The 57,229-nt window shown below is 49.5% G+C and carries 65 protein-coding genes and 1 riboswitch (2 of these 66 only partly in view); of the genes, 8 read left to right on the forward strand and 57 right to left on the reverse strand.

Features of this window, described 5'->3' with window-relative positions; genetic code table 11:
- The 7 genes in view from recN to Psfp_RS22600 are tightly spaced (at most 44 nt apart) and all read right to left on the reverse strand, a layout consistent with a single transcriptional unit that may run on beyond the window.
- A protein-coding gene (recN, locus tag Psfp_RS02005) for a DNA repair protein RecN (protein ID WP_134216877.1) crosses the window boundary here: on the reverse strand, window positions 1-964 show its 5' portion. It extends 725 nt beyond the left edge of the window; 964 of the gene's 1,689 nt are visible here — the first part of the coding sequence; its start codon is at window positions 962-964; the stop codon falls past the left edge of the window.
- Between the two features lie 4 nt (window positions 965-968).
- On the reverse strand, window positions 969-1,430 hold the full coding sequence (gene argR, locus Psfp_RS02010) for an arginine repressor (protein ID WP_134216878.1): 462 nt from the start codon (window positions 1,428-1,430) through the stop codon (window positions 969-971).
- A complete protein-coding gene (locus tag Psfp_RS02015; RefSeq protein ID WP_134216879.1) occupies window positions 1,399-2,004 on the reverse strand; it encodes a class I SAM-dependent methyltransferase in 606 nt (201 codons plus the stop codon). Before Psfp_RS02015 ends, argR begins: the two co-directional genes overlap by 32 nt.
- Window positions 1,997-2,866, reverse strand: coding sequence for an NAD(+)/NADH kinase (locus Psfp_RS02020; RefSeq protein WP_134216880.1), 870 nt, complete (start codon window positions 2,864-2,866; stop codon window positions 1,997-1,999). The genes Psfp_RS02015 and Psfp_RS02020 overlap by 8 nt, the downstream gene beginning before the upstream one ends.
- 44 nt (window positions 2,867-2,910) lie before the next feature.
- Complete coding sequence (locus tag Psfp_RS02025) at window positions 2,911-3,714, reverse strand: TlyA family RNA methyltransferase (protein WP_134216881.1); 804 nt, start codon at window positions 3,712-3,714, stop codon at window positions 2,911-2,913.
- Between the two features lie 20 nt (window positions 3,715-3,734).
- A complete protein-coding gene (gene dxs / locus Psfp_RS02030; protein WP_134216882.1) occupies window positions 3,735-5,642 on the reverse strand; it encodes a 1-deoxy-D-xylulose-5-phosphate synthase in 1,908 nt (635 codons plus the stop codon).
- 6 nt (window positions 5,643-5,648) lie between these two features.
- The gene (locus Psfp_RS22600) at window positions 5,649-5,885 is read right to left on the reverse strand and encodes a hypothetical protein (protein WP_348981097.1); all 237 of its coding nucleotides are present in this window, start codon (window positions 5,883-5,885) and stop codon (window positions 5,649-5,651) included.
- Window position 5,886: 1 nt separating this feature from the next.
- On the opposite strand from Psfp_RS22600, the gene Psfp_RS22605 reads away from it, so the two are divergent.
- The gene (locus Psfp_RS22605; RefSeq protein WP_348981098.1) at window positions 5,887-6,315 is read left to right on the forward strand and encodes a hypothetical protein; all 429 of its coding nucleotides are present in this window, start codon (window positions 5,887-5,889) and stop codon (window positions 6,313-6,315) included.
- A gap of 740 nt (window positions 6,316-7,055) precedes the next feature.
- On the opposite strand, the gene Psfp_RS02040 is transcribed toward Psfp_RS22605, so the two are convergent.
- The 17 genes from Psfp_RS02040 to spoIIIAA all read right to left on the reverse strand — a co-directional run bounded on the left by Psfp_RS02040 (window position 7,056) and on the right by spoIIIAA (window position 20,699).
- A complete protein-coding gene (locus Psfp_RS02040; RefSeq protein WP_134216977.1) occupies window positions 7,056-7,934 on the reverse strand; it encodes a polyprenyl synthetase family protein in 879 nt (292 codons plus the stop codon).
- Window positions 7,930-8,193, reverse strand: a complete 264-nt coding sequence (locus Psfp_RS02045; protein ID WP_134216884.1) for an exodeoxyribonuclease VII small subunit — start codon at window positions 8,191-8,193, stop codon at window positions 7,930-7,932. The genes Psfp_RS02040 and Psfp_RS02045 overlap by 5 nt, the downstream gene beginning before the upstream one ends.
- A 229-nt stretch (window positions 8,194-8,422) precedes the next feature.
- Window positions 8,423-9,628 carry an exodeoxyribonuclease VII large subunit gene (gene xseA, locus Psfp_RS02050; RefSeq protein WP_134216885.1) on the reverse strand — a complete coding sequence of 402 codons (1,206 nt, stop codon included), beginning with the start codon at window positions 9,626-9,628 and terminating at the stop codon, window positions 8,423-8,425.
- Between the two features lie 328 nt (window positions 9,629-9,956).
- Complete coding sequence (gene nusB, locus Psfp_RS02055; RefSeq protein WP_134216886.1) at window positions 9,957-10,376, reverse strand: transcription antitermination factor NusB; 420 nt, start codon at window positions 10,374-10,376, stop codon at window positions 9,957-9,959.
- 50 nt (window positions 10,377-10,426) lie between these two features.
- Complete coding sequence (locus Psfp_RS02060; RefSeq protein ID WP_134216887.1) at window positions 10,427-10,639, reverse strand: DUF2273 domain-containing protein; 213 nt, start codon at window positions 10,637-10,639, stop codon at window positions 10,427-10,429.
- Window positions 10,640-10,668: 29 nt separating this feature from the next.
- Window positions 10,669-11,202, reverse strand: coding sequence for an alkaline shock response membrane anchor protein AmaP (gene amaP, locus Psfp_RS02065; protein WP_134216888.1), 534 nt, complete (start codon window positions 11,200-11,202; stop codon window positions 10,669-10,671).
- Between the two features lie 50 nt (window positions 11,203-11,252).
- Complete coding sequence (locus tag Psfp_RS02070; protein WP_134216889.1) at window positions 11,253-11,651, reverse strand: Asp23/Gls24 family envelope stress response protein; 399 nt, start codon at window positions 11,649-11,651, stop codon at window positions 11,253-11,255.
- Window positions 11,652-11,763: 112 nt separating this feature from the next.
- Entirely contained in the window at window positions 11,764-13,119 is a 1,356-nt protein-coding gene (gene accC, locus Psfp_RS02075; RefSeq protein ID WP_134216890.1) for an acetyl-CoA carboxylase biotin carboxylase subunit, read from the reverse strand.
- Window positions 13,120-13,157: 38 nt separating this feature from the next.
- Entirely contained in the window at window positions 13,158-15,095 is a 1,938-nt protein-coding gene (accB, locus tag Psfp_RS02080) for an acetyl-CoA carboxylase biotin carboxyl carrier protein (protein ID WP_134216891.1), read from the reverse strand.
- Between the two features lie 157 nt (window positions 15,096-15,252).
- On the reverse strand, window positions 15,253-15,840 hold the full coding sequence (locus Psfp_RS02085) for a SpoIIIAH-like family protein (RefSeq protein WP_134216892.1): 588 nt from the start codon (window positions 15,838-15,840) through the stop codon (window positions 15,253-15,255).
- On the reverse strand, window positions 15,840-16,466 hold the full coding sequence (locus Psfp_RS02090) for a hypothetical protein (protein WP_134216893.1): 627 nt from the start codon (window positions 16,464-16,466) through the stop codon (window positions 15,840-15,842). The genes Psfp_RS02085 and Psfp_RS02090 overlap by 1 nt, the downstream gene beginning before the upstream one ends.
- 236 nt (window positions 16,467-16,702) lie before the next feature.
- Window positions 16,703-17,338, reverse strand: coding sequence for a stage III sporulation protein AF (gene spoIIIAF / locus Psfp_RS02095; protein WP_134216894.1), 636 nt, complete (start codon window positions 17,336-17,338; stop codon window positions 16,703-16,705).
- Between the two features lie 11 nt (window positions 17,339-17,349).
- Window positions 17,350-18,516 (reverse strand): stage III sporulation protein AE, encoded by a 1,167-nt coding sequence (gene spoIIIAE / locus Psfp_RS02100; RefSeq protein ID WP_243120430.1) that lies wholly within the window; start codon window positions 18,514-18,516, stop codon window positions 17,350-17,352.
- Window positions 18,517-18,530: 14 nt separating this feature from the next.
- On the reverse strand, window positions 18,531-18,917 hold the full coding sequence (gene spoIIIAD / locus Psfp_RS02105) for a stage III sporulation protein AD (protein WP_134216896.1): 387 nt from the start codon (window positions 18,915-18,917) through the stop codon (window positions 18,531-18,533).
- A gap of 27 nt (window positions 18,918-18,944) precedes the next feature.
- Complete coding sequence (gene spoIIIAC, locus Psfp_RS02110) at window positions 18,945-19,148, reverse strand: stage III sporulation protein AC (protein ID WP_134216897.1); 204 nt, start codon at window positions 19,146-19,148, stop codon at window positions 18,945-18,947.
- Between the two features lie 19 nt (window positions 19,149-19,167).
- Entirely contained in the window at window positions 19,168-19,686 is a 519-nt protein-coding gene (spoIIIAB, locus tag Psfp_RS02115) for a stage III sporulation protein SpoIIIAB (RefSeq protein WP_134216898.1), read from the reverse strand.
- Window positions 19,680-20,699 (reverse strand): stage III sporulation protein AA, encoded by a 1,020-nt coding sequence (gene spoIIIAA / locus Psfp_RS02120; protein WP_134216899.1) that lies wholly within the window; start codon window positions 20,697-20,699, stop codon window positions 19,680-19,682. The genes spoIIIAB and spoIIIAA overlap by 7 nt, the downstream gene beginning before the upstream one ends.
- Window positions 20,700-21,234: 535 nt before the next feature.
- On the opposite strand from spoIIIAA, the gene Psfp_RS02125 reads away from it, so the two are divergent.
- Window positions 21,235-21,432 (forward strand): hypothetical protein, encoded by a 198-nt coding sequence (locus Psfp_RS02125; RefSeq protein ID WP_134216900.1) that lies wholly within the window; start codon window positions 21,235-21,237, stop codon window positions 21,430-21,432.
- Window positions 21,433-21,513: 81 nt separating this feature from the next.
- Here the strand turns inward: Psfp_RS02125 and Psfp_RS02130 are convergent, their stop codons facing one another.
- The 26 genes from Psfp_RS02130 to Psfp_RS02255 form a co-directional block, all read right to left on the reverse strand.
- Entirely contained in the window at window positions 21,514-21,978 is a 465-nt protein-coding gene (locus Psfp_RS02130) for a CD1247 N-terminal domain-containing protein (protein WP_134216901.1), read from the reverse strand.
- Window positions 21,979-22,068: 90 nt separating this feature from the next.
- Window positions 22,069-22,626 carry an elongation factor P gene (gene efp / locus Psfp_RS02135; RefSeq protein WP_134216902.1) on the reverse strand — a complete coding sequence of 186 codons (558 nt, stop codon included), beginning with the start codon at window positions 22,624-22,626 and terminating at the stop codon, window positions 22,069-22,071.
- A gap of 29 nt (window positions 22,627-22,655) precedes the next feature.
- The gene (locus Psfp_RS02140) at window positions 22,656-23,726 is read right to left on the reverse strand and encodes a Xaa-Pro peptidase family protein (RefSeq protein ID WP_134216903.1); all 1,071 of its coding nucleotides are present in this window, start codon (window positions 23,724-23,726) and stop codon (window positions 22,656-22,658) included.
- Window positions 23,710-24,171 (reverse strand): type II 3-dehydroquinate dehydratase, encoded by a 462-nt coding sequence (gene aroQ / locus Psfp_RS02145; protein ID WP_134216904.1) that lies wholly within the window; start codon window positions 24,169-24,171, stop codon window positions 23,710-23,712. The genes Psfp_RS02140 and aroQ overlap by 17 nt, the downstream gene beginning before the upstream one ends.
- A gap of 63 nt (window positions 24,172-24,234) precedes the next feature.
- Window positions 24,235-25,587: a TldD/PmbA family protein gene (locus Psfp_RS02150; RefSeq protein WP_134216905.1), complete on the reverse strand. Its 1,353-nt coding sequence runs from the start codon at window positions 25,585-25,587 to the stop codon at window positions 24,235-24,237.
- 164 nt (window positions 25,588-25,751) lie between these two features.
- A complete protein-coding gene (locus tag Psfp_RS02155; RefSeq protein WP_134216906.1) occupies window positions 25,752-25,964 on the reverse strand; it encodes a sporulation peptidase YabG in 213 nt (70 codons plus the stop codon).
- A 168-nt stretch (window positions 25,965-26,132) separates the two neighbouring features.
- Window positions 26,133-26,390 carry a DUF3243 domain-containing protein gene (locus Psfp_RS02160; protein ID WP_134216907.1) on the reverse strand — a complete coding sequence of 86 codons (258 nt, stop codon included), beginning with the start codon at window positions 26,388-26,390 and terminating at the stop codon, window positions 26,133-26,135.
- A gap of 71 nt (window positions 26,391-26,461) precedes the next feature.
- Window positions 26,462-27,880 carry a TldD/PmbA family protein gene (locus tag Psfp_RS02165; protein ID WP_134216978.1) on the reverse strand — a complete coding sequence of 473 codons (1,419 nt, stop codon included), beginning with the start codon at window positions 27,878-27,880 and terminating at the stop codon, window positions 26,462-26,464.
- A 196-nt stretch (window positions 27,881-28,076) separates the two neighbouring features.
- Entirely contained in the window at window positions 28,077-28,490 is a 414-nt protein-coding gene (locus Psfp_RS02170) for a copper amine oxidase N-terminal domain-containing protein (protein WP_190238835.1), read from the reverse strand.
- 472 nt (window positions 28,491-28,962) lie between these two features.
- Window positions 28,963-29,838 carry a type 4a pilus biogenesis protein PilO gene (pilO, locus tag Psfp_RS02175; protein ID WP_190238834.1) on the reverse strand — a complete coding sequence of 292 codons (876 nt, stop codon included), beginning with the start codon at window positions 29,836-29,838 and terminating at the stop codon, window positions 28,963-28,965.
- A complete protein-coding gene (locus tag Psfp_RS02180) occupies window positions 29,838-30,503 on the reverse strand; it encodes a PilN domain-containing protein (RefSeq protein ID WP_134216910.1) in 666 nt (221 codons plus the stop codon). The genes pilO and Psfp_RS02180 overlap by 1 nt, the downstream gene beginning before the upstream one ends.
- A complete protein-coding gene (pilM, locus tag Psfp_RS02185) occupies window positions 30,503-31,675 on the reverse strand; it encodes a type IV pilus assembly protein PilM (RefSeq protein ID WP_134216911.1) in 1,173 nt (390 codons plus the stop codon). Before pilM ends, Psfp_RS02180 begins: the two co-directional genes overlap by 1 nt.
- Before the next feature lie 25 nt (window positions 31,676-31,700).
- A complete protein-coding gene (locus Psfp_RS02190; protein WP_134216912.1) occupies window positions 31,701-33,023 on the reverse strand; it encodes a hypothetical protein in 1,323 nt (440 codons plus the stop codon).
- A complete protein-coding gene (locus tag Psfp_RS02195; protein ID WP_134216913.1) occupies window positions 33,023-33,562 on the reverse strand; it encodes a prepilin-type N-terminal cleavage/methylation domain-containing protein in 540 nt (179 codons plus the stop codon). The genes Psfp_RS02190 and Psfp_RS02195 overlap by 1 nt, the downstream gene beginning before the upstream one ends.
- Entirely contained in the window at window positions 33,559-34,014 is a 456-nt protein-coding gene (locus Psfp_RS02200; RefSeq protein WP_134216914.1) for a prepilin-type N-terminal cleavage/methylation domain-containing protein, read from the reverse strand. Before Psfp_RS02200 ends, Psfp_RS02195 begins: the two co-directional genes overlap by 4 nt.
- Window positions 33,998-34,513 carry a prepilin-type N-terminal cleavage/methylation domain-containing protein gene (locus Psfp_RS02205; RefSeq protein ID WP_192895234.1) on the reverse strand — a complete coding sequence of 172 codons (516 nt, stop codon included), beginning with the start codon at window positions 34,511-34,513 and terminating at the stop codon, window positions 33,998-34,000. The genes Psfp_RS02200 and Psfp_RS02205 overlap by 17 nt, the downstream gene beginning before the upstream one ends.
- Window positions 34,514-34,670: 157 nt before the next feature.
- Window positions 34,671-35,126 (reverse strand): prepilin-type N-terminal cleavage/methylation domain-containing protein, encoded by a 456-nt coding sequence (locus Psfp_RS22090; RefSeq protein WP_134216916.1) that lies wholly within the window; start codon window positions 35,124-35,126, stop codon window positions 34,671-34,673.
- Window positions 35,127-35,361: 235 nt separating this feature from the next.
- A complete protein-coding gene (locus Psfp_RS02215; RefSeq protein ID WP_134216917.1) occupies window positions 35,362-36,579 on the reverse strand; it encodes a type II secretion system F family protein in 1,218 nt (405 codons plus the stop codon).
- 150 nt (window positions 36,580-36,729) lie between these two features.
- Window positions 36,730-36,814, reverse strand: a riboswitch (cyclic di-GMP riboswitch).
- A 112-nt stretch (window positions 36,815-36,926) separates the two neighbouring features.
- Entirely contained in the window at window positions 36,927-37,265 is a 339-nt protein-coding gene (locus Psfp_RS02220; RefSeq protein ID WP_134216918.1) for a hypothetical protein, read from the reverse strand.
- 158 nt (window positions 37,266-37,423) lie between these two features.
- Complete coding sequence (locus Psfp_RS02225; RefSeq protein WP_243120431.1) at window positions 37,424-39,112, reverse strand: GspE/PulE family protein; 1,689 nt, start codon at window positions 39,110-39,112, stop codon at window positions 37,424-37,426.
- Between the two features lie 237 nt (window positions 39,113-39,349).
- On the reverse strand, window positions 39,350-40,099 hold the full coding sequence (locus Psfp_RS02230) for an A24 family peptidase (protein ID WP_134216919.1): 750 nt from the start codon (window positions 40,097-40,099) through the stop codon (window positions 39,350-39,352).
- 111 nt (window positions 40,100-40,210) lie between these two features.
- Entirely contained in the window at window positions 40,211-40,732 is a 522-nt protein-coding gene (locus Psfp_RS02235) for a shikimate kinase (RefSeq protein ID WP_134216920.1), read from the reverse strand.
- A gap of 6 nt (window positions 40,733-40,738) precedes the next feature.
- Complete coding sequence (gene aroC / locus Psfp_RS02240) at window positions 40,739-41,899, reverse strand: chorismate synthase (RefSeq protein WP_134216921.1); 1,161 nt, start codon at window positions 41,897-41,899, stop codon at window positions 40,739-40,741.
- 273 nt (window positions 41,900-42,172) lie between these two features.
- Entirely contained in the window at window positions 42,173-43,060 is an 888-nt protein-coding gene (locus tag Psfp_RS02245) for a shikimate dehydrogenase (protein ID WP_134216922.1), read from the reverse strand.
- The gene (locus tag Psfp_RS02250; protein WP_134216923.1) at window positions 43,044-43,568 is read right to left on the reverse strand and encodes a YqeG family HAD IIIA-type phosphatase; all 525 of its coding nucleotides are present in this window, start codon (window positions 43,566-43,568) and stop codon (window positions 43,044-43,046) included. Before Psfp_RS02250 ends, Psfp_RS02245 begins: the two co-directional genes overlap by 17 nt.
- Entirely contained in the window at window positions 43,546-44,187 is a 642-nt protein-coding gene (locus Psfp_RS02255; protein WP_134216924.1) for a molybdenum cofactor guanylyltransferase, read from the reverse strand. The genes Psfp_RS02250 and Psfp_RS02255 overlap by 23 nt, the downstream gene beginning before the upstream one ends.
- Window positions 44,188-44,399: 212 nt before the next feature.
- On the opposite strand from Psfp_RS02255, the gene sigK reads away from it, so the two are divergent.
- Window positions 44,400-45,107, forward strand: a complete 708-nt coding sequence (gene sigK / locus Psfp_RS02260; RefSeq protein ID WP_134216925.1) for an RNA polymerase sporulation sigma factor SigK — start codon at window positions 44,400-44,402, stop codon at window positions 45,105-45,107.
- Between the two features lie 287 nt (window positions 45,108-45,394).
- Entirely contained in the window at window positions 45,395-46,102 is a 708-nt protein-coding gene (locus tag Psfp_RS02265) for a response regulator transcription factor (protein WP_134216926.1), read from the forward strand.
- 160 nt (window positions 46,103-46,262) lie between these two features.
- Here Psfp_RS02265 and phoU read toward each other — a convergent pair whose 3' ends face one another.
- Entirely contained in the window at window positions 46,263-46,919 is a 657-nt protein-coding gene (phoU, locus tag Psfp_RS02270; RefSeq protein WP_134216927.1) for a phosphate signaling complex protein PhoU, read from the reverse strand.
- A gap of 313 nt (window positions 46,920-47,232) precedes the next feature.
- Here phoU and pstB point away from each other — a divergent pair, with 313 nt between their 5' ends.
- The gene (gene pstB, locus Psfp_RS02275; RefSeq protein ID WP_134216928.1) at window positions 47,233-47,991 is read left to right on the forward strand and encodes a phosphate ABC transporter ATP-binding protein PstB; all 759 of its coding nucleotides are present in this window, start codon (window positions 47,233-47,235) and stop codon (window positions 47,989-47,991) included.
- A gap of 246 nt (window positions 47,992-48,237) precedes the next feature.
- Window positions 48,238-48,843: a hypothetical protein gene (locus Psfp_RS02280; protein WP_134216929.1), complete on the forward strand. Its 606-nt coding sequence runs from the start codon at window positions 48,238-48,240 to the stop codon at window positions 48,841-48,843.
- A gap of 134 nt (window positions 48,844-48,977) precedes the next feature.
- Here Psfp_RS02280 and Psfp_RS02285 read toward each other — a convergent pair whose 3' ends face one another.
- The 6 genes from Psfp_RS02285 to Psfp_RS02310 form a co-directional block, all read right to left on the reverse strand.
- Window positions 48,978-50,096 (reverse strand): DegT/DnrJ/EryC1/StrS family aminotransferase, encoded by a 1,119-nt coding sequence (locus Psfp_RS02285; protein WP_134216930.1) that lies wholly within the window; start codon window positions 50,094-50,096, stop codon window positions 48,978-48,980.
- Window positions 50,097-50,176: 80 nt separating this feature from the next.
- The gene (locus tag Psfp_RS02290; RefSeq protein WP_205079448.1) at window positions 50,177-51,286 is read right to left on the reverse strand and encodes a glycosyltransferase family 4 protein; all 1,110 of its coding nucleotides are present in this window, start codon (window positions 51,284-51,286) and stop codon (window positions 50,177-50,179) included.
- A gap of 169 nt (window positions 51,287-51,455) precedes the next feature.
- Window positions 51,456-52,697: a glycosyltransferase family 4 protein gene (locus Psfp_RS02295; RefSeq protein ID WP_134216931.1), complete on the reverse strand. Its 1,242-nt coding sequence runs from the start codon at window positions 52,695-52,697 to the stop codon at window positions 51,456-51,458.
- A gap of 62 nt (window positions 52,698-52,759) precedes the next feature.
- Window positions 52,760-53,884 (reverse strand): DegT/DnrJ/EryC1/StrS family aminotransferase, encoded by a 1,125-nt coding sequence (locus tag Psfp_RS02300; protein ID WP_134216932.1) that lies wholly within the window; start codon window positions 53,882-53,884, stop codon window positions 52,760-52,762.
- Between the two features lie 22 nt (window positions 53,885-53,906).
- The gene (locus Psfp_RS02305; RefSeq protein ID WP_134216933.1) at window positions 53,907-54,506 is read right to left on the reverse strand and encodes an acyltransferase; all 600 of its coding nucleotides are present in this window, start codon (window positions 54,504-54,506) and stop codon (window positions 53,907-53,909) included.
- Between the two features lie 3 nt (window positions 54,507-54,509).
- Window positions 54,510-55,559: a Gfo/Idh/MocA family oxidoreductase gene (locus tag Psfp_RS02310; protein WP_134216934.1), complete on the reverse strand. Its 1,050-nt coding sequence runs from the start codon at window positions 55,557-55,559 to the stop codon at window positions 54,510-54,512.
- Window positions 55,560-55,817: 258 nt separating this feature from the next.
- Here Psfp_RS02310 and Psfp_RS02315 point away from each other — a divergent pair, with 258 nt between their 5' ends.
- On the forward strand, window positions 55,818-56,921 hold the full coding sequence (locus Psfp_RS02315) for a glycosyltransferase (protein ID WP_134216935.1): 1,104 nt from the start codon (window positions 55,818-55,820) through the stop codon (window positions 56,919-56,921).
- Between the two features lie 283 nt (window positions 56,922-57,204).
- Window positions 57,205-57,229: the beginning of an Ig-like domain-containing protein gene (locus tag Psfp_RS02320; RefSeq protein ID WP_134216936.1), read on the forward strand. 3,089 nt of this gene lie beyond the right edge of the window; 25 of the gene's 3,114 nt are visible here — the first part of the coding sequence; the start codon lies at window positions 57,205-57,207; its stop codon lies beyond the right edge, outside the window.

The raw sequence follows: 57,229 nt of genomic DNA on the forward strand, positions 1-57,229 counted from the left end.
CGTATTTTTTCTTTAGTATTTTAATCTGGTTAAGTCTTTCCTCGACTGCTTCCAGCCTCCGTGGACTGTACTCTACCGTGTCACGGTAGGCAGCAAGATCACGGGCCGCGTCCTCCGCCTGATAAAGAGAGCTTTCTAATGCGACTAATATATTTTTCGCCCTGCTGTCATAGAAAACCAGGGATTTCAAATTTTCGGCCGCCCGGGCCAGGAGATCCATGGCAGAGTCCTGACCTTCGTTTCCATCATAAAGATGTCTATAAGCTTCTCCAGCCAGCAAACTGATTTTTTCTGAGTTCGCAAGTACTTCTTTTTCTCTGACTAATTCCTCTTCCTCTCCGGGGGTAAGCTTTGCATGCCGGATCTCTTCAATCTGGTAGCGCAAGGTATCGGCGCGCCTGGTCCTATCCCCCGCGTCCCGTTGAAGCTTTTCCAGGCGGGAGCGGGCTTCACTCCAGCTTTGATAGGCCGACTTAACCTGGCCGAGCAGTTCCAGGAGCTTGGTTCCCCCAAAATGGTCCAAAAGCTCACGGTGTTTTTCCTGGTTCAGAAGCGAATTTTGTTCATGCTGGACATGCAGGTCCGCCATGCTCTTCCCGATTATCTTATAAAAAGCCAGTGGTACCGCCTGACCGTTAACCCGGCAGATATTTTTCCCGGAACGGGTGATTTCCCTGGATAGCACCAGGCAATCCTCCTCGCTCAGGTCAATTCCCTGATTACCAAGTAGTTGCTCCAGGAACTTGTTCCTGGCCGGGTCAAAGGCGGCTTCTACCAGAGCTTTTTCCGCCCCGCTGCGAATTTGTTCGGTATGTGCCCTGCCGCCGAGAGCTATCTCCAAAGCGTCAATAATGATCGTCTTCCCCGTTCCGGTTTCACCGGTAAGGATATTTAAGCCCTCCTGGAAATCTATTTTGACTTGTTCCATTAAACCGAAATTTTTTATGGAGATGTTCAAAAGCATTCGCTCACCCCTTTTTGAGGTTGAGTTCCTCAAACCTGTTCAGAACATCCGCGGTAGCCCGCTTCGGCTTGACTATTACGAGAATAGTATCGTCTCCCCCGACCGTACCGATAATTTCCTGCCAACCGGCCTGGTCTATGGCGGATGCTACGGCCTGCGCCCCACCGGGGTGAGTTTTGATAATAATCAGGTTTTCACTTGAATCCATACTTACCACTGAATCACGGAAAAGTCGCTTCAAATGGCCTTCAATACGGGAAACCGGCCTCTCAATTCCCGGGGAGTAATAAGAGGCGTTGTTTTCAGCCGGTATTTTGATCAAACCCAGTTCCTTAATATCCCGCGAGATAGTAGCCTGCGTTACCTTGAATCCTGACTTTTTGAGAGCTGAAGCGAGGTCTTCCTGTGTTTCTACTGCTTGCTTCGAGATAATCTCAAGGATTTTGCGCTGCCGGCTGGTTTTCATCGCCAACACCTGCCTTCTCGATTGCAATTACCACCGGAGCCTGGTCGGAACGGTTGATAAAGTTTGAGCGCACCACACGGTACAGGCTGCCGTCAAGAGAGGAGACGACCTCCTCCACCGCAGCTAATTCCTCTCGTCCTCCCGGGTGGCCGGTGTATATAACCAGCCCTATTCTCCCCTCCGGTTTCAGCATTTTCAAGGCCGCTCTCAGCGCTCTCGCGGTTGTTTCACAGGTTGTAACAAGGTTGTGGTCACCGCCGGGCAAATAGCCCAAGTTGAATAATACCGCATCGACCGGGGCAGGCGCCAGTCGCTCCATCTCCTCATGACTGCTGTGTAAGAGGATTACCCGGTCGAGAACCCCGGCCCTTTGCAGCAACAATGCCGCCTTTTGCAGAGCTTCTGCCTGGATATCTATAGCGTACACTTTCCCCTGAGGCCCGACCTGGCGGGCCAGAAAAAGTGTGTCATAACCGTTTCCGGCAGTCGCATCTATCGCAGTGGCGCCAGGACCCACTGCTTCGGATATTAGAAGATGAGCGAGATGTACAGCGCTGCCAAGGCCTTTAAGCACCGTTGCGGTCACCCTCTTGATGAAATTTCTTTCTTAAGACCTCAAAAAATCCCCTTCCCCTCAACCTGACCAGTCTGGCTTTTTGCGGGGAACGGCTTACTAAAACCTGGTCGTACTGGTACAAGTTGAAACCATGCTGCCCGTCCATGGTCAACATAACCTCCTCCTGGCTGGAAAGGATGATGATTTTGACAACGCTTTCCGGCGCTATTATCAGTGGCCTGGCCCAGAGAGCATGGGGACATATCGGTGTCAGCAGCATCAGTTCCAAATTGGGGGTAACCAATGGACCTCCCGCCGATAAGGAATAGGCTGTTGAGCCGGTGGGGCTTGCAATAATCAATCCATCTGTGGGATAGGTATTGATGTACTCATTATTGACATGGGCTTCCAGTTGAATGAGCCTGGCAAAGGCGCCTTTGGCAATCACAGCGTCGTTTAGGCCTACCAATTGTTCCACCAGCTTGTCCTGCCGGTACACATTGGCCTGCAGCATCATCCGTTCTTCGATATCATATTCGCCATCCAGCAGCTTTTCCAGAGCCGGTAGGGCCTCCGGTAAATCTATCTCTGTTAAAAAACCCATATGGCCCATGTTTATGCCTATAATGGGTGTTCCTGTTCCGGCAACCTTCCTCGCAGTACCCAGCAGGGTCCCGTCCCCGCCGAAAACGATCATGCATTCAGCCAGCTCGTACAGCCGGTCCTTGGGTACGCCAAAGCCAGGCAACTCTAATTGGGCCGCGATATCCTCTTCAATTAGAACGGTGCATCCCCTGCCGGTAAGCCAGCCGGTAATTTGCCTTACCAGTTTGCGGACTCCCTTTTTATTTAAATTAACCGCCAGCCCGAAGCTGTTCAAGTACTGGACTCCCCCCCTCCTACTTCAGCAATTTTTATTAAATATTATGTTAGTTCCGCATGAGCCCGTTTCACTATATCAGGCAGGTTGGCGTGGTTTTCTTGCAGGCCGCTCTTGTCGAAGTATACCAAAAATTCTATGTTGCCTTCAGGACCGGTTACCGGTGAATAATCCACTCCCCTGACCGACCAGCCCTGGTCTTCAATAAAGCCGGTTATACTTTGGAGCACCGCCAACTGTACCTCCGGATCCCGGACCACTCCTTTTTTGCCGATTTTATCCCTGCCGGCTTCGAACTGCGGCTTCACCAGCGCCACGCCGGCAGCCGCGGGAGTGGTCAATTCACCTATTTTGGGCAGGACCTTGGTCAATGAGATAAATGAAACGTCAATAGTTATGAAATCAGGGGTTACCGACAGCAGTTCTTTATTTAAATAACGAATATTGGTCCGCTCCAGAACCACCACCCGGGGATCGTTGCGAAGCTTCCAGTCTAACTGGCCGTAGCCCACATCAACCGCATATACCTGACTGGCCCCGTACTTTAAAGCGCAGTCCGTAAAACCCCCGGTGGAAGCCCCTACATCAAGCACCACCCGCCCGCTAAGGTCTATTTCAAATACTTTGATCGCCTTCTCAAGTTTTAGCCCGCCCCGGCTCACGTAAGGTATCGGGCTGCCCTTTACTTCAAGAACTGCGCCCGGGGATACCGTTACCCCCGGTTTATCAACTCTTAAACCATCAACAAAAACCAGGCCGGCCATAATCGCCGCCCGGGCCTTTTCCCTGCTGGGACAATATCCTTCTGCAGTTAACCTGACATCCAGACGCTGCTTATTTTTTTGCAAAATTGGTACCCTTCCTGGGGTTAATTGGGCGCAATCCTCAGTTTCCCGGAATAATTTTTTTTGGCCAGCTTTTCCCCGACCACCCTCACCACCTGCTCAACGGTAAGTCCATACCTGGCCAGAAGCAGCTCCGGTGATCCGTGTTCAACAAAAGTGTCCGGAATACCAAACTGATGAGTCAGAAGGCCTCCCCGCCCCCGTGCTGAGAGCAGTTCTAATACAGCGCTGCCGAAACCTCCCTGCAGGACATTTTCCTCCAGGGTAAACAGCTTTCCGCTCATTTCAGCATAGTAAAGTATGCACTTTTCATCCAGTGGCTTTACAAACCTGGCGTTGATTACAGCCACCTTAACACCTCTGGCCGCTAAAATTTTAGCGGCTTCCTCGGCTACGTGGACCATACTTCCTATAGCCAGCAGGGTAGCGTCCGTACCCTCCCTGATTACCTCGGCTTTCCCGATGGGGAGTATTTTTTGTTCTTTATCCATCAGGCAGCCGGTTCCGCTGCCCCTCGGGTAACGTAAAGCCAAAGGTCCTTGATGATACACGGCTGTTGCCAGCATATGCTGGAGCTCGTTCTCGTCTTTGGGGGCCATAATCACCATGTTCGGTATCGGCCTTAGAAAAGACAAGTCAAAAATACCCTGGTGACTGGCTCCGTCATTACCGACAATACCGGCACGGTCAATAGCAAAGGTCACCGGCAGGTTTTGCAGGCAGACGTCGTGTAGTACCTGATCATAGGCCCGCTGCAGGAAAGTTGAATATATGGCCACTACCGGGTGATAACCACCTGCGGCTAAGCCGGCGGCCAGAGTTACAGCATGTTGCTCCGCTATGCCGACATCAAAAAAACGTCCTGGAAAAGCCCGGGAAAACTTGGTAAGCCCGGTACCGCTAGGCATAGCTGCGGTAATAGCCAGTATCTTTTCATCCTGGTGCGCCAGCTTCATCAGGGTGGCGCCAAATATTTCAGTGTAGGTGGGGGTATCGCTTTTCTCAAGCACTTCCCCGGTGGCCACATAAAATGCCCCGACTCCGTGAAATTTATCGGGATTCTTTTCCGCAGGCCGGTAGCCCTTGCCTTTTTTGGTGAGCACATGGACCAGGACCGGGCCCTTTTTGGATTTGGCTTGCTGGAGTATGGTGGTCATAGCTTTGATGTCATGTCCATCAACCGGCCCCAGATAAATGAAACCCAGTTCTTCAAAGAGCATACCTGGAACCACAAGGTATTTTAAGCTGTCTTTCAAACGTTCACCAAGACGCAGGAGAGCCGACCCGATAGGTATTTTGCGTAAAAGTTGTTCCAGGTCTTCCTTGCCCCTGGTATACATCGGGTCGGTCCGGAGCCTGGCCAGGTAGCCGGACATCGCGCCGACATTATGATCAATGGACATTTCGTTGTCATTCAGAATAACGACCATGTTCTTTTTGAGATGTCCGGCATGGTTTAAGGCCTCAAAGGCCATCCCTCCGGTCATCGCTCCGTCCCCGATAACCGCTACCACCGCGTTGCTTTCGCCCTTCAAATCCCTGGCCGCGGCCAAACCAAGGGCGGCCGAGATAGAAGTGCTGCTGTGCCCTGCGCCAAACGCGTCATGGGCGCTTTCAGCGGGCTTGGGAAAGCCGCTGATGCCTCCAAATTGCCTTAGCGTCCTGAAATCGTCTCTCCTGCCGGTGATCATTTTATGTACATAGCTCTGGTGCCCCACATCCCAAACAATACGGTCAACCGGGGAGTTGAAAACCTTGTGGATGGCCAGCGTCAGTTCCACCACACCCAGATTGGGCGCCAGGTGACCACCGTTACGGGACACTACCGATATTATTTCCCTTCTGATTTCCCCGGCAAGCTCCTGAAGTTGGCTGTAAGTCATAGTGCGAATGTCCCGCACTGAATTTAACTGCTTTAAGAAGCTGCTCATGGTGAGCTATCCACCCTTCTTATTTCTCGGGACGCGGCGCTTTTGCATAGAACTGCGGCCGGTAATATCTTCTATGCCTGCCAGAAGCTTTCCTGCCACAAAGATTACATCGTCAGGGTGGCTCAGCGCTATTTTTTTACCAATAGCTTTAGTTGAGACAATTATCGATGCAATAAGAGCGGTAATCAGCACGTTCAGCCAAAACTGGCTGAACCCGGGCCCCAGATTCACAATTTGAATCACTATGGATATTCCCAGAGCGCCGCTAATAGTAGTAGTGATATCCCCTACAACATCATTGGCAATATTTGCTACCTTGTCCGCATTACGGATAAGCCGTAAGCCCTGTGGCGCGCCTTTTACCTTTTTTGAACTTTTGGCGTTAAAAGGTGTGTGTGAAGCAGCTGTAACGGACGTTCCTAAAAGATCTGCAAGCGCGTTAATAATTATTATCACGATCAGGAATACTGTGGATAATATTATGCTGTTCAACCTTGATGTGATTGTTTCAGATAGAAATGTAAAAACAACAGCTAAAAAAAACGAGCCGACGCCCACAAAAAAGATATATCTACCGGTAACAGTAGATTTATTATTGCCCAAAAAAAATCACCTCATGCGATGGTTGGCGCGTCCTTCTGCAGGGTATATTATTGTTAAGCTATATATTTGATAAGTGACAGCAGACCGGGTAAATATTGTGGCTTAGGTCCAGCAGGTTTTCCCAGACAAGCTGCCGGCTGTCGCCATACCGGCGGTTTCCCTTTCAAGCTGTCTCCGGCCGCTGACGACCGGGACTGGATTACCACTTAGTCCACACTGCAATCCCCGGCCTGCCCTGGTAAGCCCGGACAGCCTAGGAGTTTTCCTCGACAGAGTACACCTTTTCTAGTCTCTATTGCAGTAAGGGTTTCAATCAATAACCTGACTGAACACGGGCCCGTATTCAGCTTGGCTTAAAAACTGAAATCCACCGTTACCACTCAAGGCAGGCTACACTGCACGCAGCTTGAACCACATGCAGGTTTAATCCCAAGCCATAGTTGACCACCCAATTGTGGTATGGCTGCCCACATACTTGGGTCTCCACGGGGGCGGGGTCGGGTCCCACATGCCATTGCAGGCCGCCCCACCCCCTTAACTCCCAGTACCAGCCCCCGACTGGGCGTCGATAGCCAGCACCAGGAACTTCATCGATGTGCCCTTGACGGATTTTTAGGCCCGCCTTCAAAAAGGTTCGTCCGACTAGGATACTGTGTCACTTATCTTAAAAAGCTTTGACTAATTTGTTATTATAACATAATCAGTTTTTAGTTTACAAATTCAGCCTGCTCTTTAATCAGCCCTTGAAGGCCGGTATTGCTTGCTCAAGAGAAACTGATTCCCCAACAATCTCCCGCTCTTCTTTAAAGTCTAAAAATCCCGTTCAATCACAAAATTAACCATTGATCTCAAAAAATCAGCTTCGGCGCCAAAGGGCCGCAGCGCCGCCAGCGCCTGTTGGGCCGCCTGGCGGGCTTTGGCGCGCGACTTATTCAGGCCGAAGAGCGCAGGATAGGTAGCTTTGTTATTTTTGGTATCACTGCCCACCGGTTTGCCGATTTTCTGTTCATCTCCCTCAATATCAAGGATATCATCCTTGATCTGAAAGGCCAAACCAAGGTTTTCGGCGTATCCGGTTAAAGCTGCCAGTTGATCATCCCGTGCCCCGGCCAGAATAGCGCCCGCCCTTACCGATATCTTGTAAAGAGCCCCGGTCTTATGACGGTGAATGTATTCAAGGGTGTTTTCATCTAATGCAACACCTTCGGATAATGTATCAACCACCTGCCCCCCGATTAGCCCGAAAGTACCGGCCCCGATCGCCGCTTCACGGATTACCCGCAGGACGTTCTCCGGAGCTCCTTTACTTTCCGCCAGGAGCTGGAAGGACATGGTCAGAAGGGCGTCCCCGGTTAAAACTGCGGCTGCTTCACCATAGACCTTGTGACTGGTCAATTTACCGCGGCGGTAGTCGTCATTATCCATGGCGGGGAGGTCATCGTGCACCAGTGAGTAGGTATGTATCAGTTCAAAAGCGCAGGCGGCAGTCAGGACATCTTCAGCCTTACCCCCTACAGCTTCAGCTCCGGCCATAACCAGGACAGGCCTTAGCCGCTTTCCTCCGCCCATAACGCTATACCGCATGGCCTGGTGGATCAGGGGCGGGTAAGCATTGGTTCCGGGCAGTAAAATTTCAAGTGACTCTTCAACCAAAGCGGCTCTCTTTTTTAATTCCTCTTTAAAATCAATCATTTCGGGCGCCTCCCGGGGAAGGTAAAGAATCCAGCTGCTTTTGGATAATTCCGCCTTTTTCGTCCACGGTCAGAATGGTAATGCGCTGCTCGGCGGCAGCCAGTCGCCCTTCACATATTCTGGTAAGCCTGATGCCTTCTTCAAACAATTCCAGCGATTTTTCCAATGGCAGACGTCCGTCCTCCAATTCCTTCACCACTTCTTCCAAACGCGCCAGCGCCTGCTCAAAATTAATCTCTTTTTCCTCGAAAGACATATAAGGGTATACCTCCAATCCAAGGCTTCGTTTATTTGGAAGCCCTTACGATCGCTATAGGTCGTAAGGCGCAAGGCGTAGGGCGTATAAATGGACGTGGGACGTGGGAATTCATGATATTCTCAAGAGTCAAAATTAAGATCCTATAAAAAGTAGGATAAATTACACCTTACGCCCTACGCCTTACGACTAAAATGGAACGTTTTCTAAATCTGTTACCATTATATACTTATGTCACACTCTTTTTTCCCACAACAACTTCGAGCCTGCCTTGATGCAGCAGCAATGACAGTTGTTCTCCTATTTCTACGGAAGCGGCGTCGCTGATAACACGGTTTCTGTCCAGGGTTGCGCATATACAGTAGCCCCTGGACAGGGTGGCCAGCGGGCTTAACGTGTTCAACCGGCCTGCCAGCACCGCGAAATGGCTGCCGGCTCGCTCCAGGATCCCATACATTGCCTGGCGCAAGCGGCTCTCCAACTGATCCAGCGACTGTTGACCCACGCCGCAGATGGCATTCAGAGGGCTGGTAAATACACGGTTAAGCAGGCAGGACTCGATACGGCGCTTGGAAGCCGCCAACTTTTCATCAACCGCCCGCCCCAGCCGGGTCTTTAGAGTACGGATGTAGCGGGCCATATCCTTCCTGTCCGGCACAGCTATTTCAGCCGCTGCAGAAGGCGTGGCGGCCCTGACATCAGCTACAAAATCGGCGATGGTGGTATCTGTTTCGTGTCCTACCGCGGATATGACAGGAATCCTGGAGTGAAAAATGCTGCGGGCTACGATCTCGGTGTTGAAGGTCCAAAGCTCCTCCAGCGCTCCCCCGCCCCGGCCGGTTATAATCAGGTCTACACCGCCAACCTGATTCAGGAGCTTAATACCTCCGGCCACAGCCTGAGGCGCTGCTTCGCCCTGGACCGGAACCGGTACCAGCATAATTTCACGTCCCGGCCAGCGGCGTCCGATAATTTGGAGCATATCCCTGATTGCCGCTCCGGTGGGCGAGGTAACGATGCCGATGCGACGCGGCAGCAGGGGTAGTGATTTCTTATGGCGCCGGTCAAAAAGCCCCTCCTGCTCCAGCCTTTTTTTCAGTTGCTCAAACGCCAGGTAAAGAGCCCCCGTGCCGTCCGGATCAAGCCCTTCGGCATAAAGCTGGTAGGTACCGTCCCGTTCAAATACTGAAACGTAACCCCTCACTGTTACCGCCATGCCGTTTTGGGGTTGAAAGGGGACCAGCCTGCTTTTGGAACGGAACATTACAACTTTCACACAACTGAGATCGTCCTTCAGGGTAAAATACAAATGGCCTGAGGAATGGGCTTTAAAGTTTGATATTTCCCCCTTGACCCATACATTTACCAGCAGGTGATCTTTTTCCACAAGTGTTTTGATATGTTTGGTCAACTCGTGGACCGTTAAAATTCTCATTTATATTATGTCTCCCCCAAAAAAGACTAAATACAATAGCACCCCTGGCTTGAAGGGTGCTGTTCTGTCTTAGTGTGTGTAGTAATTGGCCTGTACAGATGCCCCCACCCTACAAATAACATTGCGGACGGACCTTACATGTAGGTGCGAATCCATTCGCACAAAAGTTACATCAGCTGTCCAAGTGCGGCTCTAACGCGCCGTGTGCGATTGAAATCGCGCCTGCATCGTCAAGATGGTCTAACTTGCAAAAGACAAGCTAAGGTAGAAGTCCCGGCGTCGTTGGCGAGTTGCCCTGGTCAGGCTGCCAATCATACGCCGGCGTGTCTCACAATTCAGGTTTGTACTCTTCCGGGTTCGCCAGCAGCTTGCCGAGAATGCCGTTAATAAAGCGCGCAGACTCTTCCCCACCGTACACTTTGCCCAGTTCTACAGCCTCGTTGACGGACACATTGTTCGGTATATCACTGCAGAACAATATTTCGTAAAAAGCCAGCCTGATGATATTTCTGTCCACGCTGGCCATTCTTTCTATGTTCCAATCCTGACTGATGCTCGAAATGTTTTTATCAATACACGCTAAATTAGTGAGGGTTCCCATTACAATCTTTTCGACAAATTCTACGTTATTGTATACAGGTCCAAAGCTCTCATCCATATTTTTCATGGCTTCCTTTGGATCGTTGCCGCCCATATCTACCTGAAACAGGATTTGCAGCGCCCTCTCCCTGGCCTTTCTCCTGCCCATGTTGTTACGTATCCCCCTCGTTATTTAACCGCTGTATGTAAACAATACAGTTATCGTTCCCGGAAAAGCCTTAAGAACAATTCTCTGAAGTCAACCTTCTCATCCAGCCGTTTGCCGATATAATAACCGAGTGCGGCGCAAATCAACACAAAAAGGGCCTTAAAAAAACCGTACTTAATTGCCAGCAAACCGTAAATCAGGCCCAGAATAACGCCTACCGCTTTTCCCAGATGCTTATTTAGAATTTCCTGAAATACTTCCATATGCCGCTCCTTTCCGGGGCTGAAATGCGCTATTCAACCCTTGGCTTGTGAACGGAAATATTCTCAACCATGATTTTTATAGTATTGACGGTAATCCCTGTTACTTCCATCACCCTGGACTTGACCCTGTTTTGAATTTCTTCAGAAAGCTGAGGGAGGTGGACATCCGGGGTTACCGCAACCCGGACTTTAATACCTATACCTTGCGGGACCTGTATGATGTTGGGTTTAACTTCTCTAACCCCGCTGAACTGTGAAACTATTTTCTCTACCAGGCTTTCTATCGCCTGCAGCGAAACATTGACTTGTCCCAGCGAACTCTCCGTCAGGACCACATGCCTGCCTCTTGACTTGCCAAAGAGACTCACCCAGAGCAGTCTCAAGCCGGCCAGTATGACCAAAGCCATGAAAGGCCAGAAAATCCCCGGTTGTCCGGGATAAAACATTTCTTTCAGCAAAAACAAGGGAGCCGTCCAACCCAACATTACAGCTGAAAACAGTACAAAAACAACCGTAATGAAGAATGCGTATACCCCCAGTAAGAAGCGGTCGAAAGGACCCAAACAGGTACACCTCCCTAAAAGCTAACCCCCTGTCAAGGGGGTCGGTTAAGCTATCTAACCTTATGTTCTTCTTCCCTGCCCTCGGAGGTAAAGGCAACACCTTGAACATTTACATTGACTTCGACAACTTCCAAGCCGGTCATCCGTTCAATGGCGCTCTTTACGCTTTCCTGGATTTGAGCGGCTACATCAGGTATCCTAATCCCGTATTCAATGATCACAAAAACGTCGACGGCGGCTTCTTTTTCTCCCACCTCTACCTTGATTCCTTTGGAAAGGTTTTTGCGGCCAAGCATTTCAGCTATACCGCCAACCAGTCCCCCGCTCATCCCGGCTACCCCTTTAATCTCAGTGGCAGCAAGGCCGGCTATTATTTTAACAACCTCATCCGAAATCCTGATTGAACCCAGTCCGGTTTGCTCTTCCTTGACAAAATCACTCTCGTTCATCTTTTTCACCTCCGCTATAATACACTATACCCAAAAAATGATGATCCATGTCTCATATGCGTATATTATAGCAAAGTTGGTAAATTAACGCAAACACTATGATTTTAGTGTTTTATAGTTGCTCATCCCCCAAAATACGACGCTGAATAAAGTTGGTATAGATTTCCCCACGGCGGAAAAAAGCGTTCCTGAACACCCTCTGATGAAAAGGGATCGTGGTGTTGATACCCATAATCACGAACTCCTGAAGCGCCCGCTGCATCCTGGCGATGGCTTCCTCCCTGTCCTTGCCCCATACGATCAATTTGCCAATCATGGAATCATAATAGGGGGGAATCATGTAACCGGTGTACACTGCGCTGTCAACCCGCACTCCGGGTCCCCCGGGCGTCAGGTAGCTTGTAATCCTGCCGGAGTTGGGGATAAAATTTTTACCCGGGTCCTCGGCATTAATCCTGCATTCTATTGCATGCCCCTTTATGGAAACCTGGTCCTGTGATATTTCCAGCTTCTCGCCGGCGGCAATACGGATTTGCTCTTTTATTAAATCAATCCCGTTTACCATCTCCGTGACCGGATGCTCGACCTGGATCCGCGTGTTCATCTCCATAAAGTAGTAATTTAAATTTTTATCCAAAAGGAATTCAACCGTTCCCGCGCTGTAATAACCCACCGCCCTGGCGGCACGCACAGCCATATGTCCCATTTCCTCCCGCAGTTCCGGGCTAAGCGCAACGGAAGGCGACTCCTCAATCATCTTTTGATTGCGCCTCTGGATAGAGCAGTCCCTTTCGCCCAGGTGGATCAGGTTGCCGTGTTTATCTCCCAGGACCTGAAACTCGATGTGCCGTGGCTCTTCAACATACTTTTCCAGGTAAACCTCGTCGTTGCCGAAAGCGGCAAGAGCTTCCGTTTTAGCCATGCTGACGGCTTCCTCCAGCTCCTCACCGCACTGGACCACCCTCATCCCCCGGCCGCCGCCTCCGGCGCTGGCTTTGATGATTACGGGGTAGCCAATCCTTTCGGCCAGTCGCCAGGCCTGCTCGTTGTCTTTTACCGCTCCCTCCGAGCCCGGGATTACCGGAACACCTGCCTGAACCATGGTATCCCTGGCCAGAGCCTTGGAACCAAGCTGCTGGATAGCCCTGGACGAGGGACCAATAAAATTAATCCCGCAACTGGCGCATGCCTCTGCAAAATCAGGGTTTTCCGATAAAAAACCGTATCCCGGGTGGATCGCGTCGGCTCCGGAAACCAGCGCCGCGCTGATAAGGTTGGTTATATTTAAATAGCTTTTAGCAGAAGCAGCAGGTCCAATGCAGTACGATTCGTCAGCTCGTAAAACATGCAGGCTTTCACGATCAGCCTCCGAAAAAACCGCGACCGTGCTTATATTCATCTCGTGACAGGCCCGGAGAATGCGGAGGGCTATTTCACCACGGTTAGCTATCAGGATTTTCTTAAACATCTTACCTTTTCCTCTCCCCGCGTAAATACATCTGCCGCTTATTTTTCTTTGATCAGGAAGATGGTCTGCCCATACTCAACAGGCTCACCATTCTTCACCGCGATCTCAACAATTTCACCGTCGATTTCTGAATCTATTTTATTCATCAGCTTCATTGCTTCAATGATACACAGGGTCTGTCCTTTTTTCACCTGGTCCCCGACATTAACGTAAGGCGGCGCTTCAGGCGCGGGCGCAGCGTAGAACATACCGACCATGGGAGATACCACCGGAATGAGCTCGGTCTTTTTCTCCTCAGTTTTTACCGTTGGGGGATTTTCTGTCTCATCCTTGACCTTGCAGGCGACCGGCGGAGCCGGTACCGCAGGCGTCTGGCTGACAGGGTTTAACTCGCGGTCGGCGCCTTTCTTAATAGATATCTTCATTCCTTCACTTTCCAGTTTCACTTCATTAACAGCAGTTTCATTTATTAACTTAATCAGCTCTTTAATATCCTGCAAGTTCAATTCATTTACCTCCCTGGCGGTTTCGCCGCCGCAGTCATCGTTTAAAGCAGGCGTCTTGGCGGGCGCTTCCGCAGCCTTGTCTTTTGCCGGATTTTCTTTTCTGCCGGGAGCCGGGTCCGGCGCCAATTGCCCACCTTTATTCCTTGTCTCCAGAAAACGTTTGGCCACCTGGGTGAATAAGGCGTAGGAGATGACATCCTCTTCACAGGTTGCCAGATCTTTAGCTTCTTTCCTTATTTTATCCATTTTTGGTTCCAGTAAATCAGCAGGCCTGCATACAATAGGCTGCCGGTCCCCCAGCACCTTGCGGGCTATCTCCTGGTTAATCGGCGCCGGAGGTTTGCCGTAATGGCCCTGAATATAATCACGGACCTCGCCGGGGACCAGTTTATAGCGTTCCCCGCTAAGCACGTTCAAGACGGCCTGGGTCCCGACAATCTGGCTGGTCGGGGTAACCAGGGGGGGGTACCCCAAGTCCTCGCGCACCCTGGGGATCTCCTCCAGGATCTCGCCCAGGCGGTGCAGCGCTTTTTGTTCCTCCAACTGAGTAACCAGGTTGGAAATCATGCCGCCCGGCACCTGGTGATCAAAAACACGCATGTCGTTGATCCGGGTGAAGCCCCGTTCAAAGCCTCTTGCTTTCCTCAAGTTTTCAAAGTATCCGGCTATCTCGAAAAGTTCGTGGATATCCAGTTTGGTATCATAAGCAGAGCCCCGCAGGGCGCGAACGACAGTCTCGACAGGCGGCTGGGAAGCTCCAAAGGCCAGAGGCACTGAGGCGGTGTCAATTATATCCACACCCGCTTCAGCCGCTTTTAAGTAAGCGCCCACAGCCAATCCCCCAATGTAGTGGCTGTGCAATTGAAGAGGCAGGCTTAAGTTTTCCTTGAGCAATTTTACCAGGTCATACGCCTGGTAGGGCGCCAGAAGACCGGCCATGTCCTTGATACAAATGGAGTCCGCCCCCATTTCGACCAACTGCAGCGCCAGGTCGATATAATGACGCTTGTCGGTGTGCACCGGGCTCACTGTGTAGACAATGGCCGCCTGGACGTGCGCGCCCGCCTTTTTGGCAGAACGCATGGGGGTTTCCAGGTTGCGAATATCATTCAGGGCGTCAAAAATCCTTATGATATTGATGCCGTTCTCAACCGCCCTGGTGATAAAAGACTCAACCACGTCGTCCGGGTAAGGCCGGTACCCTACCAGCGATTGTCCGCGCAACAGCATTTGCAGAGGGGTTTTTCGAATATGTTTTTTTAATTGACGAAGCCTTTCCCAGGGGTCTTCGTTAAGATACCTCAAACAGACGTCAAACGTTGCGCCACCCCAGACTTCAAGGGAATGGTACCCGATATTGTCCAGTTTCTCTGCAATCGGCAGCATGTCTGCCGTGCGCATGCGGGTAGCCCAAAGACTCTGGTGAGCATCTCTTAAAGTCGTGTCAGTAACCTGTACGCGGCGTTTCACTGCCTTTCACTCCCCATCATCAACAATATAAAAAACCAGGCTGCCATTAACGTTAACAACCTGATTCAGCAGGTAATGATCACAAATGAACATTACCATCATTATAGTAAAAAACGGGGCATTTGGGAACCTCTTTACAGCAAGTATACAATATCATTTAGTTTTTGCTGATGACCGCGATTTTTTGCTGCTCCATGCCGGTGCTTCTGGATACCAGCTCTGTTATGGCCGCCACTTCACCGCTGCTGAGGCTGCCGGCGGCAACTATGGCTGTGGCCGTACTCTCGTCCACCATTACTGCGGCGTCGGCAAAACCCTTCGCTCTAATTAAATTTTCCAACTCGGACTCTTTTTCCATGCTGCGGCTGATGGCCATAAGGTGTTCCTGGGCTTTTTGCCTGGTTTCATCTGCTGTGCCGGCGTTATTAATAACCTCTCTCAGCCACTCTACCTGTTGCCCGCGGGTGCGGTCCCGCTCCAGGCGATAATCAATAAAAAAGTCCTGGCTTTGAGACGCTCCAATTTTTGACCCCAGATCATCAAGCTGCATATCGGACGCGGGCGTCTTCACGCTTCCTTCAATGATGACATTACCGGTATTTGGTGTGTTGACCTGGACGCCAGGCAAGGGCGGCGCTTCTATACCCAGCCCCCCGCGCAGGCCCATAAACAGGAGAGTAAGTCCGGCCAGGCCCAAAATTACCAGCAAAAAAAGCCGTTTCTTAACAATTACCGCTACCATCATTATCTCCTTTCCATGGGGAGGACCATGATTTTTTGAGGTTGAATACCCAGGGCTACCCTGGTGGCTTCAAAGAGTTTGGCTTTCACCCTCGCCTCGCCGGCCCCTTCGGCCACCACCAGCACACCAGCCACTTGCGGCGCTGTTTCACGCTCCACTACAGGCTGCTCACCACCGGATCCGCTCCGGTTCATTACCAGCTGGCTGCTGAAGGTGTCTTCCGTTGTTAGACGCGTGCCACCGGCCTGTTCCCGCTCCTGGGTTGTTTTCTTGCCGGTTGTTGTATTTACGGCATACTCCTCCCTGGTAGAACCGGACAGCCGCACTGACGCCTCCACCCGGCCGGCTCCTTCCACCTGACGGAGCATTTCGCATAGTTTTTTACTGATTTTTTCTTCTTCAGCCGACATGCCGTTTCCGGCTTGTTCAGATGTGGTCGCGACAGGCAGTTCGGACCGATCTGCGGTTTTCTCTGCCGGTTTTTCCCGGCCGGTTCCCGAGAACAGCAACATTACAATACCCAGAGCTGCCAGTCCGGCCAGCCACAGGTTGCGCCTGAACAGGTCCTTGGCCGGGAAACCATTGTTTCCCTGTCCCCCCAGTCCCAAAAAATCAAAGAATCTTTTCATGCTCTCACCTCCTCACATCATGGGCGCAAATTAATTTAAAAAACAGCTAAATTTATCTTGATGCAGGTGCGAATTCATTCGCACAAGACCCTGAAGAAATACAGTATAAATCCCTTAAACTGCTTCGCAGTGCAAGTGCGATTGAAAATCGCACCCACATGAAAACCCGCTTTGATCATAACAATGTGGACGCATATTTTCATCTCTGCTGGCGCCGTAACAGCAGCATGGGTGTCTCATTGATACTTTACTTTGACCTGTTCCGGTGAAAGGTTATAAAAATTGGCCAGTGTCGCAACCAGGCCTGCGACAGCCTCCTCCGGCGGCCGTTCTCCTGCCCTCTCCCATCCATCCGGCGCTGCAGGGTCTAGCTTTACCGATACCGGCTCAACCTCCTTGATGACCGATCCTTTCGCTTGGAGGTCTGCGCTTTCCGTTTTTGGACCCACGGTCAAAACCATTTCACTTAACTGTCCGTACCCTGGTTTGTTCTGTTCGGTCTGGACTTTAACCTCTACACCCAGAAGAGAGACCTTATTATTGGCGCGGGCCAGAGCCATTGCCTGGCGGGCTATACCGTTTTTGTACTCCTCCAGCGCTTTTTGCTGCTGGTCTTCGGTAAGCCTCTTCCCGTTCTCCATAATTTCCGTAAACTTACCCTGGTCGCCCTGCGTCGTCAGAGCAGGGAAATCACCGGCATAATCCCAGTGAATCAAGTTACCCACAGCCTGTACCACCGCAACGATAATCAGCAAGCCCATGACCATCTTGACATATTTCCTCATCTCACCGGCAGGTAGAAACATATCCAGTAAGACTGCCAGGATGATTATTACGATGAGGTTTTGGACCAAGCTGCGTATAATTTCCACGGCGCCACCCCTTACCTCAACATCACGGTAATATTACCGACCCCGACAACTATTGTTATGGTGAAAAAGAACAAGAGGCCCACCGTGGCCACCGCGGCAAAAACCAGAAAGAGGTTGTTGCCCAGTCCATTCAAACAGTCCACCATTTGACCATCGTTAATGGGCTGAATGAGCGCGCCGGCCAGCTTGTAGATAAAAGCCAACGTGACGATCTTCAAAAGAGGAACCACCAGCATCGTCAATATCACCGCCACACCGGCTATCCCCACCGCGTTTTTTATCAATAAAGAAGAACTGACCACCGCCTCCAGGGCATCGGAGAGCATCCCGCCCACCACAGGAACAAAGGCGTCAACGCTGTATTTGGCAGTCCTGAAGGTAACCGAGTCCCCCACCGCACCGGCCACACCCTGAATGGCCAGCACACCGAGAAAAATAGTTGAGAAAACCCCGGTTAAACCCATGGCAATACTTTTTAGCAGGTCGGCCAGGCTGGAAACTTTTAAGCGGTCCGACAGGTTGCCGACCAAGCCCAATACGGCCACGAAAAAGAGCAGCGGCAGGATCACGTTTTTGATCAATGTTCCAAATATATCCAGCGTGACCAGGATTACCGGACTGAAGACAGCTGCTGAGGCTATCCCTCCCACTGCTACCAGCAAGGTCAGTAAAACCGGGGTCAAGGCCTGCATAAAAATAACCATCGTGTTAACCACTTCCCTGCCTGCGTTGACCGCCAGTGAAAATGACCCTATGGCGATGGTTATCAGCACCAGGTAAGATACGGAGTTGGCCAACTGCGCGGCGCTGCTTTTTTCGAAAGAAGACATCAAATTCTGCAGTACGGCGCAGATAACCGCCAGCATCACCAGTTTCCCAAGCAGATCGAGGTTGGCGACCACTTCTTTAAAAAGCTGTCGGAGCAAATTTGCCAGGATTTCTGCCGGCTTCCAATGGATCTCCCCCTTAGCCAGCTTGGTGACCATTTCCCCGAAATTCAACTCGGGAACGGAGCCCTTGACCTCCTTGTCCAACTGGTCAATATACTGCTGCACGGAGAAAAGGTCCAGGGGTGATTCCTGCTGATTTGAGTCAGCTGGATTGACCTGGCTTGCCAGGGCTGAGGCCGGGAAAAACATAAGCAAAAAAACTGCCAGTGCAAGATATGTTTTGGTCACCTGCCACACCGCCCTCACCATAGGAGTTTTAGCAGTGATTGTAGAACGGCCACCACAATCGGGACTGCCAGCACCATAATCAGAACCTTGGCGGCAAATTCAATCTTGGAGGCCACCGCCCCTTCACCTGCATCGCGGCAGATTTGCGAACCGAATTCAGCAATGTAGGCAATCCCGACTATTTTCAGGATGGTACCCAGGTAAACCATGCTGATGCCGGCGCGTTCCGACAATTCCTTGACGACCTCAATGATCGAGCCGATTTTTCCCAGTACCAGGAGAAAAATGATCGCGCCCGCAGCGACACTCAACAGTACCGCCAAATCCGGCCGCTGGCTTTTAACTACAACAATGAGCACGGTGGCCGTCAAACCCAGAGCCACAATCTGAAGCACATCCATCGCATATAGACCTCATCGAAGTTTAATTTAAAAGAGCCTGAACACCGATTTCACCTGGTCAAATAAATTGGCAAGAAGCTGTATCACCCAAATGAAGACAATAGCCAGCCCGGCCAGGGTAACGATCTGGCCTTGCTCTTCCTTACCTGCATGCTTGAGTATGGTGTTTAAAACGGAAACCAGAATGCCCACTCCGGCTATTTTAAAAATCAAATCAATACTGCTGCCCATATTTACCCCCTCTTTACAATCAGTAAGCCACTAAAACAAAAACCAGCCCGCCCAAAAAACCGAGATAACTCCACATTTTAACGTTTCGTGAAGCATCTTCTTCCGCATTGGCCGCTTCCTGCGCGACCTGCTCCATAGCCAGGCGCAGGTGTTTAACCTGGTCTGCGCAGTCGGACCTGCCGAGTGACCTGCCCAAACCGATCAAAATTGAATGATCACTGGGCTTTAAAGCAGAAGCCGGATAATATTTTGCCAGGGCTTTTTCCCAGGCTTCCGCGGCGCTGACTCCGGACATGGCCGCAAGCTCCACTCCGGCCTGCTTGAAGAGCGGCCCCACCAACTGGTCACAGCGGGACGCCACAGTATCAAGAGCTTCCGGCAAACGGGTGGCCCCATACATGATCTCGGTCTCCAGCATTTGCAGCGCAGAGCGCAGGGCGCGCAGTTCTCTGGGACGCCTGGCATAGCTGCCGGCCACGGCCAGACCACTCAAGCCGCTGGCCGCTATAACCATGGCAGCCCCAAAAAATTTCAACATTTTCTCACCCCCAGCGAGCGCATGCTCCTGCCGTCGATAATATCTTCTATAGTACCCACCCCCCGCGAGCGTCCCAGGATAACAAACCGTTCGATCATTTTGGCGTGAATGAGCCTGGTCATAACGGGTCTCTCGGCCAGGTCGGCAGGCGAGACGCCGTGAGCCGTAATAAGGATTTTCACACCGGCGTTTAAGACCTCTTCCAAAGCATCCACATCCTCCCTGCGGCCAATTTCATCAGCCGCGATAACACCCGGCGACATCGAGCGAAGCAGCATCATCATGCCTTCCGCTTTGGGACAGCCGTCCAAAACATCGGTCCTGATCCCAACATCCTTTTGGGGGACACCTTTGTAACAGCCGGCAATTTCCGAGCGCTCGTCCACCAGTCCAACATTTAGCCCCGTAAACCTCATTGCAGGAATACCATTGCTGATCTGTCTGACCAGGTCTCTCAAGATGGTTGTTTTACCACAGCCGGGCGGTGACATCAGAAGAGTGTGATAGATGCTGCGCCTGTTTCGATCTATAATGTGGGGAAGCACATGCTCGCCGGCGCCGTGAATTTCCCGTGAAATACGGATATTGCAGCCGGTCAGGTACTTCAAAGTCCTGATTTTCCCGCCATCCAGGACCGCCTTACCGGTTATACCCACGCGATGGCCGCCAGGCAGAGTGATAAAGCCGTTTCTTAGTTCCTCGTCCAGAGCATAAAGGGACGAGCCGCTTAAAAGCTGAATGACCCGGTCCATGTCGGCCGGCGTTGCCCGGTAAGCCTCCGACGCCCGGCCGGTCAAGCCTCCGTCTGCTTTTATAAATGTGTCGGTGGAGGATATTCCTAATACCAGCGGCCTTCCCTGCCTGATACGGATTTCCTCAACCTGTTCTTTAACCTGAGCCGGCACGGCCGCCACCATGTCGCGTATGTTGGCCGGCAGGACCGGCAGTATTGCGTTAACCGGATTATCTTTAACGCATTCCAACACATTAAGCGGAAGCCCGGCTGCTTTCATGGTTTGTCCCCCTTGCCTATCCTGAAAATGCAGGTGCGAACTCATTCGCACAAATGTTACATTAGACCCAACAAGTCCGGCGTTAACGCGCCGTGCGCACCTGCATATTTTCATGCTGCGTGGCGACGCGATAGCAGCGTGGGTAACTACTCTATAAATATTGTACAAGCCGGTAAGATATTCCATGAGATTGCCTTGTCCGTATGATAATGTATCTTTTGCCATTTGCCTTTGGCGCACACCAAAGAAACTTCTAGGGTATACCATAATATAGGATATACAAACGTTTAGGACTGGCCGGTGCATAGTTGACGAAATAGCCTGTGTTGATAATTTCGCAGGATGAATTCGTCGTAGAGCGTAGGACATTGGTCGTAATTTAAAGTAAGTGGCGATGTTTGCCCGTGCGGTGAGAGAAAGCATTATTATCAGAGATTGAGGTGAGTTTATTATGGCAGCCAGTTATAATAAAATGGCTGATATAAAGGGCCCATATGAAAAATGGTTAAGTTTTCTCCGGAGGCCGGAAGGCCGTATGAAGCAGGAGAACACACGTGTTGTTGTGCCTATCCAGACTAACTGCAAGGGACCCCAACCGGTTACCCATCGTTATAATGCGCGCAAGAGTTCCCTGATGAATCCTTATATCTTGTTTTTGGTTTTAATCCTGCTGTTATTGGCGTTCAATAAAGACACAGATCGCAGAGGTCATCTGGGGGTTGTCAAAAAGTAAACTTTAACCAAATAAAAAGGTTGAGGAACCGCTGTTAATGTGGTCCCTCAACCTTTTTATAATTGTTGTTATTCTAACCCGCTATATGTCCTCTTCCACCGAGGGCTTGCCGTCCCCTGACACGCGCCCTATGAACATCTCCGGTTGATTCTGCGGATGGCTGGTGTCGCCGTCGTCGTCATTTACAAAAACAACCTCGTCGCAGTTGGGGCAGGTCACTTCCACAATATCGTCGTCCTCAAGTATATCTGAGTCAAAGCACACTGTCTCGCCGCACTTGGGGCAATCGACTTCCAAGTATTCACCCTCATTGCAGGTGTTATCCTCGTAATAGTCGTCTTCCAGGTGATAGAGGTCCTCGTCAATGCTTTCAATATAATCTTCCAGCTGCTCCTGGCCTTGCTCCAGACCTCCCACGGTCTCCGCGAACTCATCAAGGACTTCAATGATCCCCTTCAGCAGTTTGCCTTCTTTACTATTCTGGCTCAAGTCAAGGCCGGCTGACATGCCCTGCAGGTATGCCACTTTGGCTTTAAGCTCGCCCATGGAGTATACCCCCTTTGGTATAATTGTTGTGGCTAATTTTGGCTTTCTTAGTATGTCTCGTTTCAGGGGGTTTTAAACATAGTTGAAGCTTTAGGCGCGCTTAATATAATTGCCGGTCCTCGTATCTATCTGCAGCTTGTCCCCGACGTTGATAAAGAAAGGCACCTGGACAATCGTACCCGTTTCCAGTGTGGCCGGCTTGGAGCCGCCGGACGCGGTATCCCCTTTAATGCCCGGGGCGGTGTCAACGACCTCCAACTCCACGAAGTTGGGAAGCTCAACACCGATTGATTTTCCCTGAAAGGTCAGGACCTGAATGATCATGTTCTCTTTGAGATACTTGACGGCGTCCCCCAGCTGTTCGGAAGTCATAGCTGTCTGATCGTAGGATTCCATGTCCATAAAATTATAGTCCTTGCCGTCGTTGTATAAATACTGGACTTCGCGTTTTTCAATCCTGGCTTTGGGTAGTTTTTCACCGGCGTTGAAGGTCTTCTCTATGACGGCGCCGGTCCTGACGTTGCGCAGTTTTGAGCGGACAAAGGCAGCCCCTTTACCGGGCTTGACGTGCTGAAATTCAATAATCTGAAAAACGTCGCCCTCCATCTCTATAGTTTGCCCGGTTCTAAAATCGTTTGTTGAAATCATCCCTTAGCCTCCAATATGTATATTTTTGATTATAATGACAACAATCTATCTTTAGGTGATCTGGTGAGAACCCGGCGCCCGCCATTTTCAACCAGGACGGTATCCTCTATCCTTATCCCCCCCCAGCCCGGCAGGTAAATGCCCGGTTCAACGGTCACTGCCATCCCCGCCTGCAATACGGTGTCGTCTTTGGCAGACAGCCTGGGACCTTCGTGGATATTCAGTCCCAAACCATGCCCCGTACCGTGCCCGAAATAATCACCGTAACCGTTTTTCTTAATAATATCACGTGCCGCCCGGTCAACTTCCGATGTCCGGACACCGGCCTTAACAGCAGCTATGGCGCTCATTTGCGCCTCCAGGACAATGTTATAAATATCCTCCTGCCGGGGCGTGCCCTGTCCCACTGCCACCGTCCTGGTGATATCGGAATGATAGCCCCGGTACACCGCTCCAAAATCAAGCGTAACCAGGTCTCCTGCTTCAATTATTTTAGCTGACGCCACACCGTGCGGCAGCGCCGAGCGGGTGCCCGAAGCCACAATTGTGGCGAACCCAATCCCGTCAGCGCCCAAGCGTCTGATTAAGAACTCCAGTTCCAGGGCTATCTCAACCTCGGAAACCCCGGGCCTGATGATGGCGGTTATCCGGGCAAAAGCCCGGTCGGCAATACGGACCGCCTCCTCAATACAGCGCAACTCGTAGGCATCCTTATGCAGCCTGAGCCCTTCAACCACGCCGCTAACGGGCTTTAACTCAACGCTCGTCAGAACTTGCCGCAGGGCTTGAAACTGGGCATAGGTCAGGTTGTCGCCCTCGCAGCCCAATTGCGAGACATGGTCTTTCCGGCAAAGCCCGGCGAGCGCCTCAATACCGTTTCCCGGCGCTTCAATGATTTCGAAACCGGGACATTCCTGGGAGGCCTGGCTGGTATAGCGGAAGTCGGTAATCAAATAGGAGTTGTTCCGGCACAACAGCAGGGCGCCGCTGGTCCCGGAAAAACCGCTTAGATAGTACCGGTTTTCCGGAGCGGTCACATAAAATGCATCCACCCCGTTAACGTCAAATAACCCCTGCAGCCTCTTAACACGTTCCTGCAAGGTCTTCACCCCCCATGCCTGCCAACGCGACCGCCGCCCTCAGCGCCGCGAGATAGCCGGCAACGCCCAGCCCGCTTATTTGTCCGGCGGCAACCGGGGCAATAACTGAGTGCCTGCGAAAATCTTCACGGGCGTGGATATTGGAAAGGTGAACTTCAATAACAGGTATCCCGATGGCGGCCACGGCATCCCGCAGGGCAATGCTGTAATGGGTGTAGGCGCCGGGGTTAAAAACAACCGCTTGCGAATCCACGGCAGCCTGGTGCAGCAGGTCGACCAATTCCCCTTCGTGGTTAGACTGGCGGCAGGTGATTGTTACCCCCAGCCCGGCTGCCAGGTCCGCCAATTTTTCATTAATTTGTTCCAGACTTAGTACGCCATAGACGGAAGGCTCGCGCCGGCCCAGTAAATTCATGTTGGGACCGTGCAGGATTAATATATGCAAATTAAACACCTCAAGACCGACTGTTGACATTTTACCATAATTAGCTTGTTGATTCCAACCACTTCATTGCCCGCTTATTGTAATCTCCGCAACCCTCAACGTTGGTGAACCCCTGCCGCCGAAAAACTTCAGGTCGCTGCCGACACCGTCCACATTGGCCAAAAAATCAATTATGTTGCCTCCTATGGCCATACCCCGCACCGGTCTGGTCAATTCACCGTTTTCGATTAATAGCCCGGCTACTCCCACTGAAAAATCCCCCGATATGGGGTTGGCCGTATGCATGCCCATCACTTCAGTCACGTAAATGCCGCTCTTGATTTCCGAGAGCAGCTTTTCAACCGGTTCTGTTCCGGCCTCGAAAAAGAAATTGGTGATCCCCACCTCAGGAGTTCCCTTGAATGAATTGCGCACCCCGTTGCCGGTTGACTGCACACCGTCCTTGGCAGCCGTATAGGTATTGTATAGGTACCCCTTTAGAACACCTTTTTCAATCAGTACCGTCCTTGATGTAGCCACTCCTTCCCCGTCAAAGGGAGCGGATGCGATCCCCCCGGGCAGCGCTCCATCGTCTATAGTCGTGATTTTGCTTGAAGCCACCCGTTCGCCCAGCTTCCCGGCAAAAAGAGAACGGCCTTTCTGGACAGCCTCACCGGTCAGGGCCGGCGCAATTAACCCGAGAAAACCGGTGGCGACATAAGGATCCAGGACAACCGCCGCACGGCGCGTGGTAACCGGCGCGGCCCCGAGCATCCTGACCGCCCGCCGGGCCGCCTCACGGCCCACTTCTTCCGGTTTTAAACGGTCAAACCTCAGAGTGTAATCCAGGGCAAACCCGGTCTGGCTGTCGTCCCCCTCAACGGCGGCCAGTGCCAGGTATACGCCGCAGAAAGCGCCACGGTAACTGAGCTCCGTACCATGACTGTTGACGATGGTGACCAGGGCCTCGCCATCCTGGTAGGTCGAGCTTTCAATAACCTTGACTCGCCGGTCGAAAGTTCGGGCCGCATCCTCCATTGACCGGGCCAGATCTATTTTTTGCTCAACTGAGGCTTTTTTGATGCCGGGATCGTAAATATCCATTTTTTCATAGGCTTTCCCCGGTTTGGGCAGGCGCTGGAATGGATCTTCGGAAAGATTCATGCAGTTCACTAGAGCCTGGCCGGCCGCTTCATCCACCCCTGCCGGACTGAGATCTGAGGTAAAGGAAAATCCGGTTTTTCCCTCACGAATTACCCGTACACCCAGACCGCTGTCCTCGGCCAGCTTCATTGTCTCGACACGTCCACCCCTGACCTCTATATTAAGCTCTTTGGCTTTACAAATATAAGCTTCAGCCGCCTCGGCGCCCTGTTGTTCGGCTTTGGCCACTGCTGCCCGTGCTGTACTGATAAAAGCGACCGCTTCCCTTTCCACGTTTGACAGCTCCTTTTGTTAAAATACTGCTGCTCAAGAAATATGCATAGTATTATATAGTGTGTTCGTAAAAATCGTTTACCATGCTGCACCTAAGTTTAATTCAATATTAGTTAAAATATTCCTGTTGTGAGCCACTAAAAAACTGCCTTTGAGGCAGTCTTTTAGTGTACAAACATTGGTGTTGTAAGGGCGAAAAGGTTTCTTGCCGATATCGGCGCCAGGTCCTGTACGGAAGCTTCTATTATCAGATTCGGATCAAGGAGCGCCAGTATTGCCACTCTCTCCCCGCTAGCCTGGTTTGTATAGAAGCCGATGATACAAAACTGCATGTCCTCTCCGTATATTTTCCTGGTAACGATGTCCCCGATTTTCATCTCTATACCCCCTGTGAAACCGGCGCAAGCAGTGGTCTATCCTGGTGAGAACTATTTTTCCTTATAACATATGCCCTTTTTAAAAGAGTTGTGTATGAAAACCAACGGTTAGAATACCAATACATGGGAATTTCAGGCATTAAAAAAAGCTGCCCTTTTCAGGCAGCTTCAATGCTTGACGTCACGTTCCGCCAGTTTGGCAATCATTTTAGCCAGGGATCTTTTTTCATCCTCTCCACCCGCTTCCCAGAGCTCTTTTAAAAGCCGCTGCTCCCGGTTGGCGGGGTCGAAGTTGTTTGCGAAGAAGTTCCCCAGGCGGTAAGCTATCTTGTTAATCGTTTGGTCCGACAAACCTACAAATTCGGCGGTATTCACCGCCTGGCCCAGGGTCTTCTTCCAGTCATGCCAGGACGTTTCGATTTCCACGAAGATCACCTCATTGATATTGTTGCCTTGGTCAAACCGTTATATGCAAAACCCTTTGCTAGGCCTACCCTTTATATCCTCCTGATTTTGCCGTTTGCCGACCCGGTGGCAGTGCCGCCGACAATCAGCTGCTTAATGGCAATGGTCGGCTGGGCGTCACTGACCGGCACGCCCTGGCCGTCCTTGCCGCAGGTGCCGATGGTGAAACCCAGGTCGCTCCCAACCATTTCAACTATGCGGAGTACCTCCGGCCCGTTTCCGGTCAGAGTCGCGCCGCGCACCATGGGCCCCGTCTCACCGTCTTTAATGAGATAACCCTCCGCCACGTCAAAAACAAAATCCCCGGTGGTGGTGTTGACCTGACCTCCCCCCATCTTCTTGACCAGCAAGCCGGTCCCCGTTTCCCTGATGATCTTCGCCGGGTCGGTTTTGCCGGGCGCGATAAAGGTATTGCCCATGCGGGGAATGGGTTTATGCTGGTAGGACTCGCGGCGGCCGTGCCCGTTCGACCTGACGCCGTCCTTGGCGGCTGTAAGGCGGTCGTACATATAGTCGCTAAGCACACCATTTTCAATCAAGTTGACCTTACGGGAGGGGATCCCCTCGTCGTCAAACCGGTAGGAACCGTAACGTACGTCCAGGGTCGGGTCCTCGACCACACTCACCTCTTCGGCTGCCACAGCCTGCCCCTTCTTATTGGCGTATACAGAAAGGCCTTTCTGCACCAGATCGGCTTCAAGGCCATGGCCGCAGGCCTCGTGGACCATGGTGCCGCCGGCTTCCCCGGCTATAACCACAGGCATCCGTCCTGCCGGAGCCGGTTGCGCCTCCAGCATGTTAACCGCCTGCCTGGCGGCGGCCTCACCTACCAGCGCCGGTTGTTCACTTGCGAAAAGCTCAAAACCAGACAGGCTCCCCACAGCTTCGTAACCCGTCTGCATGGCTGCTCCTGACGCCGCTATCGCCTGGACCACCAGGCGGGTACGGATGCGCTCGTCTTCAACATAATCCCCTTCGCTGTTGGCGATGGTCACCTGCTGGACCACGTCACCGTAGCCGACAATAACCTGTTTAATGCGCGCCGGATCCACAGCCCGGGCAACCTGGTCGGCAGCTTCCACCACCGCCGCCTTCCGTTCCGTGCTAACGTCCCCGGGGCGCTCTTTAAAGTTAAATTCAACTAAAGGCTGGACTTCGGTGAAATCAAGATTAATGTTATTCTTGCCGCCGGCAGCGGCGTGGCTCACGATCCCGGCCACATTCAGCAAGCCCTCGCGGGAAAGGTCATTGGTGTAGGCATAAGCAGTAGCTTCCCCGGATATTACCCTGACCCCGGCGCCTATATCAACACCGGTTTGAATCTTCTCAATCCTGCCGGCTTCACAGCGGATAGCAGTGGTCTTTTTGTGTTCAAAAAAAATGTCTCCAAAATCTCCACCTTTTTGCAGCGCCTGCTCAAGTACTTCCTTCAGCAACTGTTTATCAACCAGGTCCATCACCCTCTTTTTATCTTCTGCCTGCATATATTTTACCAATTACAATGTAATTTTATAGTATGTTATTCAAATAAAAAAGGGACGAATGGTTAGAAGATTTTCTTCTAAGCGGTTGTAAGGCGTAATACATGATTCTTCCACGGCGTCATAACTTAGTATTTAAACAGGTAATTGGAAAGAAAACAGGTTGTTATCGAACTTCGATGGAGTTGGCTTTCACGTTCAGGTGGGCCTTGACGTCCATAATCTGGGTAAGCAGTTCCCGCGTTACTAATGTCCTGTCGTTGACTATTTTAGGCGGAGATGTTAATACAATCGGGGTTCCGTTTTTGAAGCCGGAGTAATTGTCGACCCATAATTTCACTTCCAGTCCGGGCTTGCTGATAATCAACTCCCGCTCGCTGTCAACATACTGCACCGAGGCCCCGGTCGCTTCCGCGACGGCCCGCAAGGGGACCAGGACTTTTGATCCTTCAACAACAGGCGAAACGTCGGTATAGACCTGCGTTCCGTTGACCACCAGTGAGTAATTCGAAGTCACGGCTACAGCAGGCGCCGCCAAAAGCAAGCACAGCGCCACAGTGACCCAAAGCGACTTAAACAAAACAACAACCCCCTGTTTCGTTATGATATATTTTCAATTTACCTCCTGGCTGCACGCCACGCTCAAGAAGAGGATAAAATCAGCGCAATGCGGGCGATTTAAACACGCTGTGGAGCAGTTTAAGAGGTTTATACGAATCTTCCTTACATATACTGCATTTTCATCTACGTATGAATTCCAAAACAATATTTTGGGGTTACGCGCTCCGTATATATATAGTTCCACACACCGCTATCGCGGCGCCGCGTATCATGAAAAAATCAGGCGATGCAGGTGCCATTTCAATCGCACACGGCGCGCCGGCGCCGGGCTTGTGCGGCAAATGGATCTTCTCTGCGAATGAGTTCGCGCCTGCATTTTTGGGATTCGCTCTGTGGGCTGAACATCTGTACAGTTATTTTCTAGGAAAGGAAGCAAAAGAACCGTCCCCCTGCTTCCGTAGGTGTCCATGCCGCCGGCGGCAGCACTGACATTAGTTCTCTTCGCCTTCGGGCGGGGTCTCAAGTTCCACGGTCCCGCTGCTGCCGGGCAGGGCGTTATTGCTGTTGGTGATGCCCTGGTTCAGCAACTGCTGCACAAAAGTCTTGAGGAAATCCTCCCCGCTGGTCATAGGGGCTTCAGACGCCTTAGCAGGCGCTTCAATGTCCGGGGAAGGTGATGCGCCGCCCGGCGTCTGGAAGGCATTTTGCCGTCCCGTGAGCCATCCGGCCTCCTGTTCCAGCCGGAGCCGCTCTTCCGGCGCCGTGCTGGAATATATAACCAGGTCGAACGCCGCAGTGACCCTGCCGTTCTGGTCTGAGCCCGGCGTGGCCGGTAATTGTTCCTTGACAAAGTTTTGCACGGCAGACGCTGTCGACGTCGTCTCTTTTTCCGGTTGTATTTTCAGCGATCTCAGGTCCGACAGGTTGGGCAGGCCTTCCATTTTCTGAATAAAGCTGACTACATTGGGATAGTCTCCGCTGACCTCAAACTTGACCGGCAGTTCCAGATGGGCGCCTTTGTTAATGATATCAGAGGGTATGAAAGAATTGATCCGGACATTGGTTCTCATGGCTTCCAGACCGATATGCGCCACTGCCAAACCGTCGGTCATCTGGTTATTGAATAATGGTTTGACCTCGTTGAGCTTTTCGGTTGCTTTGGCGGCCAATTCCGACTCGGCCTTCTCGGAAGACAAAATGTTTTCGGCAACCTTGGCCTTAGTTTCTAATTCAGTCAATCGGTCCCTGTTTTCAGAAAAGGCATCATATTGAGGAATCAATATAAAGTTAAATAAAAGAAAAATGACAATACAGGCTCCCAGGGTGGCTAGAAGAATTTTTTCACGGGGTTGAAGCTTCTGCCACACTAGCGTCCACCCTCCTTCAGTTCCGCAGTCAGCTTGAATTTGAAACACTCTTCTTTTTCATCCCATTGCAACTCGTTGAGAAAGACATTTGAAAAGTAAGGCATGCGGTAAAGGTTATTCATAAAGAAGCCGATGGATGGGACGGAGCGTGCATAGCCCACAATGATCAGTGTATTGGGCAGCGGGAGTGAATCAACTCCATTTTTCTCGGTGGCAGACTGGGTTGCCGTGACCGGTTGTCCCTGCGCGTAGCCGCTTGATTCGTTACCGGACGGCTGGCCGGGTTGCCCATCCTTGCCGGCGTTCTTTGGCGCCACATAAGATATATCTACATTCCCCAGCCACAGGTCGACCGGCATATTGTAGCTAATATCTTCCAGCAGCGGAAACCGGGACTGCCTGGCGTTGAGCAGTTCCTTAAATACTCTCGTGCTCTCCTCGTTCTTGATCCCCTCGACCTTTTTTACAGTAGCCGAGATCTGGCTGAGGTATCTTTCCGTATCGCTTATTTCCTTTTGGGTCAGGTAACCCATGAATAGAAAGGCGCCGTAGCCAAATAGAAGCAGTATCACCATGATGGTAACGGTAACCCGCCTGACCAGTCCTTTAACATCGATACTTAAATCTCTCTGCAGTTCAGCGGGTAGAAGGTTGATCTTGTACATTACTCAACCACCTCTCGCAGCGCAGAACCCAGCGCTACCGCGTAAGCCTGGTCGAAAGCCTCCGGCGAGGTCTCGTCAACCGGCTGGCCGGATAGTCCGGGATCCCCGAATTCTACCGGAACCTCCATCGCATCGGCCATAAATTCGCGGAAACCGGCCAATTTAACGGCGCCGCCGCTGAGCACGAACCTTTCAATTGGCGCGGCGCCCTCCTGAGAGGCGTAGAAGTCGATGGAGCGCCGGATTTCGCGTACCAGTTCCGACAGCCCGTCCCGCAGGGAAAAGTCCATCTGCATAGCTTCCTCCGAGGTCGCGGCGGCTTCCTCGGAGCTGAGCAGCCTGCCCCTTTCCTCTTTCATCTGCGAGGCCTGTCCGAGCTCGTAACCGTAGTATTCCGCCAGGGATTGCGTGAGCAAATTACCGCCTACCGGAAGTGTCCTGGTGAATTCAAGCAAGCCGTCACGCACCACCAGGAATTGGGTGGACGACGCGCCGATGTCCATGACGCCCAAGGTACCCTTGCTACCGGAGCCTGGTTTTAGCCCGCAGAATACTCTCCACAAGCTGAGGACCTGGAGGTCGATGGCCGCCACGGTCAGGTCGGCCCTGGCAAAAACTCTGTAAAAATCATATATGTAGGAGGTTGGTACGGCAGCTGCCAGGAGGTGCAAGGTTTTCTGCCCGTTTACCCCCGTCACGCCCAGCTTAAGATGCCTGATTGTAAGCTCATCAGCAGGGACAGGGATCAATTTCTCGACCTCAAAGCGTACGGCGGTTTCCAGTTCCTTGTCAGGCATTACCGGCAACTTGATATGCCTGGTCACAACCTTGTCTCCGCTGATGGTGGTTATGACTTCTCTCAACTGCAAGCCTGATGTCAGGACCAGCTCGTTCAGGGCGTTGACGAGCACCTCCTCGTCAGCCAGGTCGTCCAGAGTATCCGGAGGGGTGGGTAATTTCCCGAAAGCCGTAACTACAGGGCTACCGTCAGCGGTGCTGATTTCCACCAACTTGATTTCGCTGGCGCCGATATCAACAGCGGCAAACTGGTTTTTTTTCGGGGCATATTTTCGTAGAAGGCCCTTCAGGCTCGACTTGCTTTTTCCTTTACTGCCTGTGGTCTTCGCGGAGGTCCCTCCGTCTTTAGCCCCTTTATTTTTTATGCCGTTCATACCGAACACCCTTCAAGAATGTAGATTAAAACACCGGGTTGGCTTCCTTCCAGGATTTCACTTTCACAGCAGCTGCCAGCCCGTCCGGTTGGTTCCGATACAGATCGTTATCGTATCTCACCACCGTCTTGTTTCCAAGCTTAACACTATCGCAGATAATACTTCCGTAGAAAAGCTCTGTATTGAGATCAATCAGGTAGGGAGAAAAAAGATGCGCGTAGGTCGTTTTATTATTTGAACTTATGCCCACCCCATCAACCTGGCCCAGCGCAATAATGACCAGGCATGAATCTTCGTTCGCCCGGATCAGGTCGCCGCTAATGGTCACCTTGCCTTGTACCACGATCACCCCTCTCCCGGAGTAATTGCCGGATATATCGAGATCCCCGGGCGCGTAAGTAATACCATTGATGTCATAGGTACCGGAGAGAATACCTGATTCAATAGTCTGATTAGGGTTTTCAGAATACATATTTTTGTCTATTACCGGAAGAGAAGGAATATTCACCTCAAACGGCACTGCCTCACCTTTGTGAAGCGTCCCGGTAGAAGGTTTCTTATCATTCATGTAAAGTTCGCCGTTCTGGTATACGTCTCCGGTAATATCCACTGTGTTTTCGAGAATGATGTCCCCTATAGCGCTGACTTGTCCACCTGCAAAGCCTTTATCGATCCTAATATTCCCGCCTGCTTTTATTTGCGATATTACTTCAAGATTGCTTTCAATTAATACGTCTTGGCCTGAGATAATGCTGTAGGCGGTTATACCCTTTTTCACGTCGACAGTCCCTTCGGCGATTATGTTTCCACCGACAATATCGTTATTTTTGAAAGTCAACGTGCTTCTGCCAATAATATCACAGTAACACTCCACCTTATTCTCGAATTCCGTGGCCGAATTAACCCAAATCCCTTTGGCGAAAGTAATCCCGTCGCGCGCCTCTCCCGTGACGTTGATGGTACGAGTGGCTCCCTGGTAATCACCCCTGGACTCCAGGCAAAATGTCGTTGGGTCGTTCCCGGTCGATGTCCTGGTAACCTTAACACTGGTAATCCGCCCCCCGGCGTAGTCGAGGAATGTCTCGCCATTTTCCGCAAATACATAGTTGGTGTCCTTATTAGGTTCCAGGGCCTTCAACCATTCAAAGTCATTTTTTATATGGGCCAGGACTTTCTCAACACCAGCTTCAGCAATGTAAGAGGACTGCACCATTTTCTTTTGTTCAAACGAGCGTATATGGCTGCTGCTGGTACGGGTCAAGGCTGCCGCGCCAATCAGCATCAGCACCATGAGCACCATCATTACCAGGAACAAAGCCTGGCCCGATTCATTTTTCAACCTTTCCATCACAATGACCTCAGGCTTATTTTTCGAACCAATACAACAGGATTAACATTGCTGCCATATTTTTTTGCCGTCAGCGTTATTTTGACTTGCCTGACAGTTCCCGGAAAACCTGATGAAGTAGGGGTTATGGGCGCCCCGGCTCCATTGTAGTAAGTAAAACTGATGTCCTGAATGTCACTGGCCAGCGGCTGAGGGATATTGTACTCTTTTCTCATAAGCTGATAACCATCACGATAATAACGGATGGTTTTACCCTCCGCGTTAATAAAGTAAAGATTGCGGCTGTCGCTTGGCGACACTACCCCACCTGTTGTTCCGTCCGGTTTTCGGGCATACATCAGTTCCCGCCCCATCATGTCAAGGGAGAAACGCAGGCTGTCGTACATGTCAACCTTGTACTCCGCCTGACGCCAAAAGGTATAGCCGTTCGCAAAAATCCCCCATACTCCTAGAAAAAGGATGCTCATCAGCACCAGCGCAAGCATCAGCTCAATAAAAGTAAACCCCCGCTCATCCCGCAGGCTGACCAGTATCTTCACCGCATTGCGACCTCCGTCGTCAGGTCCAACTGTTTGGCTGCCCCCTCGTCATCGTAATAAACAGTAACAGTAATCGTTTTCGAATTTAATATGGAGGTGTCGTTTACCGTAATATAGTTTGGCGCAACAGTTACCTTGTAGCTAAGTCCCTGAAATTGGGCATAGTCGCTTTCAGTCGCAAAATCAGTGATAGCTACGCTGGTCACGTCATTAAAATTCTTTTTTTTAATTTCCTCAATTTTACTCTGGGCCAGTGAGAGGGCTTCGTTGTAGCGGTAAGTGTCGCTGTTCTGGCGGCCGGCCAGGACAAAACTGTTCAGCATGGTGACAAGCACCATTGACATGAGCAGAAGCGCCACCAACACTTCAAGCAGGGTCAGACCCTGCTCATTGTTAATAATTATTACTTTTTTCCGGGATAAGGGGCCTTCAAGATTACTGATACGTTTCACTGACTCTCACACGCCCCAATGTATCTATAACAACATCTTTGTATTTTTTTGTAGTTTTATCTTTTAATGTGATAGTCCCGCCAAACCCCTCAACTGTACCGTTATATCCGCCAAGCGGTCTACCTTTGACGGAAATGCGCATCTTGTAAAGCTTTTCAACCGGTATAAATGGAGCCCCTATAATTTCAACGCTGTTAGGAATCGTTACGCTCTTGATCACTGTGTTTTCGTTCTTAAGGTAGTAAGTACCTGAAGATAAATTCCACATAATTGAAAGAGCTGTACTCTGTGTCTTTATGGCGGACTGCTGAAGATCACGTATATCTGAAGCCATTTCCCTTGCCGAGATGTCGAGTTGATAAGCATCGAGAATTTTCTTGAAATTGGGCACAGTGAAAGCAACAGCAATGCTGATAATTAGCATTACTAGAACCATCTCTATGATGGTAAAGCCAAGATTATTTTGAACCATAGGTGTTTGCTTTTCAATAGGGGGCATACTCATCTCTTAAATAAGTTGTTATTAACATGATTCTCTTAATTGTCAGGACTTATAATCCTATATGAATTCAATAAAATTATTTGTAAGGCATTATACTTAACCCTGCCTTAATTTGCATCCTAATCAAAATAAATAATAGAACTTTAATCCATAGTTATTCGATAGAACTTCCTACGGTTGTAGGTGGCGCAACACCCTCCTCAGGATTTGCATCATTTTTAACAGTAATATTGTCACTATCGGAGCCTGAAGCATCATCCTTGTCAGAACCACAGGAATACAAAAGATAACCACTAGTACCAATTTTTAAATATTTGTAAGGAGTACCCCAAGCATCATTAAAAGTTGTAAAACCATTGTCAGTCAGCACTGTTTTGGCTGCAGCGGCATCTGCTGGAGATGTTCCATCTTCGTTCACTATTGGGTCACTAATGTAAATGTCTAATATTGTTTTCATGCTCTTTAATTCAGCAACTGCCCTCTTGTTTTTGGCCTTATCGCTTTGCTTGCTCATTACGGGAATGGCTATGGCTGCCAGGATACCAATGATAATTAGCACCACCATCAATTCAATAAGAGTAAAACCACGTTCGTTTCTTGCTATTTTCATTTATTTCACTTCCTTTTAATATAATTGTTATGTAGTACCTAGTTGCAACTGCTTTCTTAACCTTGCAGACCATTTACTTGGATTCTAGCGATAGTCGCCATTATGCCGGCAATAATCAAAACTCTTTTCATCCGCATTGGGCGAAGCGACGTTCGTCTTTGTTTCATTAACCACCTCCAAATCATGAATTCTCATGATTTCCATTGATGACCAGGCCGGCCACGCCGGCCGAAAACTATTTCACACTGTCCATTACAGTAAACATCGGCACCATAATCGAGATCAAAATAAACCCGACCACCACACCCATCCCCACCAGCAAAATCGGCTCGATCATGGAAGACAGGCGGGAGACCATAGCGTCCACTTCTTTTTCGTAAAAGTCGGCTACCTTTTCCAGCAGGGTGTCGACCGACCCTGTTTCCTCTCCTATCGACATCATCGTGCTGACCATCGGAGGAAATACCCGGCTCTTCATGAGCGGCTCGGCAAAACTCTGGCCCTCTTTGATGCTTCTTTCAGCCTCCTTGAGACCCATATTCACCGAGTGGTTGTCCACGATGTTTTTGACCACTTCCAGCGCCTGCAGGACCGGCACGCCGCTTTTCAACAGGGTGCTCAACGAGCGGCAAAAACGGGAGATGACGATTTTTTGGACCATCGGGCCCATTACCGGAAGCTTCAGGACAACCGAGTCTTTCATTTTCTTGCCCCGACCGCTCTTAACACCGGTCTTGTAGCCGAAAGCCAAAGCAACCACCAAAGTCAGAGCAATGTACCAGTAGTTTTTTAGAAAACCGCTGACACCCATAATTATTTTAGTAGTCACGGGCAGGGGCGCCTTCATGTCTATCAGCATTTTGGTCATGCTGGGCAACACGAAGATCAAAAGGGCCACTACCGCCAGCACCGCCACCACCAGCACCACTGTCGGGTAGGTCATGGCCGACTTGACCTTCTCCCTCATGTCGTGCTCTTTTTCAAAGTTTACAGCCAGCCTCTCCAGCACGTGTTCCAGGTCGCCGCCGACTTCCCCGGCCTCGACCATGCTGGTAAAGATACCGGGGAACACCCGGGGATAGGGTTTCATCGACTCGGTCAGAGACATGCCGCCTGCCAGGTTGCCGCCGACCTTTTTCATCGTGTCCTGCAGCGTCTTGTTATCGCACTGCTGGCTGATAATGCTTATTGTCTGCAGGAGAGGGACTCCCGCCTGCACCATGGTGGCAAACTGCCGGCACATTACAGCCAGGTCCCTGCTGCCGACTTTTTTCTGAAAGAGCTTGTCCAGCTTAATGCTGGTCCCGGCGAGAGGGGCTTCTTTAAGCTCCACAACAAAAAACCTGCGGTCCCTGAGCTGGGTGATGGCTTTGCTGCGGTTTTCGGCCTCGATCTTACCGGTGACCAGTTTGCCGGCCGGGTTGCGGGCTTTGTAGGCAAAGTTTTGTGTCATTTACTCCACCATTTTCTTATAATTTCCAGTTGATTGACTGATGAGCAAACGTTAACCGGCCGTATAAATAAGGATCCCCCTTCTGGCACAAGGCCCAAAAAGGGCCTTTACTCACCGAAGGAGCACCCGCTTTTAACAGTCCTTCTCTACTTCAGCAACCTGACAGTCGTAGCCTAGCGGCCTCAGACCCATGGTTTTGCGTCCCCGCCTTTCGACAGGTTTGCTGTTTTCGGTGGAAGGTTTATATATATTTTGGAATATTATACTATTTTGTTGTGATATGTCTATAATACAATTTTAAAGTAAAGAATGCAATATATCTTCTCACCAAATAAAAAATATTCCTTTCAGTTAAGCGCTTTAAGAGCGCCTCGGGATCGGCCGCCCGGGTCAACGCCTCCTCCCTGCTGATTAAGTGGCAGACACCCGGTATGGAGTAGGAAAAGTCCAACTCCCCCACCTGCTGGAATTTTTGGTACTGCTCCGGCGTCATAATCTCGCGGGCCATCCTGTCCGTATCTTCTGGAGACAGCGGGCCGGCAGGCGCACTTCCAAAGTCTAATTTCCCCTGCCATTCCGGCGCGGCCAACGGCAAAAGCGCCCCTGCAGACGCAGGGCCGGAGGCGCTTTAGTACGTCCGAGGCGCCCACCTTGAAGGCACAGGAAAGGATTTCATCACAGGTCATTTGAATAACCCCCTAATCTGAAAAAATGCAGCTACGAATTTATTCCCCATATGCAACATTAGGTACCAACCAAGTTAGTACTAATGTGCCATATGCGATCAAAATCGCACATTGCTGGTTTTCATCTTCTACTGCACCGAGTTAGCAATATGATTGTCTTAATTGTTTTCTGAATATGCGACCCTCATCACTTCCTCGATGGTGGTCAGCCCCCGTAGAGCTTTTTGGATACCGTCCATCCTCAGGGTAACCATGCCCTCGGCCTGGGCTTTTTGCTTGACTTCATCGGCAGAGGCTTTATTTAAAATGAGCGTGCGCAACCCGGTGGTCATAGGCAGGATCTCTACGATGGCCATGCGCCCCCGGTAACCGCTGTTCCGGCATTCATTGCAGCCTGCGCCCCGGTAAAGAGTCAGCGGCTGGTCGGGCCCGGCGCCTATAAACAGCCGTTCCGGGGAATCCGGTTCCGGTACATAGCTCTGGCGGCACCTCGGGCAAATTAGCCTGACCAGCCGCTGGGCAACCGCGCCCAGCACCGATGAGGCCACCAGGAACGGTTCTATATCCATGTCCACCAGTCGGGTGAAAGCGCCCGCGGCGTCGTTGGTATGCAGGGTGGAAAGGACCAGGTGTCCGGTGGTGGCTGCCTTGACGGCAATTTCCGCAGTTTCGCCGTCGCGGATTTCCCCGACCAGGATCACGTCCGGGTCCTGCCGCAGGATGGCCCGCAAACCGGTGGCGAAGGTCATCCTCGCCCTGGGATTGACCTGGGTCTGGTTGATCCCTTCCAGCATATACTCGACGGGATCTTCCACGGTAATGATATTCTTCTCGACGGTGTTTATTTCATTGAGCGCTGCGTAAAGAGTGGTTGTTTTCCCACTGCCCGTGGGTCCGGTAATCAGGAGCATCCCGTAAGAGCTTTTCAACGCGTTTCTGAATATACTGAGGCTTTTGGAGTCAAACCCGACGTTTTCCAGCTTATAGCTCTTCATGCTGCCTTTGCCCAAAAGTCTGGTGACTATTTTTTCCCCGTAGACGGTGGGAAGCGAGGATACTCTAAGGTCAAATTCCTGGCTGCCCAGCTTGAGCATGATCCTGCCGTCCTGCGGCGCCCGCTTTTCAGCGATGTCCATGCTGGCCATGATCTTGACCCTGGAGATCACAGCCGAACGAATTTTTTTGGGCAAAGTCATGATTTCCTGCAGCATCCCGTCAATCCTGTACCTTACCCGGACATGCTTCTCCGCCGGCTCAATGTGGATGTCACTGGCCTTCTGTTCAATGGCCTGGATGAAAATAGAGTTGATCAGGCGCACCACGGGCGCTTCGTCAAAAACCTCTTCCTCCAGGACGATCGCTTCAGACTCATGCTGTTCTGTGGTTAGTTCAAACTCGTCAAAGATCCTGTCAACTTCGGGGACACTGAAATGTTTGCGTATGGCCTCTTCAATGACATGCTGCTCCAGTCTTACAGGCTCGATTTTGCAGCCGGTCACAAGGCGCAGGTCATCGATAGCCAGGACATTGGCGGAGTCCGCCATAACCACGGTAAGAAGATTGCCTCCTTTGTTATAGGGCAGCAGCTTGTACTTACGGATCATGTGCTCGGGTACTAATTTAAAAAGTTCGGGGTCCAGGTTATCCAGATTGATTCTCTTGACCCCCAAAATCTCATTGATCGTATCTTTTGAAACCATGCCGAGCTTGCTTAAAATCTCACCCAGGAACTCACCAGTGCGGGACTGTACCCGCAGCGCTTCCCATAATTGCGCGTTGTTAATAAAACCCCTCTCAATCAGAAGCTCGCCAAGGGTTTTTTTTGCTTTTTTTGGGGCGTCTATCACAAGTAAGTCACCTCATGCTGATACGGACATTTTTGACAGTATTTCTAGAAAGATATCGTTTTTCCTCTTAAATGTTAATATGTTAATACTCCTCCGTGAATCTGGCAATCAACTGCCGCCATTGATATAAAAACCCAATCAATCACAATTGAGTTGGGTGAATGAATTCGCACCCACATTTTAGAGAAAGCCCGGAACGTTATTTTCAGTTATCTGCCGGGGCAGCTGTATCTAATCCTAAAACAGCTGAAGATACCAGTACAGCAGCCGGTCCCCGGCCAGCGCCGCAACAACGGAGCCCAGGGCCAGGTAAGGGCCGAAAGGCAAGCCTTCTTTCATCCTCTTTATCTTTAAAAGCACTAACAGGATCCCCACTAACGCCCCTGCGGCGAAAGCAAGAAAAAGGGCCAGCAGCAGGTATTTCCAGCCAAGGAGCAGCCCCATCACCGCGGCCAGTTTGATATCTCCGCCGCCCATGCCGCCCCGTGAAACAAGAGCGACCAGGTACAGGAGGCCTCCCCCGGCCAGAAACCCGATGGCGTTTGCGGTAAGGACCTCACGGGACTCAAAGAGCAGGACCGCTCCCAGGACAAACCCTGCCAGGTTCAGCCTGTCCGGTATAATCCGGTATCGCCAATCGATCACGGCGGCCGCCGTAACCAACGTAAAAAGCACGGCCGCCCGCAGGGATGCCAGGGTCAGACCATGCTTGAGATAAGTCAGGAGAAACAGTATACCTATGGTCAACTCTACAATTGGATACTGCGCCGATATTTTACCGCCGCAGTAGCGACACCTGCCCTGTAAAAACAGGTAGCTGAGTACAGGAATGAGATCGACCGCTCGAAGCCGGCTCCCGCACGAGGGGCAGTTGGAAGGCGGATAAGCGATTGAGCCTCCCTCCGGCAGCCTGCAGATACACACGTTCAGGAAGCTGCCTGCGCAGAGCCCGGCCAGAAATGCAAACAACGGTATGAAGAGTTCCATAGGTTTCAACTCTCTCGTTTTAATCAAAATAAGAAGTTATGGGGTCAATTGCGGACAAATTCATACAGCTATATAATCTGTCAATTGAATTCGCACCCATATTTTGGGTAATCAATAAGTGATATAGTTCCTTTCCAACAGGCAACGGGTAATTTGCTCGACTATCTCCACTATGCTGCTGTTGCCTGTATCAACAGTGATTTCTGCTGCTTTATAGGCGTTCTCCCGCTCCTGCAAGAGCTCCCTGATCTTTTCCATCATATCGCCGTGCATCAGCAGGGGCCGGTTCTTGTTACCTCTGACACGGTCGTAGATGATCTCGGGCGAGGCGGTCAGGGCTACCAGGATCCCGTTTTCTTTGAGCAACAGGAGGTTTTCTGTGTTTAAAACCATGCCCCCTCCGGTCGCGATGACCAGGTCTTCCCGCTTGGCAAGCTTTTTCACCAGCAGTTCTTCCTCGGAACGGAAGCGGACGACCCCGTCCCTGGCAAATATCTGGGCCACCGTCTTACCCATGAGCTTTTCAATTTCAGCGTCGGTATCTATAAACTCGCGCTTGAGCCGGCGGGCCAGCCGTCGTCCTACCACCGTCTTGCCGGTACCCATAAAGCCGATTAATACAATATTTTTCATCTTATTTCACACCTGCCGCAGGTAGGACAGGTACCTTTCCCAATTGTTTTTCAGCTCGTCCAGGCTGTCCCCTCCAAATTTTTCCATACAGGCGCAAGCCAATTCCCAGGCCACCACCGCCTCGCCAATTACACAAGCAGCCGGAACTGCGCAGGTGTCTGAGCGCTCAATAGAAGCCGGCGCCGGCTCTTTTGTGGCCAGGTCGACACTGCTAAGCGGCTGGTTAAGTGTCGGTATAGGTTTCATGGCTGCCCTGACCACCAGCGTCTCACCATTGGTTACCCCGCCTTCAATGCCTCCGGCATGGTTGGTCCTGCGATAAAAACCTCTTCCTTTTTTATAAAAGATCTCGTCCAGTGCCTGCGAACCAAACCGGGCAGCAGCGGCAAAGCCCTGCCCCACCTCAACACCCTTTACCGCCTGAATACTCATCAGTGCGGCGGCGAGTCTTCCATCAAGCCTGCGATCCCATTGGACATAACTGCCCAGGCCTGCCGGCGCGCCGAAAACTCTAATCTCAAATATACCGCCCAGCGTATCCCCGTTAGTCCTGGCCCGGTCGATCAGCTTGACCATTAGCTGTTCCGCCTCAGAGTCGGCGCAGAGGAGCCTTGAGCCTCTCAACCTTTCCTCCAGTTGTGCAGGGCTAAACTCCCCGACACTGGCCTGCTGATCCCCGATTTGCAGCACCTGTCCCATAATTGTGATACCCAGTTCCTCTAAAAACCGCCGCGCCAGACTGCCCGCGGCCACCCTGGCGGCGGTCTCGCGCGCGCTGGAGCGTTCCAGCACGTTGCGGATATCTCCGTGCCGGTATTTCAGGGCGCCCGCCAGGTCCGCGTGCCCGGGCCGCGGACGGCTCACTGCCTTTTCAGCCATCTTGGCCCCGGCGGCCGGGGACATGATTTCCGACCAGTTGGCCCAGTCCTTGTTTTCAATAAGCATGCTCACCGGGCTGCCCAGGGTCACACCGCCCCGCACCCCTGAAAGCAGGCGTACGGTGTCGTTCTCTATCTTCATCCTGCCACCGCGCCCGTAACCACCCTGGCGGCGGGCCAATTGAGTATTTATATAATCCGCTGTCAAGGGTAAACCGGCCGGCAAGCCTTCCACGATCGCGGTCAGCGCCGGACCATGGGACTCCCCGGCCGTCAGATACCTGAGCATTTTGTTACCTCCATTTATTTTCGTTCTGTGCAATTCTTGTTCCCATCATTCTATATATGGAACGTTCTATATATGGAACGTTTTTATGTGCTACCGGGCATTGCAGGTGCGAATTCAATCCCAATGCAATGCGAAGCAGTTTAAGGGACTCTGCTGCTCCATTTCTTTGGGGTCTGTGCAAATGAATTCGCACCCGCATTTTTTGGGGATGCGCCCTGTGTGCATTTTCAGGTTAGCCGTTGATCATTATGAATTGGCGGTTTGCATTATTCGTTAACTGTGTGTGGAAAGAGCTTTCATTAAGGCGTCTCTCATCACCTCAACCGGAGCAGTTATTCCTGTCCACAGCTCAAAGGCCAGCGCCCCCTGGTATAGAAGCATACCCAGGCCGTTGACGGTAACAGCTCCGAAATGCGCAGCCTTATTCAGAAAGTTCGTCCGGGCAGGGTTGTAAACCAGGTCACATACGACCACACCCTGTTTTAGGCGCTCAAATGGGAAAAAAACTGTTTCTGCGGTATAGGGATACATACCCACAGGGGTAGCCTGCACCACCAGGTCGGCGTTTGCAATCATACGGCTGTCACTGTGTTGCAACCCCTGAGCCGGCCATTCTGCAACCGCCACTGCAGCCCCCGTTTTTTCTGCGATCAGCTTGGCCAGCCCCTCAGCTCTCGGCCTGGAGCGATTGGCCAGCACCAGCTTTGCCGGCCCTGAAAGGGCCAATTGTACCGCCACTGCCCTGGCCGCGCCACCGGCCCCCAGTACCAGCGCAGTTTTCCCCTTGGGATTAAAACCAACCTGCTCTGACAGCGCTTTAATAAAACCCCGCCCGTCTGTGTTCTCGCCGCGAAGATGCCCTTGGCGGTTAACCACTGTGTTCACTGCCCCGATGAAACCAGCCTCCATGCTTATTTCATCCAGGTGCGGCAGAACAGTCTCCTTATGCGGAATGGTGATGTTGACACCGGCCAGGTTCAGAGCCCGTAAGGCTTTTATTGCATCTGGAAGGTTAGCCTTTTCAACTTGAAATGGAACATATATGTAGTCAAGCCCTGTCGCGGCGAAGGCGGCGTTGTGCATCGCTGGTGATAAGGAATGCTGCACCGGGTCGCCGAAAATGCCGCAGACCTTTGTAAGGCCGTTAATCCCACCGGCCATGTAATACCTCCGGGTACCGTTTTAATCGCGCCAGTACGATTTTTTCCAGGGGACGGCTGAAAAGCCTCGTCCCCCAAAATTCTTTGCCTTTTAGGGGGACGACCAAAATGGTATACAACCCGCACAGGTTACCCCCAAAGATATCGGTAAAAATCTGGTCCCCGATTAAGGCAGTTTCCGCAGGCTTTGTCCCGAGCATGTTCATAGCCCGCCGGAAAGGGCTAACCAGGGGCTTGACTGCGCGGTGCACAGCCGGAAGATCGAGAAGGCGGGCCACAGCGCCAACCCTTTGGCGGGAGTTGTTGGATACTATCCCCAGCCTGAACCCACGGGCGCGTAGTTCACGCAGCCATTCTCCCACTTCCTCGGAATACCTGTTTGAATCCCTGCGTACTATGGTGTTGTCAAGGTCTAACAGGATCCCTTTCAAGCCCAGTTTTTCCAGGAGTTCCGGCTCAATTTCCACCAGTGACGACGCATACAGTTTAGGATACAGTATTTTCAGCAATTTTTTTCTCCCGCTTTTTTTCTGTTATTCCCGCCATAACCCTGGCCTGGTGCAAATCTTTAGGTGTGTTGACGTTAAAAAAAGCCCTTCCGGTATCAGCCAACTCACCTAAAAGCTTATCATTAACATAATTTACCCTGACCTGGGGATAAAAATCAACCACTTTATACCTGCCTGCCCGCAAAGCCTGTTCTATAACCTTAATACAGCTCTTATCATAAACTGCGAAAAGCGGTTGGAAATAGACGCCATCGGTGGGAACAGCCACCTCATAACCCTGTGCCAGACCGACCATAAGCGCGGCCAATTCTGCCTTGAGAAAAGGCATATCACATGGAACCACCAGACACTTGTCATGAGCAGAAGCTGTCAGGGCGGCATGGATACCGCTGAGCGGCCCGCCCCCGGGGATCAGGTCGGCTACCACTGTAAGACCAAGACGCCTGCCCGTCTCCTCACTTCCCCCGGCGATCAGGATTTCTTCAAAAACTTTTTGAAGCTCAGCCGCGACAATCTGGATCATGCCGGCCCGCCCTACTTCCATAAAGGTTTTATCACTACCCATGCGCCGGCTTTTGCCGCCTGCGAGGATCACCCCGGTAGCCTCGTTTCCAGCCAATCATTTCCCCTGCTTTCTATTATTACTCACCAGGTTCCGTGGTGGCTTATGCTATTCAACTTGTGTTAAGGTTAAATTTTCTTTCCTTAATTATTTTTCTCCGGTAACCTGAAAAATCCTTTTATGAAACATTTTTTGACAGGACGTGCACCAAAAGCGCCTCCCATTTCATAAAATTAATAGCACGCAAATTTTATGGGGGGGATGCTTTGATGCTGCCAGGTCTCTGGACTCTGACGGTGGTATCGCTGGTAAACGGTCTCATGTTGCTCGTCTCTTACATAGCCAACAATACCTTCCCTCAGCCGCTCTCGGAGCAAGAAGAGGCAAAATACCTCAAGCTTCTAAATCAGGGGGATGAAGGCGCGCGCAACGTCTTGACCGAACGGAACCTGCGCCTGGTCGCTCACATTGTCAAGAAGTTCGACAGCACGGGAGAAGATTCGGACGATCTGATATCCATCGGCACCATAGGCCTGATTAAGGCAATCAACACCTTCAACCCGGGCAAAGGAACCCGCCTGGCTACTTATGCGGCCAGGTGCATCGAAAACGAAATCCTGATGCACCTGCGCTACACCAAGAAAATGAGAGCAGAGGTCTCTCTTTACGACCCAATTGGCGTAGACAAGGAAGGCAATGAAATAACTCTGATTGACATTTTAGGAACCCATTCTGAAGTTGTGGCTGAAACTGTGGAGAATAAATTCGAACAAAAACGTCTCCGTGAGAAAGTCCAACATCTGACGCGGCGTGAAAAGAAAGTCCTTGAACTGCGATTCGGGCTTGAGGACGGGGCGAGGAAAACACAGCGCGAAATAGCCCGGAGCCTGGGTATCTCCAGGTCATATGTCTCGCGGATAGAAAAAAGGGCCTTAAGCAAACTTACTAAAGAATTCATCCTTGAGCGCTGCCAATAGTGGGCGGCCTTTTTATTCAGGCAGTTGCACCAAGGGAATGAAAACTCAGTGAGAGAAAACCGTTCCCTGTCTCACTCCCTGGACAAGTTCTCCTGTTTTTAATTATTTCACCACAACATGAATCTGTTTTCCAGACAAAAATACTATGTCCATTTATCCTGAATCCACCTTCGGTCGCCTGAAGTAAAATTTAACACAAAATTAATGTTTCTATAATGCACAGTTAATCGAGAGTAATAGTCTTTTAACCCAACTTGTATAAAGTATTGGTTGAGGTGGTGACGGATATGTCGTTAGTCCTGGTTGTCGACGATGAAACCAACATTATCGAGCTTTTGAAGTTTAACCTGGGCAAAGACGGCTACCAGGTAGTTGGCCTGACCAATGGCCGGGATGCCGTAAATTTTACGGAAGAAGCCAAGCCTGACCTCATCATACTTGACATCATGCTGCCGCAAATGGACGGCTACGAGGTCTTGCGCACCCTCAGAGCCAAACCGGAAACCAGCGCCATCCCCGTGATTATGTTGAGCGCCAAAGGAGAGCTGGTCGACAAGATCCTTGGTCTGGAACTCGGCGCGGATGATTACATTACCAAACCTTTCTCACCCCGGGAAGTGCTGGCCAGGGTAAAGGCACGCCTGCGCCGGAAGGTCTCATTGAGTATAGCACAGCAGGAGATTAAGCCAAGTGAGATTATTATTAACCACCTTATAATCCGTCCGGAGAAGTATGAAGCTGTCATGGAGGGAAATAAAATCGACCTGACCCCCAAGGAATTCGAGTTGTTGCACCTGCTGGCGCTTAATCCCGGCCGTGTTTTCACGCGGGATATTTTGCTGGAGAGAATCTGGGGCTACGATTATGCCAGAGAGACACGAACAGTTGATGTTCACATCAGGTACCTGCGCCAAAAGCTTGAACGGGACCCTGCAGTCCCTGAATATATTGAGACGGTGCGGGGAGTGGGCTACCGTTTCCGTGCGACAAGCTAAATATGTTGCTTTAAGGCCACTTAATATCGACCGGCAACCTTACCAGCCAAAGCCGGCGCGTATCCATTCGACCTTTTTTCATAATAGCCAAAATACGTATTACACGCCCGAATAATATAAGACCTAAAAAAAAGAGGCTAATGCCTCAAGATAATAAATACTAAACATTCAAATTTGACCGCAGTCCTGTGACCATATATATAACCGATTCTCCAATATTGGTGGCATGGTCGGCAATCCTTTCCAGGTATACTCCTGCCAGCAACAGCTGTATGGCTGTTGCCGCTGTGCCTGGATCTTCCCTGATGATGCCGGTCAGCGACTGGAAACTCTCCTTATAGAGCTTATCAATGGCGTCTTCAAGAGTGGCTGCTCTCCTGGCCAGTTCTATATCGGCAAGGTCGTAGGATGTTATGAAATTATGCGCCATCTCCCGTACCAGCTCCACCATCTGCGGCATATAATGAAGCTTGTGAATGGTTTTCTCGCCATGCAGCCGTAATGCGGCCTTGGCTATGCTTTCAGAGTAGTCCCCCATCCTCTCAAGGTCCATGGCTATCTGTAAATCAGTCTTAATGGTCCTCAAATCGCCTGCCATAGGCTGGCGCAGCGCCAAAAGCCTGACGCACTGATCCTGCACCTCCGTGTTCAGGCTGTCGATACTATCGTCGGCGGCAATAACCCGTTCAGCCAGATCAGCATGGCCTTCCAGCAAGGCCCTGGTAGCATCGTACAGGGCTTTCTCCACCAGCGCGCCCATGCGCAACACATTATTTTGCAGGTCCTCCAGTTCTTCCTCTAATATTCTTTTCTCCATAACTGTGCCTCCGTATTACTGCTGATTATATAATTTTGATTCTGATATCGCTGACGGCCGGCGCCATCAGAACATGAAAATACCCCGCTACGTGGGTACGATTTCAGCTGTTATTTATATTTAAGCAAACCCATGTTAAAACATTCTTAAGCTGCTTTTAAGAATCAATTAAGTTCTGTGCCCAGAAGAAGAGCGGCTGCAACTTAATTAATTGTTAACATGCAAATAACAATATCCTAACGGAATAATGTTAAACTACAATTCATACCTAGTATTCATCTTATGTTTTTCCTTGAACGGGAGGTCTTGTTGGATGCCGGAAAGCAAGATATCAGTTAACAAACTCAATCTTTTTTATAAGGATTTTCAAGCTCTTAAGGATGTGGGCATTGAAATAAAACAAAACCATATTACCGCGCTAATCGGTCCCTCAGGCTGTGGCAAGTCGACCTTTCTGCGTTCACTAAACCGGATGAACGATCTCATAGAAGGCGTCCGGGTTGAAGGGACCATCCTCTTGGACGGCCGTGATATTTACATGCCCGATATAGACATGGTCACCCTGAGAAAAAGAGTGGGCATGGTTTTCCAGCGGCCGAATCCCTTTCCCATGTCAGTTTATGATAATGTGGCCTACGGACCAAGAATTCACGGTGAAAAAAACAAGCGCAAGCTGGATGAAATCGTAGAAACCAGCCTGCGCGGCGCGGCTCTTTGGGATGAGGTCCGCGACCGTCTTCACAAATCGGCGCTTGGACTTTCCGGCGGTCAGCAGCAAAGGGTCTGCATCGCCCGCCTGCTGGCAGTCCAGCCGGACGTCCTGCTGATGGATGAACCCTCTTCCGCGCTGGATCCCAAGTCCACTATGAAAATTGAAGAACTGATCCGTGACTTGAAAGAACGCTATACCATTATTATTGTAACCCACAACATGCAGCAGGCTGCCAGGATATCCGATACCACAGCCTTTTTTTTGAACGGCTCCCTGGTGGAATGCGGTGAAACCGAAATGATATTCACAAAACCGGTTGACCAGCGTACCGAAGACTATATCACCGGCCGTTTTGGATAGTATTTAGTTCAAACCAAAATAGATCAAGATGCTAAAGGCTGCCCACTTCGGGCAGTCAATTTTTGTTGCGAATGAACTGTTTAAGTGGGCCCTGCCAATAACCTGGCTCTTCTTTCAGATATACGTAAACCAAACTCAACCTGGGAAAAGGCTGAATTGGTTTTCACACTTTTTTGCACCCTGAATAAAATATTATAAACAAACAATGCCCTACCGTCAGGGGATAGAAGAAAGGAGGGATAGCAAATGACCAGGCGGGAGATTTTCTTTATTGTTTCGTTGATTTGCTTAGGTATATTTTTGTTGATAGGCGCCTGTCTATGGAGACAGAGTATCTCGCCAATAAAGGCCGCGGACAACTATCAGGATAGCCAGCGCAGGCAATCCGAGATTGTACAAACGGATAATAACGCCAGTCAAACATCCAAAACCACCAGTGCGCAAACAAACTCCGGCGGCGCCAAAGATAAAACAACAGCAACCACCTCACCGGCAACCTCTCCTAAAACAAATCCGCCAGTTCAGTCAACAAACCCTGCGACGGCAACAAATTCTGCACCAGCACCGTCAAGCGCGGCTCAGGCTACAGCTTTAATCAATAATGTTATTATTCCACAGGAATATCAGGTTGGTGAGTTTGTTAAACTTGGTGGCTTGGAAATGATTGTTACCAAGTCAACTACCAGGCATAAGATCATAGATATAACTCTTACGGGAAATGATACTACGCCTAAAATTATCCTTAATGAAAAAAACCATATTATTTACGAAGTACCTGCTGATACATCTGTCAACATGGATATATCAGAAAAAGTTGTTGTGGAAAAATCTCCTCTTTTCAATACCCCTTAGTATTTTATGAAATTTGTTAATAAATAGGTTTGACAATACATCACAAGGAAGGCATCTGAAAAACCTTATCCGGGTTTTATCAGATGCCTTTTTTCGAACATTAGTTAATCACTTTAGTACTTGTTGTATATATGTCAACATGATACCAATTCAATTGCCTGTTGCAGCACATCAACAACGTAATCCATTTGTTGTTCCGTGATATCGTTGAAAAACGGCAGAGCCAGCGTTGAGGAAGAAATCCGCTCTGTGTTGGGATAATCTCCTTCACTATAACCAAATGATTTTCTGTAAAACGGCTGCAGATGCAATGGTTGGAAATAAGGTCTGCAGCCGATTCCATTCTTTTGCAAATGATTCATAACGCTGTTTCGGTCAATTCCGTGGGCCAGACTAACTACATACACAAACCAGCTAATTCTTACCCCCGGCGTCTCGTTTGGTGTCATGACACCCTTTATTTTCTTCAGCTTGACGCTATAGGCCCTGGCCGCCGACTCTCTTTTAGCCAGAATTTCATCAATACGCTCTATCTGTGCTACACCAAGCGCCGCGCTTAATTCATCCAGCCGGTAATTGTAGCCCAGACGGCAGTGATTCAGCCAGCCCCCGTCTTCCTCGCTTCTTCCCTGATTGCGCATACTGCGGCACAGGCTGGCCACATCACTGTTATTAGTTGTAATAATTCCGCCCTCACCGGTTGTAATCTGCTTGTTGGGATAAAAGGCGAAAACTCCCGCGTCACACTCAGTGCCAACCTTCTTTCCGTGGTAACTGGCGCCGATGGCCTCACAGGCATCTTCAATTACGAAAATACCTTTTTTTGTAGCGATCTTGAAGATGGTATCCATGTCTGCCGGTCTTCCGAAAACATGTACGGGGAGAATGGCCCTGGTTTTTGGTGTTATTCTGGATTCAATCTGTTCCGGATCAATATTGAAAGTGACCGGGTCGATGTCTGCGAATACCGGGCGCGCTTTTTCAAAGATAAGGCAGTTGCTGGATGATATGAAGCTAAAGGGAGTTGTGATCACCTCATCTCCCTCACCTATTCCCAACGCCCGTACCGCCAGATGAAGACCGCTTGTTCCGCTGTTTACCGCTACAGCTTCTTTTACCTGCAGATATTCCGCTACCAGACGCTCAAACAAAGCTATTTTGGGCCCGATGCTCAGCACATTACTATTCAGTACTTCATTTATCAAATCACGCTCTCTATTACCAATGTCCGGACAGGAAAGGGGCACTATCATAAAACCGATACCTTCCTTTTTAAAAATTAATACTTATTACAAATACGGATCACCTGAATGGACGTGTCTGCATCAACTGGTTAGATACCCAGTGTCTCCAGTATCGCATGGTTAACCTTATGAACATCATATTTTTCTTCAGCAAGCTTACGGCTCGCCCAACCCATGGTCGCAACCTTTTCAGGGTGCAGGATAAAATATTCCATAGCCTCCGCCAAAGCATTACTATCTTTAACCGGCACAAGAAAACCGTTTTCTCCATGCCGGACTGTTTCGCGACAGCCGGGCGCATCGGTGGTTATAATAGGTCTCCCCATGGACATGGCTTCAAGAACAGAACGAGGCGTCCCTTCACGGTAAGACGGCAATACATAGACACTGCTGTCGGCAATGAAAGGACGTACATCATCGGTTTCACCCAGGTAATTTACCGTCCCGTCAGCTGTCCAGAGCTCTAAATCCTGCCGAGGAATTGCGGCGTGGCTGCAATCAAAAGGCCCAAGTATATTAAAAGTCACATCAGGGTAAACCGGCTTGAGTATACGGGCCGCTTCAACAAATTCAGCTATGCCCTTATCCTTGAGCAGTCTTGCAATTATTAAAAAAGAACTCTTGTTTTTTTCATACTTCACGTAATCATAATATTCCAAATCGACACCAGAACCATTTATTACAACCGCCTGCTCTTTGTTATGCAGTAAATCAAGAGATTTAAACAGATTCAAATCATCCTGGTTTTGAAAAAAAACTGTTTCATTTTTTTTCAAAGCGGCTTTATATAGAAGTTTTATTAAACTCAACAATATTCGTTGTTTCACTGTATTTCCCGTGAATACATAACCAAGGCCGGTAATCATTGAATAAACCCGGTCAACATTAGCCATACGGGCTGCCAGTGAGCCATAGATTACGGGTTTTATCGTATATGTAAATATAATATCGGGCTTGAGCTTCCTGTAGACCCTAACCAAATATAGGAGAGAAATGATATCTTTGAACGGGTTTAGCTCAGTTCTTCGCAGCGGAAGTTTCAAATATTGAGCGCCCAGTTCATTTAGATCTTTCTCATAATCCGTTTCGGGCGCCAGGGCAATCACCTGATGACCACGTCCAACTAACTCTTCTATTAACTTGCCCCTAAAACGTATCAGTGATTTTGCATAACTTGCGATCAACAGAATCTTAGCCAAAATAATTTTCTCCCAATAAAAAAAGTTTTTGGACATTAAGCCTTTACTCAAACCTCGCCTTCCATAATTCATGATATTAATACTTTGTTTAATATGTTCAGAGTTGCCAACATACTTTTAACTGCCATTTTTTAAATAATATTGCTGCTGATCACCGTCTTTTTGCTTTTCAACCGGCATTTCTTGACAGGATTAAAGCTAGTCGCCGGCCAAGCGCTTCCATGGAATGTACCTGTTCAACATATTTAAGAGCCTTTTTGCCCATTACGGCACAACGCTCCGGGCTGGCGGCAAGCTCGATTATGACTTGGGCCAGCGTTTCAGCTTCACCGGGTGGTAAAACCATCCCTCCACCGCTTATATCAACAGGATTATCACGCGTATAACTACACAAAAGAAGCACTGGCAAACCGGCAGCCATGTAATCAAATACTTTGTTTGGACTAACTCCCCACTTGAATACCGGTAAATCCTGAAAACCATGAATTCCAATATTGGCCCTTCTTAAAAGCATGGGTACATAATCTTTGGGCACCGGGTCAATAAAAGTAACGTTGGCAAGATCTTCATCAACAACCCGCTGCTGCAACCGTTTTTTTTGGGCGCCGTTGCCCACAAAAAGAAAATGCGCCTGCTTATCCCCCCGCAGTTGAAGAAGCCCGGCGGCGTCGAGAAGCGTATCCAAGCCGTTAACAGGACCAAGTGAACCGGCATATATTGCAATAAACTTTCCTGCCAGTGAATCCAGTGTATTGGATAATTGCGGGTTGAAAGGAAAGGTACTTTCTTGGTACCTGGATAGATATACTCCGTTAGGAATATAAAAAATCTTTTCTTTTGGGATGCCAAAACGTTCGATATATTCATTTGCTCTTGGCAATAATACAATTATTTTTTCAGCCTTCCGATACAGAAAGACTTCAAGACGGCGCAATAACCATATGGCCGGATTATATTCAGAAATCTTAAATATCTCAATAAAGGCTTGGGGCCAGAGATCACGCACTTCAAAAATAAAACGGCACCGGTGGCGTCTTGCAAGAATATACGCGGCAAAGGCTGCAAAAAGATGCACGGAAGAGCCTATGATTATCTCCGGACGTTCCCGTCCCCAGGCGTTGCGTAAAACGCTTATTGTATAAACCAGCATATTCCAGATTCTGCGTGGGCCGTTAGCATAATATACTGGAGTTCGCAACCAAAAAAAGCTTACTCCATCATGAACTTCCTTTTTTATTTTCTCTCCAGGCTGAAGATGTGTTTCCCGTCGCATTATATGATTAACAGAGGCCGCAAAGATTGAAACATCCCAACCCATCTTTACCAACTCTCTCGCCAAATCGAAATGCCTGGTCCCGCCACTCTCCCCCGGCCCAACCGCATAATGATTTAAAATCCAAAGTTTGGGCATAACTGCCTGCCTTCCCCCTGTATTTGGAATCTTGCATTAAGTACAGCTTTACAAAGTGGCAATCAATGAATGTAAGCTTCTAATACGTTGCAAATATAATTCATTTGCGTCCTGGTAAGTTCCGCATCCATGGGCAGGCTGAGAATTTCATGGCTTAAACCTTCGGTGACAGGTAAATCTCCTGATTTATAGCCAAGATACCTATAAGCCGGTTGGAGGTGCAGTGGTGGAAAATAGTGTATGCCGGTTGATATTCCGGCCTTCCGGAGATGATTTCGCAGTTCATTTCTGTTCTTGACTCTTATTACGTAAAGATGAAAAACATGTCTAACCTTTTCAGATACTGATGGGATGCTGATGGAAGGCTGCTTCACCAGCCTTTCCGAATAATATTTCGCGTTTTCAATTCGCTTTTCCGTCCATTCTTCAAGATACCTGAGCTTTACCCGCAACACCGCGGCCTGAAGGGTATCAAGACGACAATTGTAACCCTCTACAAGGTGTATATATTTCCCGTCCCGGCCATGGTTTGCCAACCTCGCTATGACTCTTGCCGCTTCCGGGTCGTTTGTTGTCACCGCTCCGGCATCTCCGCAGGCGCCTAAATTTTTACCCGGATAAAAGCTAAAACAGGCCGCCGCTCCAAAACCCCCTACCTTCCGCCCCTCGTATTCAGCTCCATGAGCTTGAGCGGCATCCTCGATCACTTTTAGTTCGTACTTTCCAGCAATCGTATTGATGGCGTTCATGTCACACGGTTGACCGTAAAGATGAACAGCGATTACTGCCTTTAAAAGATCACCTTTTGCTCTTAATTCCTTTACTTTGGCTTCTAATTGCTCCGGGTCGATGAGATATGTTTTCGGGTTTACATCAACAAAAACAGGTTTTCCACCCGCTCGAGTGATAGCCTCAGTGGTTGCAATAAAGGTATTCGGAACAGTGATTACCAGGTTTCCCTGTCCTACCCCTATTGCCTTTAAAGCTAAGAAAAGGGCGTCAGTTCCGCTGCTAACACCGCAACAGTATTTCACATCGCAAAAATCCGCAAATTCTCGTTCAAAGGAAGCAACTTCAGACCCTAAAATAAAATTTGCTGATTCCAAAACATTATTTATTGCGGCCTGAATTTCCGTTTTTATTTTTGTATATTGTGAGGTTAGATTTATTAACGGTATCTTTCGCATACAATTACCTTTACATTTTTTATCAGTACGGGAGGTTATTTATTTCGTTAATAATCCCGGCAGGATTACCGGCAACCACTGTTCCTGCGTGTACGTCTTTTGTAACCACTGAGCCTGCTCCGATAAGACAATTTTCACCGAGGACAATCCCGGGTAACAAGGTGCTGTTCGCTCCCACTTTCGCATTTTTCTTAATACAGGCTCCTTTCAGGTTGTCTTTGGCTCCTGGTGAAAATGGATATAGAGCGTTTGTGATAACTACATTAGGACCAATCCAGGCTCCCTCTTCTAAAATACTGAATTCAGGAATGAAAGCTTGTGAGTGAACGCGAACATAATTCTCCAAAATCACGTGATGTTCAACTATAGTTCCGGTACCTATGCTTACGTTATTACCTATTATGTTTTCCTCACGTACCATCACATGATGTCCGGCATGAAAATTATCACCTATCAGGTTGCCGGCATAGATTACCGTATGAGAACGGATAACGGCATTATCGCCGATTATTGTCTCAACTTCACCCCCTTTTTTCCCTGCGGGCGGAAGGCCCAGGATCACATAATCACCGATATATACATTTTTACCTAGCCTAACGTTGGGAAATATAGTATAATTCATTTTTTATTCCAAACTTTCTTTACGGCCTATTTCAGGCTTCGTGATATTACTGCCACTATATATTTTAAGAACCAGCTCAAGGGCCGGTTTACCGTCTAAGTTCTTAATCGTACCTTCTTTTCCATCAATGATTGCTAAACTGACAGCTTCAATTGCTTTATAATGTCCATACCACTTTGGAATATTGAGTTTATTAATTGAATTTAAAGCGCTTTGTATTGTAGCGCCAGCCATATGCCATAAACGAAAATTATTCAAATCGCTGCCGCCCAATATAATACTTCCTTTTTCACCTATAATAGTCAATGTTTCTTCCATATTTTTGGGATAGGAGCAGGTTGAAGCATTAATTGTACCAAGCGCATTGTCTTCAAATTCAAGTATTGCCACCGCCGTATCTTCAGCTTCAATGTTGTGCCCCAAGGTAGCGCGATAAGCATGTACCTTCTTAACATTTCCCATGTACCAAAGTAAAAGGTCTATATGATGTATGGCCTGATTCATTAAAACACCGCCATCCATAGATATTGTTCCACGCCATCCGCTTTCATCATAATATTCTTGAGGACGATACCAATATAAACTGACACTTCCAGATAATAACCGCCCCAGGACACCTTGCTCGACAATTCGTTTTAACAAAACACACGCGGGCAAATAGCGTTTATTTAACATTGTGCTCAAAATAAGATTTGCACGCTTTGCCGCCTCAATCATAGCATCAGCCTGCTCCAACGTCATTGCCATTGGTTTTTCCACAACAACGTGCTTTCCTGCATGAAGGGCTTCAATAGCTATTTGAGCATGTAGTCCGCTCGGTGTTGCAATGATAATTACATCAATATTTTTATTTTCTAAAAGGTGTCTATAATCCGCAAAAGCTTGACACTTTATTTTTTTTGACCACGCAGCTGTTTTATTAAAATCAATATCTGCTACAGCAATTACCTTAGCTAATTTCAAGTTTTCAAAAACATCCATGTAACGCTGTGCAATTGCGCCACAGCCAATAATACCAAATTTTACTAATTCTATTGACTTATCTATCGGCAATTCTTTCCTCCTATACCACCTATACCCTTATAGATAAACATTGGTTTTCTTATGTAGAAATATAGTTATTAATTTACGTTACGCTAAACCTAATGGAATTGTTACTGATCATGTAAAACATATATTTCCAACCGGTCTGCATCCAACAATCTAAAACGCCCTATGTAAGACTAAACTTATATCCCATGTATCAGGAACAACTTTTCCTGAATATGATGTTTATGTATATTAATTGAAGCTTACCGGTGGAGAATTAGAATGAAGAAAAAAGTCCTTCATGTTATTCCGTCTCTTTCCACAGGAGGGGCAAGTTGCTTAGTTACCGACTTACTATGTTCATTAGATTCAACTTGTTTTGAGATCGGTTTATGCTCTCTGTATGAAGATACAAACAATAATTTAAGCAAAAGACTTAGAGACTCAAATATTGAGCTGTTTTTCCTAAATAAGAAACAAGGCCTTGATGTTCCAATAATCTATCGTTTGTGGAAGATTTTCAAAACCTATAGGCCTGACATAATCCATGTCCATCAAAGGGCAATTCTATATACTCTATTACCAGCAATATTTAGCAAAGTACCTCGCAGGTTAGAAACAATACACAGCATGGCTGAATGGGAAGGCGGCCGGGATACCCGGCTTGTTCGCCGTTTTGCATATAAATATTGTGGTTTCGTGCCTGTAGCAGTAGCAAAAAATGTTGCCGCAAGCATTAAGCGCGTTTATAAAATAAAAGAAGTTTTAGTAATACAAAATGGGATTACTACCAGGAAATACCAGGCAGTCAAAGTAACCGAACCTATTGATAAGCCAATATCTCTCATCCACGTTGCCAGATTCAGTCCTGAAAAGAATCATGCTCTTTTTATTCAAGCTTTAAAAAAGGTTGTTGAGGCAAGACCGGGCAGGATAAAAGCATTCTTAGTTGGTACCGGCCCTCAACTCCAATCAATTAGGCTCATGGTCCAAACATACTGCCTCGAAAAAGTCGTTGAATTTATGGGAGAAAGACAAGATATAGCAGAGCTTCTGGGATATAGTGACGGCCTTGTATTAACTTCAAACATAGAGGGATTGCCGCTTGTTGTTCTCGAAGCAATGGCAGCGGGCAAACCAGTGATTGCCACAAACGTTGGCGGTATTCCGGAAGTAATAGATAACGGAAAAACCGGTATTCTCATTCCTCCATATGATATCGATACACTTACAGAGTCGATTATTGATTTAATAGATCATAGAGAATACTTTACGGCCATGGGGTTAAAAGGCGCGGCCGTTGTTCGGGAGAGGTTTGATCTTACCCGTGTTGTTGATGAGTATAAAAACCTGTATAACATTGATGGCGCTCAGTGTGTATTTTAAGAGCAATTACACACGCCTCTAGGTATCGCATCATAAAAAAAAACCCAAGTGATACAGGCGCGATTTTAATCACACACGACGCGCCGGCGCCAGACTAGTGGCAGCCAATGTTGCTGAATTCGCACCTTTTGGGGATTCACTCTGCGAGCTGAACAGCTATACGGCTATTTTCAGGGAAGCAAAAGAACCGTCCCCTTGCTTCATTGGTATGAATTGCCAACAGGACTTCCTTGTATGATGTCGAAAATTGTCACAAACGACAAATTCAAGGAGGACAGCGTAAGTGAAGAAAAGTAAGTTTGTTTTCA

It is taken from the genome of Pelotomaculum sp. FP, from assembly GCF_004369245.1.
Lineage (GTDB): Bacteria > Bacillota > Desulfotomaculia > Desulfotomaculales > Pelotomaculaceae > Pelotomaculum_C > Pelotomaculum_C schinkii.

Coding starts and splice junctions, on each gene's coding strand:
- argR (WP_134216878.1), bottom strand. CDS start 1,430: ATGAAAACCAGCCGGCAGCGCAAAATCCTTGAGATTATCTCGAAGCAA.
- dxs (WP_134216882.1), bottom strand. CDS start 5,642: ATGAGCAGCTTCTTAAAGCAGTTAAATTCAGTGCGGGACATTCGCACT.
- Psfp_RS22605 (WP_348981098.1), top strand. CDS start 5,887: ATGGATATTCCCAGAGCGCCGCTAATAGTAGTAGTGATATCCCCTACA.
- Psfp_RS02045 (WP_134216884.1), bottom strand. CDS start 8,193: ATGTCTTTCGAGGAAAAAGAGATTAATTTTGAGCAGGCGCTGGCGCGT.
- xseA (WP_134216885.1), bottom strand. CDS start 9,628: ATGAGAATTTTAACGGTCCACGAGTTGACCAAACATATCAAAACACTT.
- nusB (WP_134216886.1), bottom strand. CDS start 10,376: ATGGGCAGGAGAAAGGCCAGGGAGAGGGCGCTGCAAATCCTGTTTCAG.
- Psfp_RS02060 (WP_134216887.1), bottom strand. CDS start 10,639: ATGGAAGTATTTCAGGAAATTCTAAATAAGCATCTGGGAAAAGCGGTA.
- Psfp_RS02070 (WP_134216889.1), bottom strand. CDS start 11,651: ATGAACGAGAGTGATTTTGTCAAGGAAGAGCAAACCGGACTGGGTTCA.
- accC (WP_134216890.1), bottom strand. CDS start 13,119: ATGTTTAAGAAAATCCTGATAGCTAACCGTGGTGAAATAGCCCTCCGC.
- Psfp_RS02085 (WP_134216892.1), bottom strand. CDS start 15,840: ATGATGGTAGCGGTAATTGTTAAGAAACGGCTTTTTTTGCTGGTAATT.
- Psfp_RS02090 (WP_134216893.1), bottom strand. CDS start 16,466: ATGAAAAGATTCTTTGATTTTTTGGGACTGGGGGGACAGGGAAACAAT.
- spoIIIAD (WP_134216896.1), bottom strand. CDS start 18,917: ATGGATGTGCTTCAGATTGTGGCTCTGGGTTTGACGGCCACCGTGCTC.
- spoIIIAC (WP_134216897.1), bottom strand. CDS start 19,148: ATGGGCAGCAGTATTGATTTGATTTTTAAAATAGCCGGAGTGGGCATT.
- spoIIIAB (WP_134216898.1), bottom strand. CDS start 19,686: ATGTTGAAATTTTTTGGGGCTGCCATGGTTATAGCGGCCAGCGGCTTG.
- spoIIIAA (WP_134216899.1), bottom strand. CDS start 20,699: ATGAAAGCAGCCGGGCTTCCGCTTAATGTGTTGGAATGCGTTAAAGAT.
- Psfp_RS02125 (WP_134216900.1), top strand. CDS start 21,235: ATGAAGCAGGAGAACACACGTGTTGTTGTGCCTATCCAGACTAACTGC.
- Psfp_RS02130 (WP_134216901.1), bottom strand. CDS start 21,978: ATGGGCGAGCTTAAAGCCAAAGTGGCATACCTGCAGGGCATGTCAGCC.
- efp (WP_134216902.1), bottom strand. CDS start 22,626: ATGATTTCAACAAACGATTTTAGAACCGGGCAAACTATAGAGATGGAG.
- Psfp_RS02155 (WP_134216906.1), bottom strand. CDS start 25,964: ATGAAAATCGGGGACATCGTTACCAGGAAAATATACGGAGAGGACATG.
- Psfp_RS02180 (WP_134216910.1), bottom strand. CDS start 30,503: ATGTACAAGATCAACCTTCTACCCGCTGAACTGCAGAGAGATTTAAGT.
- pilM (WP_134216911.1), bottom strand. CDS start 31,675: ATGAACGGCATAAAAAATAAAGGGGCTAAAGACGGAGGGACCTCCGCG.
- Psfp_RS02190 (WP_134216912.1), bottom strand. CDS start 33,023: ATGGAAAGGTTGAAAAATGAATCGGGCCAGGCTTTGTTCCTGGTAATG.
- Psfp_RS02205 (WP_192895234.1), bottom strand. CDS start 34,513: ATGCCCCCTATTGAAAAGCAAACACCTATGGTTCAAAATAATCTTGGC.
- Psfp_RS22090 (WP_134216916.1), bottom strand. CDS start 35,126: ATGAAAATAGCAAGAAACGAACGTGGTTTTACTCTTATTGAATTGATG.
- Psfp_RS02215 (WP_134216917.1), bottom strand. CDS start 36,579: ATGACACAAAACTTTGCCTACAAAGCCCGCAACCCGGCCGGCAAACTG.
- Psfp_RS02220 (WP_134216918.1), bottom strand. CDS start 37,265: ATGACCTGTGATGAAATCCTTTCCTGTGCCTTCAAGGTGGGCGCCTCG.
- Psfp_RS02230 (WP_134216919.1), bottom strand. CDS start 40,099: ATGGAACTCTTCATACCGTTGTTTGCATTTCTGGCCGGGCTCTGCGCA.
- Psfp_RS02235 (WP_134216920.1), bottom strand. CDS start 40,732: ATGAAAAATATTGTATTAATCGGCTTTATGGGTACCGGCAAGACGGTG.
- aroC (WP_134216921.1), bottom strand. CDS start 41,899: ATGCTCAGGTATCTGACGGCCGGGGAGTCCCATGGTCCGGCGCTGACC.
- Psfp_RS02245 (WP_134216922.1), bottom strand. CDS start 43,060: ATGGCCGGTGGGATTAACGGCCTTACAAAGGTCTGCGGCATTTTCGGC.
- sigK (WP_134216925.1), top strand. CDS start 44,400: ATGCTGCCAGGTCTCTGGACTCTGACGGTGGTATCGCTGGTAAACGGT.
- Psfp_RS02265 (WP_134216926.1), top strand. CDS start 45,395: ATGTCGTTAGTCCTGGTTGTCGACGATGAAACCAACATTATCGAGCTT.
- phoU (WP_134216927.1), bottom strand. CDS start 46,919: ATGGAGAAAAGAATATTAGAGGAAGAACTGGAGGACCTGCAAAATAAT.
- pstB (WP_134216928.1), top strand. CDS start 47,233: ATGCCGGAAAGCAAGATATCAGTTAACAAACTCAATCTTTTTTATAAG.
- Psfp_RS02280 (WP_134216929.1), top strand. CDS start 48,238: ATGACCAGGCGGGAGATTTTCTTTATTGTTTCGTTGATTTGCTTAGGT.
- Psfp_RS02285 (WP_134216930.1), bottom strand. CDS start 50,096: ATGATAGTGCCCCTTTCCTGTCCGGACATTGGTAATAGAGAGCGTGAT.
- Psfp_RS02295 (WP_134216931.1), bottom strand. CDS start 52,697: ATGCCCAAACTTTGGATTTTAAATCATTATGCGGTTGGGCCGGGGGAG.
- Psfp_RS02300 (WP_134216932.1), bottom strand. CDS start 53,884: ATGCGAAAGATACCGTTAATAAATCTAACCTCACAATATACAAAAATA.
- Psfp_RS02305 (WP_134216933.1), bottom strand. CDS start 54,506: ATGAATTATACTATATTTCCCAACGTTAGGCTAGGTAAAAATGTATAT.
- Psfp_RS02315 (WP_134216935.1), top strand. CDS start 55,818: ATGAAGAAAAAAGTCCTTCATGTTATTCCGTCTCTTTCCACAGGAGGG.